This is a genomic window from Arthrobacter ramosus (assembly GCF_039535095.1).
Taxonomy (GTDB): domain Bacteria; phylum Actinomycetota; class Actinomycetes; order Actinomycetales; family Micrococcaceae; genus Arthrobacter; species Arthrobacter ramosus.
The window spans coordinates 1,545,607-1,601,369 of sequence record NZ_BAAAWN010000001.1 but is presented as its reverse complement, the minus strand read 5'-3'; the positions used below and the strand labels follow the sequence as shown (position 1 = coordinate 1,601,369).

Annotated in this window: 56 protein-coding genes, 3 pseudogenes and 1 riboswitch (2 of these 60 only partly in view); of the genes and pseudogenes, 23 read left to right on the top strand and 36 right to left on the bottom strand. The window is 63.3% G+C overall.

The genetic code is table 11. The features are described 5' to 3' along the window. The 7 genes from ABD742_RS07535 to ABD742_RS07505 all read left to right on the top strand — a co-directional run. Positions 1–602, top strand: the end of a protein-coding gene (locus ABD742_RS07535) for an MFS transporter (RefSeq protein ID WP_234752157.1). Its footprint begins 850 nt before the window's first position; 602 of the gene's 1,452 nt are visible here — the last part of the coding sequence; the start codon falls outside the window, past its left edge; its stop codon occupies positions 600–602. A gap of 140 nt (positions 603–742) precedes the next feature. Further along, entirely contained in the window at positions 743–970 is a 228-nt protein-coding gene (locus tag ABD742_RS07530; RefSeq protein WP_234752156.1) for a hypothetical protein, read from the top strand. Positions 971–1,334: 364 nt separating this feature from the next. Next, positions 1,335–2,372 carry a sugar ABC transporter substrate-binding protein gene (locus ABD742_RS07525; protein WP_234752154.1) on the top strand — a complete coding sequence of 346 codons (1,038 nt, stop codon included), beginning with the start codon at positions 1,335–1,337 and terminating at the stop codon, positions 2,370–2,372. A 175-nt stretch (positions 2,373–2,547) separates the two neighbouring features. Continuing rightward, on the top strand, positions 2,548–3,645 hold the full coding sequence (locus ABD742_RS07520) for a sugar ABC transporter substrate-binding protein (protein WP_234752152.1): 1,098 nt from the start codon (positions 2,548–2,550) through the stop codon (positions 3,643–3,645). An 80-nt stretch (positions 3,646–3,725) separates the two neighbouring features. Continuing rightward, positions 3,726–5,294, top strand: a complete 1,569-nt coding sequence (locus ABD742_RS07515; protein WP_234752151.1) for a sugar ABC transporter ATP-binding protein — start codon at positions 3,726–3,728, stop codon at positions 5,292–5,294. After that, complete coding sequence (locus ABD742_RS07510; RefSeq protein ID WP_234752149.1) at positions 5,291–6,307, top strand: ABC transporter permease; 1,017 nt, start codon at positions 5,291–5,293, stop codon at positions 6,305–6,307. The genes ABD742_RS07515 and ABD742_RS07510 overlap by 4 nt, the downstream gene beginning before the upstream one ends. A gap of 56 nt (positions 6,308–6,363) precedes the next feature. After that, positions 6,364–7,128, top strand: a complete 765-nt coding sequence (locus ABD742_RS07505) for an SDR family NAD(P)-dependent oxidoreductase (RefSeq protein WP_234752147.1) — start codon at positions 6,364–6,366, stop codon at positions 7,126–7,128. Between the two features lie 243 nt (positions 7,129–7,371). Here the strand turns inward: ABD742_RS07505 and ABD742_RS07500 are convergent, their stop codons facing one another. The 5 genes and pseudogenes from ABD742_RS07500 to ABD742_RS07485 form a co-directional block, all read right to left on the bottom strand. Next, a complete protein-coding gene (locus ABD742_RS07500; RefSeq protein WP_234752146.1) occupies positions 7,372–7,665 on the bottom strand; it encodes a Dabb family protein in 294 nt (97 codons plus the stop codon). Positions 7,666–7,765: 100 nt separating this feature from the next. Continuing rightward, complete coding sequence (locus ABD742_RS07495; protein ID WP_234752144.1) at positions 7,766–9,088, bottom strand: NtaA/DmoA family FMN-dependent monooxygenase; 1,323 nt, start codon at positions 9,086–9,088, stop codon at positions 7,766–7,768. A 415-nt stretch (positions 9,089–9,503) separates the two neighbouring features. Continuing rightward, complete coding sequence (locus ABD742_RS07490) at positions 9,504–9,749, bottom strand: hypothetical protein (protein ID WP_234752133.1); 246 nt, start codon at positions 9,747–9,749, stop codon at positions 9,504–9,506. A gap of 110 nt (positions 9,750–9,859) precedes the next feature. After that, positions 9,860–9,991 (bottom strand): annotated as a pseudogene (locus ABD742_RS24310) (hypothetical protein); the annotation flags it as partial. A gap of 153 nt (positions 9,992–10,144) precedes the next feature. Beyond that, positions 10,145–10,879 (bottom strand): NADPH-dependent F420 reductase, encoded by a 735-nt coding sequence (locus ABD742_RS07485; RefSeq protein WP_234752131.1) that lies wholly within the window; start codon positions 10,877–10,879, stop codon positions 10,145–10,147. 125 nt (positions 10,880–11,004) lie between these two features. Here ABD742_RS07485 and ABD742_RS07480 point away from each other — a divergent pair, with 125 nt between their 5' ends. Beyond that, positions 11,005–11,391, top strand: coding sequence for an ArsR/SmtB family transcription factor (locus ABD742_RS07480; protein ID WP_234752125.1), 387 nt, complete (start codon positions 11,005–11,007; stop codon positions 11,389–11,391). 757 nt (positions 11,392–12,148) lie between these two features. Here the strand turns inward: ABD742_RS07480 and ABD742_RS07475 are convergent. After that, positions 12,149–12,748, bottom strand: a complete 600-nt coding sequence (locus ABD742_RS07475; protein ID WP_234752123.1) for a TetR/AcrR family transcriptional regulator — start codon at positions 12,746–12,748, stop codon at positions 12,149–12,151. Between the two features lie 126 nt (positions 12,749–12,874). Between ABD742_RS07475 and ABD742_RS07470 the strand changes: the two genes are divergently transcribed. Beyond that, positions 12,875–13,609, top strand: a complete 735-nt coding sequence (locus ABD742_RS07470; RefSeq protein WP_234752120.1) for an SDR family NAD(P)-dependent oxidoreductase — start codon at positions 12,875–12,877, stop codon at positions 13,607–13,609. 109 nt (positions 13,610–13,718) lie between these two features. After that, entirely contained in the window at positions 13,719–14,342 is a 624-nt protein-coding gene (locus ABD742_RS07465) for an NADPH-dependent F420 reductase (protein ID WP_234752118.1), read from the top strand. Here ABD742_RS07465 and ABD742_RS24305 read toward each other — a convergent pair. Further along, positions 14,332–14,530: pseudogene (locus ABD742_RS24305) on the bottom strand (hypothetical protein); the annotation flags it as partial. The gene ABD742_RS07465 and the pseudogene ABD742_RS24305 sit on opposite strands and share 11 nt — an antisense overlap. Before the next feature lie 129 nt (positions 14,531–14,659). Between ABD742_RS24305 and ABD742_RS07460 the strand changes: the two are divergent. Next, positions 14,660–14,824 carry a hypothetical protein gene (locus ABD742_RS07460; RefSeq protein ID WP_344787568.1) on the top strand — a complete coding sequence of 55 codons (165 nt, stop codon included), beginning with the start codon at positions 14,660–14,662 and terminating at the stop codon, positions 14,822–14,824. A 4-nt stretch (positions 14,825–14,828) separates the two neighbouring features. Here the strand turns inward: ABD742_RS07460 and ABD742_RS07455 are convergent, their stop codons facing one another. After that, on the bottom strand, positions 14,829–15,080 hold the full coding sequence (locus tag ABD742_RS07455) for a helix-turn-helix domain-containing protein (protein ID WP_234752110.1): 252 nt from the start codon (positions 15,078–15,080) through the stop codon (positions 14,829–14,831). A 238-nt stretch (positions 15,081–15,318) separates the two neighbouring features. On the opposite strand from ABD742_RS07455, the gene ABD742_RS07450 reads away from it, so the two are divergent. After that, a complete protein-coding gene (locus tag ABD742_RS07450; RefSeq protein WP_234752109.1) occupies positions 15,319–15,975 on the top strand; it encodes a helicase associated domain-containing protein in 657 nt (218 codons plus the stop codon). Positions 15,976–16,102: 127 nt separating this feature from the next. On the opposite strand, the gene ABD742_RS07445 is transcribed toward ABD742_RS07450, so the two are convergent. Next, positions 16,103–16,534 (bottom strand): acyl-CoA thioesterase, encoded by a 432-nt coding sequence (locus ABD742_RS07445; protein WP_192477112.1) that lies wholly within the window; start codon positions 16,532–16,534, stop codon positions 16,103–16,105. 91 nt (positions 16,535–16,625) lie between these two features. After that, a complete protein-coding gene (locus ABD742_RS07440; RefSeq protein WP_234752107.1) occupies positions 16,626–17,546 on the bottom strand; it encodes a LysR substrate-binding domain-containing protein in 921 nt (306 codons plus the stop codon). Between the two features lie 106 nt (positions 17,547–17,652). On the opposite strand from ABD742_RS07440, the gene ABD742_RS07435 reads away from it, so the two are divergent. The 5 genes from ABD742_RS07435 to ABD742_RS07415 all read left to right on the top strand — a co-directional run bounded on the left by ABD742_RS07435 (position 17,653) and on the right by ABD742_RS07415 (position 23,147). Beyond that, on the top strand, positions 17,653–18,897 hold the full coding sequence (locus tag ABD742_RS07435) for a CaiB/BaiF CoA transferase family protein (protein WP_234752104.1): 1,245 nt from the start codon (positions 17,653–17,655) through the stop codon (positions 18,895–18,897). A gap of 66 nt (positions 18,898–18,963) precedes the next feature. Continuing rightward, positions 18,964–20,169: an acyl-CoA dehydrogenase family protein gene (locus ABD742_RS07430; RefSeq protein WP_192477108.1), complete on the top strand. Its 1,206-nt coding sequence runs from the start codon at positions 18,964–18,966 to the stop codon at positions 20,167–20,169. A gap of 66 nt (positions 20,170–20,235) precedes the next feature. Further along, positions 20,236–21,459: a thiolase family protein gene (locus tag ABD742_RS07425; RefSeq protein ID WP_234752094.1), complete on the top strand. Its 1,224-nt coding sequence runs from the start codon at positions 20,236–20,238 to the stop codon at positions 21,457–21,459. Then, on the top strand, positions 21,459–22,265 hold the full coding sequence (locus tag ABD742_RS07420; RefSeq protein WP_234752092.1) for an enoyl-CoA hydratase/isomerase family protein: 807 nt from the start codon (positions 21,459–21,461) through the stop codon (positions 22,263–22,265). Before ABD742_RS07425 ends, ABD742_RS07420 begins: the two co-directional genes overlap by 1 nt. Next, a complete protein-coding gene (locus ABD742_RS07415; RefSeq protein WP_234752090.1) occupies positions 22,266–23,147 on the top strand; it encodes a 3-hydroxyacyl-CoA dehydrogenase family protein in 882 nt (293 codons plus the stop codon). Between the two features lie 22 nt (positions 23,148–23,169). On the opposite strand, the gene ABD742_RS07410 is transcribed toward ABD742_RS07415, so the two are convergent. From ABD742_RS07410 to ABD742_RS07400, 3 genes are all read right to left on the bottom strand, one after another. Next, the gene (locus tag ABD742_RS07410) at positions 23,170–24,768 is read right to left on the bottom strand and encodes an FUSC family protein (protein ID WP_234752088.1); all 1,599 of its coding nucleotides are present in this window, start codon (positions 24,766–24,768) and stop codon (positions 23,170–23,172) included. A gap of 90 nt (positions 24,769–24,858) precedes the next feature. Then, positions 24,859–25,692, bottom strand: a complete 834-nt coding sequence (locus ABD742_RS07405; protein WP_234752086.1) for an NAD(P)-dependent oxidoreductase — start codon at positions 25,690–25,692, stop codon at positions 24,859–24,861. 61 nt (positions 25,693–25,753) lie between these two features. Beyond that, positions 25,754–26,167 (bottom strand): carboxymuconolactone decarboxylase family protein, encoded by a 414-nt coding sequence (locus tag ABD742_RS07400; RefSeq protein WP_234752084.1) that lies wholly within the window; start codon positions 26,165–26,167, stop codon positions 25,754–25,756. A gap of 158 nt (positions 26,168–26,325) precedes the next feature. Here ABD742_RS07400 and ABD742_RS07395 point away from each other — a divergent pair, with 158 nt between their 5' ends. Next, on the top strand, positions 26,326–26,913 hold the full coding sequence (locus tag ABD742_RS07395) for a TetR/AcrR family transcriptional regulator (protein WP_234752082.1): 588 nt from the start codon (positions 26,326–26,328) through the stop codon (positions 26,911–26,913). 53 nt (positions 26,914–26,966) lie between these two features. Here the strand turns inward: ABD742_RS07395 and ABD742_RS07390 are convergent, their stop codons facing one another. The 3 genes from ABD742_RS07390 to ABD742_RS07380 all read right to left on the bottom strand — a co-directional run bounded on the left by ABD742_RS07390 (position 26,967) and on the right by ABD742_RS07380 (position 31,076). Then, positions 26,967–28,346, bottom strand: coding sequence for an NAD-dependent succinate-semialdehyde dehydrogenase (locus ABD742_RS07390; RefSeq protein WP_234752080.1), 1,380 nt, complete (start codon positions 28,344–28,346; stop codon positions 26,967–26,969). 99 nt (positions 28,347–28,445) lie between these two features. Next, positions 28,446–30,071, bottom strand: a complete 1,626-nt coding sequence (locus ABD742_RS07385; protein ID WP_234752078.1) for a flavin-containing monooxygenase — start codon at positions 30,069–30,071, stop codon at positions 28,446–28,448. 69 nt (positions 30,072–30,140) lie between these two features. Then, on the bottom strand, positions 30,141–31,076 hold the full coding sequence (locus tag ABD742_RS07380) for an alpha/beta hydrolase (RefSeq protein ID WP_234752076.1): 936 nt from the start codon (positions 31,074–31,076) through the stop codon (positions 30,141–30,143). Positions 31,077–31,320: 244 nt separating this feature from the next. Here ABD742_RS07380 and ABD742_RS07375 point away from each other — a divergent pair, with 244 nt between their 5' ends. Together ABD742_RS07375 and ABD742_RS07370 are read left to right on the top strand one after the other, a co-directional pair. Then, positions 31,321–32,379 carry an alcohol dehydrogenase gene (locus ABD742_RS07375; protein ID WP_234752074.1) on the top strand — a complete coding sequence of 353 codons (1,059 nt, stop codon included), beginning with the start codon at positions 31,321–31,323 and terminating at the stop codon, positions 32,377–32,379. Positions 32,380–32,392: 13 nt separating this feature from the next. Next, the gene (locus ABD742_RS07370; RefSeq protein ID WP_268819315.1) at positions 32,393–34,225 is read left to right on the top strand and encodes a sigma-54-dependent Fis family transcriptional regulator; all 1,833 of its coding nucleotides are present in this window, start codon (positions 32,393–32,395) and stop codon (positions 34,223–34,225) included. 83 nt (positions 34,226–34,308) lie between these two features. Here the strand turns inward: ABD742_RS07370 and ABD742_RS07365 are convergent, their stop codons facing one another. The 15 genes and pseudogenes from ABD742_RS07365 to ABD742_RS07295 all read right to left on the bottom strand — a co-directional run bounded on the left by ABD742_RS07365 (position 34,309) and on the right by ABD742_RS07295 (position 46,112). Further along, a complete protein-coding gene (locus ABD742_RS07365; protein ID WP_234752069.1) occupies positions 34,309–35,679 on the bottom strand; it encodes an MFS transporter in 1,371 nt (456 codons plus the stop codon). A 733-nt stretch (positions 35,680–36,412) separates the two neighbouring features. After that, positions 36,413–37,096, bottom strand: a pseudogene (locus tag ABD742_RS07360) (magnesium chelatase domain-containing protein); the annotation flags it as partial. After that, entirely contained in the window at positions 37,097–37,453 is a 357-nt protein-coding gene (locus ABD742_RS07355; protein WP_234752067.1) for a YraN family protein, read from the bottom strand. 113 nt (positions 37,454–37,566) lie between these two features. Further along, complete coding sequence (locus ABD742_RS07350) at positions 37,567–37,911, bottom strand: DUF2469 domain-containing protein (RefSeq protein ID WP_059387678.1); 345 nt, start codon at positions 37,909–37,911, stop codon at positions 37,567–37,569. 78 nt (positions 37,912–37,989) lie between these two features. Then, positions 37,990–38,724, bottom strand: coding sequence for a ribonuclease HII (locus ABD742_RS07345; protein ID WP_372460946.1), 735 nt, complete (start codon positions 38,722–38,724; stop codon positions 37,990–37,992). Further along, entirely contained in the window at positions 38,721–39,668 is a 948-nt protein-coding gene (gene lepB, locus ABD742_RS07340) for a signal peptidase I (protein WP_234752065.1), read from the bottom strand. Before lepB (ABD742_RS07340) ends, ABD742_RS07345 begins: the two co-directional genes overlap by 4 nt. Next, positions 39,669–40,346 (bottom strand): signal peptidase I, encoded by a 678-nt coding sequence (gene lepB / locus ABD742_RS07335; protein ID WP_234752063.1) that lies wholly within the window; start codon positions 40,344–40,346, stop codon positions 39,669–39,671. A gap of 78 nt (positions 40,347–40,424) precedes the next feature. Further along, positions 40,425–40,784, bottom strand: a complete 360-nt coding sequence (gene rplS / locus ABD742_RS07330) for a 50S ribosomal protein L19 (RefSeq protein WP_234752061.1) — start codon at positions 40,782–40,784, stop codon at positions 40,425–40,427. 288 nt (positions 40,785–41,072) lie between these two features. Then, the gene (trmD, locus tag ABD742_RS07325; RefSeq protein WP_234752059.1) at positions 41,073–41,918 is read right to left on the bottom strand and encodes a tRNA (guanosine(37)-N1)-methyltransferase TrmD; all 846 of its coding nucleotides are present in this window, start codon (positions 41,916–41,918) and stop codon (positions 41,073–41,075) included. Continuing rightward, positions 41,919–42,482, bottom strand: a complete 564-nt coding sequence (gene rimM, locus ABD742_RS07320) for a ribosome maturation factor RimM (RefSeq protein ID WP_234752057.1) — start codon at positions 42,480–42,482, stop codon at positions 41,919–41,921. It abuts the gene before it with no gap. A 129-nt stretch (positions 42,483–42,611) separates the two neighbouring features. Continuing rightward, entirely contained in the window at positions 42,612–42,854 is a 243-nt protein-coding gene (locus tag ABD742_RS07315; RefSeq protein WP_028267532.1) for an RNA-binding protein, read from the bottom strand. Between the two features lies 1 nt (position 42,855). Then, positions 42,856–43,278 (bottom strand): 30S ribosomal protein S16, encoded by a 423-nt coding sequence (gene rpsP / locus ABD742_RS07310; protein WP_234752296.1) that lies wholly within the window; start codon positions 43,276–43,278, stop codon positions 42,856–42,858. Between the two features lie 195 nt (positions 43,279–43,473). Next, positions 43,474–43,917, bottom strand: a complete 444-nt coding sequence (locus ABD742_RS07305) for a hypothetical protein (protein ID WP_234752054.1) — start codon at positions 43,915–43,917, stop codon at positions 43,474–43,476. A gap of 149 nt (positions 43,918–44,066) precedes the next feature. Then, positions 44,067–44,939: a VOC family protein gene (locus ABD742_RS07300; RefSeq protein ID WP_234752052.1), complete on the bottom strand. Its 873-nt coding sequence runs from the start codon at positions 44,937–44,939 to the stop codon at positions 44,067–44,069. A 78-nt stretch (positions 44,940–45,017) separates the two neighbouring features. Next, the gene (locus ABD742_RS07295; RefSeq protein ID WP_234752050.1) at positions 45,018–46,112 is read right to left on the bottom strand and encodes an amidohydrolase family protein; all 1,095 of its coding nucleotides are present in this window, start codon (positions 46,110–46,112) and stop codon (positions 45,018–45,020) included. 93 nt (positions 46,113–46,205) lie between these two features. Next, positions 46,206–46,313: riboswitch (TPP riboswitch) on the top strand. Here ABD742_RS07295 and thiC point away from each other — a divergent pair. Further along, complete coding sequence (thiC, locus tag ABD742_RS07290; RefSeq protein ID WP_268819293.1) at positions 46,309–48,114, top strand: phosphomethylpyrimidine synthase ThiC; 1,806 nt, start codon at positions 46,309–46,311, stop codon at positions 48,112–48,114. It overlaps the preceding riboswitch by 5 nt. Before the next feature lie 24 nt (positions 48,115–48,138). Here the strand turns inward: thiC and ABD742_RS07285 are convergent, their stop codons facing one another. Both ABD742_RS07285 and ffh read right to left on the bottom strand, forming a co-directional pair. Continuing rightward, a complete protein-coding gene (locus tag ABD742_RS07285) occupies positions 48,139–48,888 on the bottom strand; it encodes an alpha/beta fold hydrolase (RefSeq protein ID WP_234752044.1) in 750 nt (249 codons plus the stop codon). Between the two features lie 160 nt (positions 48,889–49,048). Continuing rightward, positions 49,049–50,617, bottom strand: a complete 1,569-nt coding sequence (gene ffh / locus ABD742_RS07280) for a signal recognition particle protein (RefSeq protein WP_234752037.1) — start codon at positions 50,615–50,617, stop codon at positions 49,049–49,051. 151 nt (positions 50,618–50,768) lie between these two features. On the opposite strand from ffh, the gene ABD742_RS07275 reads away from it, so the two are divergent. Next, on the top strand, positions 50,769–52,169 hold the full coding sequence (locus tag ABD742_RS07275; protein WP_234752035.1) for a glucose-6-phosphate dehydrogenase: 1,401 nt from the start codon (positions 50,769–50,771) through the stop codon (positions 52,167–52,169). An 85-nt stretch (positions 52,170–52,254) separates the two neighbouring features. On the opposite strand, the gene ABD742_RS07270 is transcribed toward ABD742_RS07275, so the two are convergent. After that, positions 52,255–52,593 (bottom strand): P-II family nitrogen regulator, encoded by a 339-nt coding sequence (locus ABD742_RS07270; RefSeq protein WP_234752030.1) that lies wholly within the window; start codon positions 52,591–52,593, stop codon positions 52,255–52,257. Further along, positions 52,590–53,924 carry an ammonium transporter gene (locus tag ABD742_RS07265; protein ID WP_234752028.1) on the bottom strand — a complete coding sequence of 445 codons (1,335 nt, stop codon included), beginning with the start codon at positions 53,922–53,924 and terminating at the stop codon, positions 52,590–52,592. The genes ABD742_RS07270 and ABD742_RS07265 overlap by 4 nt, the downstream gene beginning before the upstream one ends. A 225-nt stretch (positions 53,925–54,149) precedes the next feature. Between ABD742_RS07265 and ABD742_RS07260 the strand changes: the two genes are divergently transcribed. After that, positions 54,150–55,394 carry an MFS transporter gene (locus ABD742_RS07260; protein WP_234752026.1) on the top strand — a complete coding sequence of 415 codons (1,245 nt, stop codon included), beginning with the start codon at positions 54,150–54,152 and terminating at the stop codon, positions 55,392–55,394. 67 nt (positions 55,395–55,461) lie between these two features. Here the strand turns inward: ABD742_RS07260 and ftsY are convergent, their stop codons facing one another. Next, positions 55,462–55,763 carry the end of a signal recognition particle-docking protein FtsY gene (gene ftsY, locus ABD742_RS07255; RefSeq protein ID WP_234752024.1) on the bottom strand. Its footprint extends 922 nt past the window's final position, so 302 of the gene's 1,224 nt are visible here — the last part of the coding sequence; its start codon lies off the right edge, out of view; it ends in the stop codon at positions 55,462–55,464.

Here is a 55,763-nt window from a genome sequence, read left to right as displayed (position 1 = left end):
GCCAAGGCATCTTTATCGTACTGCCGGCATGGCTGCAGACCCCGGCTTCTTCCGGCTACGGCCACGGCCTTTCCGCCCTGGACTCCTCGCTCGTACTGCTCGCTATGATTCCCGGGGCGGCACTGGGGTACCTCTGGACCCGGTGGGGCCTTCGGCACCTGGGACCAAAGACCGTCCTGGTCATTTCCGGATCCGCTGCCGTCCTCGTCTTCCTCGGACTCGCCCTGGCCCAGGGCCAGGTGTGGCTGTCCTGGCTGTGGGTGTTCCTGTACGCACTCACAATCCTCAGCTGCCTGACCACCGGATACACCCTCGTTGCAGCCGCAGGCCGCCAGGACAACATGGCCGTGACCGTGGGCATGCAAAACATCATCCAGTTCGTTGGAGCGATGATAGCAGTCGCAATCATCCTGAACGCGCTGGTCCCCGGTGCCGACGGATTCATTCCGCAGACAACCTTTGCCGGTATCTACATCGCATCCGCCGTAATTATCGCGGTCTTCGTGATCGTCTGGGCGGTGCTGGCACCCAAGCGCATCACTGATCTGCATGCAGTCGACACAGAGACCGATCCCACGAAGGTTCATGTTGCCAGCCACTAGAAGGACCTAAAGCTGATCCTGGCGGCGTGCCGCCAGGAGGTGAGCCCCGTCGTCGGGGCCGGTGAGTAATTCGCCCACTAAACCGCGGGTTGCTCACCGGCCTCACAGGCCCAAAAAACTACTACACAACGGACACCAGAATGATGTACCACAAGCAGGATGAGTGGCTTCCCCTTGTTGGGGAAACCGTACAAATAAGACAGTATGGCCGGTTTGTCCGGACAGGGACGGTCGACGCCGTCACGGCCGACGACAGGATCCTTTGGCTAGGGGCGGACGGTGTGAACCAGCGTCAATTGATCAGCAAAGCCGAAGGATTCGAGGTCTGGATGACCTACAAATGGGAGACCGCCAACGCCGGAAGGTGACTTTCCACCGTTAGCCCGCCTCAAGCACCAGCAAGCAGTAAAACCTTGAGCAAGCATGACTGGCTATTGATAATGCATTTTTTAGGTGAATCGTTTCAATAGTTCGTATCACGAGAGTCATTTACAAATAGTGTGAGTTTTATCTTGACGGGTGATCTATGACACAAGTACCGTCGGCATAGCACCCACCAGATCGCTAAGCAAAGAAGCTGGCGGAAAGCCATCCTGTATCCCGGTCCTCAACGACGCCGACCGAATCCATGGGAGGCCCGGGGACGCACGCTTCTGAACGTGCGAAAGAACCGCAAGGAGAAAAATGCGAACAACGAAGTCGCGAATCATGTGGACTGCAGGATCGACCGCGGTGCTGCTGGCCCTGGCTGGTTGCGCTGAAAGCGCCAGCAGCCAGAGCCCCAGCGACACTGTCGCGATCGACGTCGGCAAAAACATGAAGGTCAACCTGAAGACCAGCCCCAACCTCAAGGTCGCCGTTTTTATCCCCGGTGTCGCCAACGCTTACGGGCAGGCGCAGGAGCTGGCCGCGAAGGAGACCGCCAAGCAGCTGGGCATGGATATGACCTTGTTCGACGGCGGCTACAACCCCAGCCAACAACTCAACCAGATGCAGACGGCGCTGGCCTCAGGCCACTACGACGCCGCCGTGGTGCAGGCGCTCGACGGCACGGTGGTATGCAAGACCATCACCGAGGATTACCCCAGGGCAAACATCCTTGTGGTGGACAATGTCACGCCGTTGTGCGAGTACGGCACCAATCAGACCGGCAAATCGGTTGACGAGGTCTGGGCGCCGGGCACTATGAACTTCGTCGGCAGCAATAATACCCGCGCCTACATCGACGGCTGGTTCGCTGCTGCGGCGAAGGCGAACCCCGGCAAGCAGAAGGTGGTTGCTGTTCTTGGTCCCGCAGTCGCCGCGCAAACTCGCGTCATCGAAGTTGCCTTAGCGAAATTCTCGTCGGACAACCCGGACTACACGGTCGACAAGATCTACACCGACTACACGACGACCGGGGCGTTTAACGAGACCCAGACGTACCTCCAGGGCCACGCGGACACTACCCTCATTTTGTCCATGTACACGCCGGACATCTCTCAGGGCATCGTCAAAGCTGCAGAAGGCGCCGGCCTTCTCGGCAAAATCCACATCGTGGATCAGGGTTTCGGCGAGTTTTCGCTCCAACAGATAGCGTCAGGAAATATCCAGTTCTCTACGCTGTTTTTCCCTTACAACGGGATAAAGGTATCGCTTGAGGCCATTGCCTCGGCTCAACGCGGGAATGCAGGCCCCCGTTTTGTCGATGACTCGGTCATCGGCACTGCGAAGAGTCCTTTCACTGTCACGAAGGACACCATCACCGAGCTTCCCGCCGAACTGCGGTAGTCCCGGAATGCAAGGAGGCGGGCGCGCCCTCTCACGGCACGTTGCCCCCGTCGGCGCGCCGTCACTCCCCAGTAGCGTCGGCACACCACAAGACATCACGATCGCGAAGCAAGAAGCCCGCGACACATCACATCCCGGCTGCCTAAGGCGCCGGAACGAGGTAATCAGGAGAATTATGCGTACAACGAAGTCGCGGGCCATGCTGGCTGCGGGATCCACGGCAGTGCTGCTCGCCCTGGCGGGTTGCGCTGGAAACACCGGCGCTAACCCAGGCAATCAGGGCCCAGCCGGCACGGTCGCAATCGATGTCGGCAACGACATGAAGGTCAACCTCAAGACCGGCCCGGGCCTTAAGGTCGCAGTTTTCATCCCCGGTGTGGCCAATGAGTTTGGCCTGGAGCAGGAGCGGGCGGCAAAGGAAACTGCCCAAGAACTCGGTATGGACATGACCTTGTTTGATGCAGGCTATGACCCGAACAAGCAGCTCAACCAAATGCAGACAGCGATGACATCCGGTAAGTTCGACGCTGCGGTGGTAATGGCCCTCGACGGCGTGATGTCCTGCAAACTCCTCACCCATGACTTCGCCAAGGCCAATATCCTTACGTCGATTTCAGGCTCGCCCCTCTGCGACGACGGCACAAATAAGGCCGGCAAGTCAGTTGACGACGTCTGGGCCCCCGGCACGTTGAACTTCGTGGGCAGCAACACCACCCGCAATTACGTCGACGGCTGGTTGGCGGCCGCAGAAAAGGCCAACCCGGGTAAGCAGAAAGTGCTTGCTGTTCTTGGCCCGGCGGTCAACACCCAGACGCGTGTCACAGAAGCCGCAATGGCAAAGCTAACGGCGGACAACACCGACTATTCGGTTGACACGATCTACACCGACTGGACGACGACTGACGCCTACAACAAGACCCAGACCTTCCTGCAGGGCCATCCGGACACCACCCTCATCCTGTCTGCGTCCTCGCCCGACCTCACCCAAGGGGTCATCCAGGCTGGAAAAGACGCCGGTCTTTCGAAAAAGATCCACATTGCGGACGTCGGTTTCGGCAAATTCCAGATCCAACAATTGCAAGCCGGCAACGTCCAGCTCTCCACTATGCTCTTCCCTTACAACCAAATGAAGGCAAACCTCAGCTCCATCGCTGCCGCCCAACGAGGGGACGCAGGCGCCCGCTTTGTGGATGACTCGGTCATTGGCACCGCAAAGAATCCCTTTGTGGTCACAAAGGAAACGATCTCCGACCTGCCCGCCGAGCTACGCTAGCGCCGCAGTTCGCCCAACCTAGGGCTGGGGCGGCGTTCGCTCAACGCCGCCCCAGCCCAATAGAGAAAGTAGAACTGGCAATGGAGCCTTCGCAATCGGACCAGGTTATCGCCGTCGCGCTTAAAGCGGTGTCGAAGACCTATGGTGCCACCCGGGCATTGATTGATGTGGACGTCGAGATCCAGGAAGGAACGGTACATGCACTGATCGGCGAAAACGGAGCGGGCAAGTCCACTGCGTTGGGCGCGATCGCCGGCCGCGTCGACTTTGATGGAGGTGTCGTCGAAGTCTTCGGTGAACCGCTTGAAGCGGGAAATCTTCGCGCTGCGCGCCGGAACGGCGTCTCGGCCATCTATCAGGAACTTACGATCGTCCCGCATCTGGATGCAGCGGCCAATGTATTCCTAGGGTCCGTTCTGTCGCGGTTCGGAGTTCTCTCCAGCCGCGAAATGCGTCGCCGTTACGTCCAACTGTGTGCCGAGCTGGACGTCCGGGTCATACCTGCCGGCGTTCCTGTTGGCTCCCTCTCGGTGGCAGAGCAGCAGTTGCTCGAGATCATGCGGTCCCTCGTGGTCGAGCCTCGCGTCATCCTCTTCGATGAGCCCAGCGCTTCGCTTGCCGTCGAGGAACGCGAGGCGCTCTATAAAGCGATCGAAGGGTTACGCAAACGCGGCGTCACCATCGTGATCGTGAGCCACAACTTCGACGAAATCGAACGGCTGGCGGACTGGATAACGGTTTTCCGCAATGGCCGGGCCATCACCACGAGCAGGCGCGGGGAGAAATCCCGGGCCGAACTCGTGCGCGCGATGCTCGGTGAGCAGCGGGGTGACCAGACGCTTGGCCGGGTACTCATGGACAAACCGGTGGAAATACACTCAAGGCCGGTCGAGACGGGTGTGGCCCCGATTCTTGAAGTGGTTGGGCTCACCGTCCCGGGAGCCCTCGAAAATATCGACCTGGAAGTGAAGCCCGGGGAAATACTTGGCATCGCAGGTCTGGTGGGTTCGGGCCGCTCGACATTGCTGCGGGCAATCGCTGGCGCCGAACCCACCGCACGGGGAACCATCCGTCTGGCGGGCGCGGAGTCACCCTGGCCGCGGACCGTGCGCTCCGCGCGCAAACTTGGAATCGGCTTGATCCCCGAAGATCGCAAGGGAGAGGGGCTCGTTTTGCTCCGCAGCGCCGCGGACAACATCGCACTCGCAAATCTTGGCGCGGCCTCATCCGGCGGCGTGATCGGGCGGCGGAAACTCCGTGCGATGGTCGCCGAGGCAGCCTCACGGCTGAACTTCCCCGTAGCCCGACTCGGTGAACGCAGCGACAGGTTCTCGGGCGGCAATCAGCAGAAGTTGCTGATGGCACGGTGGCTTTACGACCGACCCCGAGTCCTCCTCGCCGACGAGCCCACACGCGGCATCGACGTCGGCGCCAAGGGCGAGCTCCTGGAGACTTTACGCGTGATGGCGGCGGATGGCATTGCCGTGATCATGGTTTCGTCCGAGCTTGAGGAAGTGTTGGCGGTGTCCGATCGGGTGCTCGTTGTCGCCAAGGGCCGCAGCATGGGGCTCATTGAGCCAAACGGTGATCAGCAGATCGCCATGGAAGACGTACTACAAGCAGCATTTGGAATGAAGGAGCACGCATGAGCGCCACCATCGACCGGGACACCACCCCGGATAGCACCGTTACTCCCAATGTGACGGCAAACAGGAGGCTCAACCTGCGGGAGCGAGCAGCAAGCCTCGGGATGGTCTGGGTGCTCATCATCCTCGTCATCACGGCGACCATCCTCAATCCCCGCTTCCTCAACATGGGAAACCTGGTCAACATCCTGACCCAGAACGCCCCCGTCGGCATCATTGCCGTAGGCATGACATTCATTATCATCGCAGGAGGTTTCGACCTTTCGGTGGCCGCAGTGCTCGCTATCGGCGGAGTGTCCTACGCAACCCTGTCCCACATGATGCCCGCGGGGCCAGCCATACTCATCACGCTGGTGATCGGATTCCTCCTCGGCCTGATCAACGCCCTTCTCATCACAAAAGCCAAAGTAAATGCGTTCATCGCTACTCTCGCAACGGCCTCATTATTCAGCGGCCTCACCTTGCTGTACACGAACTCCAAACCTGTTTCCATGGCAACGGGCGGCTACGATTTCCTGTCTGCTGAGGACTTCCTCGGAGCTCCGCTCTCCGTCTGGCTGCTTGCGGTCCTCGTAGCAGCAGGGTGGTTCGCACTTTCCAAGACCGTATACGGCAGGGGAATCTACGCCATCGGAGGCAACAACGAAGCCGCAAGGCTGGCCGGACTGCCCGTGATCTCACTTCGGGCAAGTACCTACGTGCTGACAGCTATGCTCGCCTCACTCGCGGGAATCGTTTTGGGGTCGGTCATCGGCGTCGGACAGCCGGGCGTGGCCGTTGGAGTCACACTTAACTCGATCGCGATCGTTATCATCGGCGGAACTTCATTGCTCGGCGGAGAAGGCGCCATGTGGCGGACGCTCGTCGGCATCCTGATCTTTGGAACCATCAACAACGTCTTCGACATCCTCGCATTTCCACAAGCAACACAAGAGGTCGCCCTCGGCGTGATCGTACTCGCCGCCGTATCACTGGACGCCTACACCCGGTCACGTAAACGCTCAGGAGAAGCCTGACCTGTCAGGACAACGGCAGCTGCGAAAGAATCCAATATCAGAGAAGGAACATGAATATGTCACGTTTGACCGGAAAGGTCGCCATCATCACCGGCGCAGCCAGCGGAATGGGGCTCTCCGCCCTCCAGCTCTTCGTGGCCGAGGGGGCGCGGGTAGTGGCCACGGACATCTCCGCGGAGGCACTGCGACAGGCGGTCGATGAAGTTACGGCTAACGGTGGCGAGGCAATCGCCCGCACTCACGACGTCTCTTCCATTGAGGACTGGAATCGTGTGGTAGATGACGTCCTGGCGGAGTGGGGCACGATCGACATCCTGATCAACAATGCCGGCATTGCCCTGCCAAAGGGTATTCTCGACGCCGAGCTGGAGGACTGGAACAAGGTCATGGCCATCAACGCCACCGGACCCTGGCTCGGGATGAAGAGTGTAATCCCCACTATGCAGGCCGCCGGCCACGGTTCCATCGTGAACGTCTCGTCGATCGCCGGGATTATCGGTGGTGGCGCCGGGGACGGCGGCGGCGCGGCATATTCCGCCTCGAAGGGTGCGGTCCGGTCCTTGACAAAGCACGCTGCCCAGTGGTTTGCAAAGGACAGCATCCGGGTCAACTCGGTGCATCCCGGTCCGATCGACACCGGCTTGACTCGTGGCTACGGATTCACCAAGGAATCGCTGGCCAACCCTGGAACCGTTCCTTTGCCGCCCCACGCCGGGGAGGCCTCCGACGTCGCGTACGGCTTGCTCTATCTTGCCTCGGACGAGGCCAAGTTCATCACCGGAACCGAGTTAGTTATCGACGGCGGATTCATCTCCCAGTGAGAAAACCCGCTTTCCTACTGAAACCTTGGGGACGAAGACTTCCCCTCCACTGAAAGGATCACGACGACGCGCTCCCCCGATACCGAACTTGGCCTGGCTGATGACCGCGACCATGCCGCGGATGGGGCGAGTTCCCGCACGAAGTTTGGTCACAGCGCCCCTGGGATCCTAAACCCACCTCGTCCGCGAACGCGTCGAACGCGGGCTCCCGAACCGCTGGTTCGGAAGCCCGCGCAGATTACCTCAGATCTCGAGGTCAAGGATGGCGATGTCGGTATTCTTGCGGAACTCGAGGATATACATCGCCACGTCTATGTGGGTGGCATCTTTCGAGAACACCTCCAGGGCGGCGCGGTCTTCGAGTTCGGCGACGAGGCCAAAGTCGAAGTTTCCCTCGATTCCAATGTCGATACCTGCCCTCAAAGAGCGCAGGCCGGGGATCACGCCGACGAGTGCTTCCAGGCGATCCACCGCCTCCTGCACGCGCTCGAGTGGCGTTCCTTCGCTGACGCGGAATAAAACGATGTGCCGGATCATGATGTTGTCCTTTAGTTAGCGGCGTAGCCGCCTTCGATGTCCTTGCAGGTATCGGTCACGAACCGCGACTCGCAAACGGCAAGATGATGTTGGCTTGAAGTCACCGCGTGATGCGCGGATCGACTCCATATTGGGCCGGAGCGCCGAGATGATCGCGCAGGGTGGCGCCGTCATATTCCCGGTGGAAGAGCCCGCGATCCTGGAGGATAGGCACGACGCCGTCGACGAAGGCATCGACTCCGCCGTCATAGATGTCCGGGGATACCCAGAAGCCGTCGACGGCGTCGGCTTCGAACCATTCCTGCATGTGGTCAGCGGCTTCGGCGGCCGGTCCTACGATGACTGGGTGGTAGTCGATGACGCCATGCGCGAGTATGTCGCGGACGGTCCAGCCTTGACGCGCGATCTTCAGTGCGTGGACCGAGCGGGGGTCGCCCGGTGATGGTCGAGCCTCGGACAACTGCGCCGCCGAGAGCGGTTCATCGAGGCGAGCGGGATCAAGGTAAAGGCCGAGCATCCGCCCGAGATAGGCCGCGCGTTGAGGGAACGTTCGTCCGCTCAGCGTGATGCGGCGATCGAGGCCCTCCCGTTTATCGGCGGTGATCGTCGTCATCAGGCCGGCGAAGAACTTGATCTCGTCCGGGTTCCGCCCGGCGCGTTTGGCCGCTTCACGGAACGCGGCGCGCTGTGCACGCGCATCGTCGATCGTGAAGGCCGCGCCGATGACGGCGTTGGCCCAGCGTCCGGCGAACTCGTGGGCGTTCGGACTGCCTCCGGCGTGGAAGACTACGGGTTGCCCCTGTTCGGACGGAGGAATGTACAGGGGCCCGCGGGAGGCGACATATTCGCCACCAAGGCTGATCGGGGCGACCTGCTCCGGGTCGGCGAAACGGCCCGTGGCCTTGTCGTGCACCCAGGCGGTCTCGCCCCAGCTGCCCCAGAGAGCCTGCACGAGCTGGACTGTCTCGTGTGCTCTTCCGTAGCGTTCCGGGCTGGACGGAATATGTTGGCCGTAGTTGGCGGCGACGTCTTCGCCGCTGGAGGTGACGGCGTTCCATCCCGTCCGTCCGTGACTCAGGACGTCGAGTGCTTTGAACTGTCGGGCGAGGTTGAACGGTTCGTTGAAGGTAGTGGAGCCGGTGGCGACGAGGCCGATATGGCTGGTTTCGCGGGCGATCGCTGCCAAGGTGACCATGACGTCGAGATTGAAGTTGGGTGGCTCGTTTGCGATGTCGCCGACGTGGGTTGGGCCGTCGGGGAGGAACAGAAATTGGAGTTTTCCGCGCTCGGCGGCTTGGGCGTGCCGAACTTTCGCGTCGAAGCTCGTATAGCTTGTGGGGTCGACCGCTGGGGCGCGCCAGGCGCCAGGCAGGTTGCCGTACCCGTTGCCCAAGTGCATGCCGATGAGAATCTGTCTGGTCATGATGTCTTCTTTCCGTGTGTAAATCTGAGCTGTCGTCGCTTCGAGTGCGCTCTAGGTGTGGGCCGTGTAAAAGGACCCGTTGTTAGGGAGTCCGAGGTCGACGCTGCAGGCCGTACTGGCGGTCGACGCCGAGATTTTCGCGGAGTGTTTCGCCTTCGCAATCGGTGCGGAACAGGCCGCGCTGCTGCAGGACCGGAATGACTCCGTCGACGAAGGACTCCATTCCCTCGGGAATGACACCGGGGATGATCAGGTAGCCGTCCGGGCATCAGCTTCGAACCATTCCTGCCGGTGATCGGCGATCACCTCGGGGGGACCGACAGGGGCAGGGAGGTAGTCGATGACAGCGTGGTGGAGCACCTGACGCACGCTCCAGCCTTCCTTGGCGACCTCAAGCGCGCTGGGCGATCGCGGGTCACCCGGTTGGCGCGCGCGACGGCCAGCTGATCAGCGCGCAGTGGGGCGTCGAGGTCGCTTGGCCCCACCGGCAGGCCGAGGATCTGGCCGAGATGGCGCACCTGCTGCTCGATGATTCGGCGGCGTGGCGCACTGCTGAGCGCTGGTGCCGAGCCTCCTCTGTAGTGAAGACCTCGCGGATAAGGATGTCGGCGTAGCGGCCGGCGAAGGCGAGGCGGTGCAGGCTCGCGCCGGCGTGGGCCATGACCTGCTGGCCCTGCTTGGACGGCGGGATCTCAAGTGGGCCGGGGGGAGACGTAAGTTCCTCGGAGGTTCACGGGCGAGATTTTGGACAGGTCGGTGATTGTTGATCAGGGTGTCCACCTTGCCGAACGCCTCAACGGCCTTTGAAACGACGTCGACCCAGTCGCTCTCCGTGGCGATGTTGTACTTGAGCCCGATGACTGCCTCGGATCCAATCGCTTCATTGATCTCTGCGACCGTCTCCTCAGCAGCGCGTCGTTGACCTCTGTGGCGACGACCTTCGCGCCTTCATGGGGGAAGGGCTTAGCCTCTACCGTGCCTTGTCCGCTGGCCCCTGTGATGATTACTGCCTTGGTTTCTAGACGTCCCATGATGTTCGCCCTTTATTGGCAGATGCTAGTTGTGTGCTGCGCGGTTGATCGCGACAGTTTCGTCGAGCGACGGCATCTTCTCGAAAGAGCCGAAGTACTCGATGAGACGGTCACGCGTGATCGGGGCCTTGTCTTTCTCCGCCGAGGCAAGTGCCTTGCCGAGGTCCTCAAGGCCCAGCTCGGTGCAGTATGCCGGGGTGCCCGGCTGCTGGCGCCACGAATCGGCGATCACACCGGCGTCGAAGGGATCGAAACCGGTGTCGTCGACGAGCTGCATAACCGTAGCGCGAGCCTCGGCGGAGTCCGCAGCGACAGGGATAGCAATTCGGCCAGCGGATCCCGCGGGGAGCCCCTTGGTCTGCTGGGTACCGGCGAGTGCTGCATTCCACGCCTTCACAACGGGACGACCAAGCTGTTCCTGGCTCCATTCGCTTTCGACCTGTCCGTTGTCTACTGCCTCAACCGGGCCCATCATGTAGGCGTAGTAGTTCGACGTGTCGACGACGATCGTGTCCTTAGACACACCGGCCACGAGATCGGCGAGATCCGGTTGTACCGAGAACGGGATCGCGAGCACGATCACGTCGCGGTCCGTGACCGCGGCGTCCACCTCGGCGGCACGCGCGCCCGCGGCGAGGACTTCTTCAGCGACGACTTCCGGTCCGCGGGCGTCAGCGACGAGAACGTCGTGTCCTGCTTCGCTGAGACGACGTGCGAGGTTGCCGCCGATAGCTCCAGCGCCGATAACAGTGATCTTCATAGGTGTTTCCTTCGTACGTTGGTCCCACACGACAGGTGCGGATTGGATGTACACTTATTCGTGTACAAGAAGACTAACCCATGTACACGTAAATGTGTACATCTTGGTTTTGGATGGATCACCCGATGGATAGGACAACCACCATGGCCAGTCGCTTGGCGAATCCGCTTACGATCCCGGCCGAGGAGGATTTCAACTTGTTCGCCGTCATGTTCGCGCTGAGCGATCCCACCCGGCGCGCGATCGTCGAGTTCATCGCCGCGGAGCCCGGCACCGGGTGCAGCGGCTCTGACTTCGGAGTCTCGAAATCGGCCCTGACACGGCACTGGCGCGTCCTCCGCGAGGCCGGAATTATCAAACAGGAAGCACAGGGCAACCGGCACAGAAACTGGCTCCGTCGAGAAGAACTCGACCGGCGATTCCCCGGCCTGCTGGCCCTAGTCCTGGACGCGATTGCCGAGGCATCCTCCAACCCGTCGGACCCTGCGACAAATCCCGGCCAAAAGGTCTGACACTGCCAGAACCCAAAGTGCGTGGCGGCAAACGTCTCACTGCCTCTCTCGCCGACAGCCCATCGAGTGGTGCAGCGCGGCAGCTGGAGGTGACTTTTGAGCTGTCCATAACTGGCAGTGAAGACCATTTTTTGACGGGGCCATCTTTGTCCACGAGGACGCGCCTGTGCGGGTCAGCGTGGTTTTGCCGCCAGAACCAGTAGGCATCGTCGTCATTACCTTCGTGGCCCGTTCCAGTAGTTGAACGGTGCGGGGTTTCAGGCCGCTTCGAGCCCGCCAGCTTCACCGCCGCGTCCGGCCGCTGCCAGCTTTCGTGCAAACGTAGCGCCGATAGTGCCTGTCTCCATGTTGATTTCCTTCCAGATGATGTTTGATTGAAGTCACCGCGTGACACTGTAAGCGGCGACTTTAAACTGACCAGAGACGGCAAAACTGATTGACCGTTCGGCGGATTTCAGCGGTCGTTGCAACGGTTTATGAATCTGTCAGTGGTGAAGCCAGTCTGGTCAGGTGCTCGAGGGGGCTCTCTCAGCCCAGGACTTCACGTGGCCGCAGATTGAGTTGATTCGCGAGCGAGGCAAGGTGTTCGGCGTTGTGGACGCCCAGGGCTGTTCCCTTTGGAAAGTACTGCCGGAGCAGACCCTTGGGTTCTTGCGGTGGTCGCAGCACTTAGCGAGTGAAGAGTGGTGTGGCGGAGTTGTCGTCGGCGTATCGGCCTGAGTTGGCGCAGCGGTTCTAGGGCGGCGTTGCAGGCTGGTCAGTTACTAAGCGAAGCGGCGGCCGGTGCCGATGCTGCGCAGATGGCGTTTTCGACGAGGACGGCGGCGATGGCGGCGGCGGTGGCGAAGGTGTCCGTGTTGAGGACCCGGCTGCGGGCCGAGGCGCCGTCCAGGAGCAGCGCGAGTTGCTCTCCGAGCTGTTCGGGATTGGTCGCTCCGGCCTCGCGGGCGGTATCGGTGAGTCGGGCGGCAAAGTCTTTTTTGTAGTCGCTGGCGTATGCGCGTGCCGGGTGGCCGGGGTCGGGGATCTCGACGGCCGCCGCGATGAATGGGCACAGGGGCGCGTGAATCTCGAAGATGGCGAGGAGTCGTTCGCGGGGTGTGAGATCGGTGCGGTCGAAGACCTCGGGCAGGATGTCCGGATCGAATTGGCGGAGGCATTCGGCAATCACCTCGTCCTTACCGGCGAAGTGCTGGTAAAGCGTTCGCTTGGACACCTCAGCCGACGCACAGAGCTGGTCCATCCCGGTGCAGTTGATGCCCTGATCGCGGAACAGTTGTTGTGATGCGCTGAGGATGCGCTCCCGTGCACCCCTACCGCGGCGCAGGCCCCGCGGTCCCTTCTTCAACTCCGTCATACAACCAGCTTATCCCGAAAAGGGTACGGATTGGTGTACTTAACTTGCGCCTGGCACTAATGCCCCGCTACGTTAAGTACTCAGATCGGTGTACTTAGCATCGGCAGGCAATGAAATGGAGCACTCATGGGAAAGCTTGATGGCAAGGTCGCGGTGATCACCGGCGGATCCACTGGCATGGCACTGGCAGGCGCAAAACTGTTCGTCGAAGAAGGAGCGCACGTCTTCATCCAGGCCCGGCGGCAGGAAGCTCTGGATGACGCCGTCAAGCTGATCGGCCGGAATGTCACCGCCGTGCAAGGTGATGCGGCCGACCTGGACGATCTGGACCGCTTGTACGACACCGTCAAACGGGAGAAGGGCTCGATCGATGTGCTGTGGGCCAGCGCCGGGATGGGCGAACCCGCCGCCCTCGGCGAGATTACCGAAGACCAGTTCCACCGCGCCTTCTCACTCAACGCGCGCGGCACCCTGTTCACGGTCCAGAAGGCCTTGCCGCTGATCAACGACAACGGCTCGATCTTCATGACCGGGTCCAACGCCTCCCTCGGCGCGTTTCCTGGCTGGAGCCTTTACGCGGGAAGTAAAGCGGTCCAGCAGGCCTGGGCCCGCGTCTGGCTCAACGAACTGCGCGACCGCAAGATCCGGGTCAACGTCCTGACCCCCGGCCAGGTCGCCACCGCGAAACAGGCAGAACTTTTCGACGAGGCAACCAAGGCCGCATTCGAGTCCCTCATTCCCCGTGGAACGATGGGCCGCCCGGAAGAAATCGCCTCCGTCGCCCTCTTCCTCGCTTCCGAGGACTCCAGCTACGTCAACGGCCTGGAGCTGGTCGCCGATGGCGGCACCACCGCGCTCTGAACCCCACAGCAGGAATCCTTGCGGGCACGCCCGCAACCCCAGTCGCTACAACGAACTGATCTCGAACGAGACAAGGCGACCCCTCGAGAACAAGAAAAGAGCACAACTCATGAGCAGCATTACCCTCATCGGTACGGGAAACATGGCCCGTACCATCGGCACGCTCGCGGTGGCAGGCGGCAATACCGTCGAGGTCATGGGACGCGATCAGTCCAAGGCCGATGGCCTGGCCAAGGCTCTGGGCGGCGGCGCGACGACAGGCAAGTGGGGCGCCATCCCCGCCGGGGACATTGTCATCACGGCCCTGTTGTACGACGGAGTCGTTCCGGTCGTCGCCGAGTACGGAGACGCCCTCGCGGGCAAGGTCATCGTCGATATCAGCAACCCCTTCAACGCCACGTTCGACGGGCTGGCCCACAGCGAGGAGACCTCGATCGCGCAGGAAGTCGCCAAGGTGGCCCCGGCCAGCGCCAGCGTCGTGAAGGCATTCAACACCATCTTCCGTAATGTTCTGGAGAAGGGCCGGCCCGACGTCTTCATCGCGGGCGACAATGCGCAGGCCAAGGCGGACGTGGCTGCATTCATCGAGAGCCTCGGGCTGCGCCCGCTTGGCGTCGGCGGCCTGAAAATGGCGCACTGGCTGGAAGGAGTGGGTGTGGTCACGGTAGGCCTCGCCAGCAACGGGGTTGGCCACTGGGACTTCGCCCTCGGCGCCAACGAATTCACTGGCTGAGCCACGGGGGCCCCTGCGGGTCTGTCAGATTAACGGTGGGTCTGGCGTGGCTTGTGGTTAGTCGATTCTGCCCTCGAACGGACTTCCACCTCGTAGGCCATCGTGCCCAACCCTGCCCTGTGGGTAAGGGACCAGGTCACGAGGTAGAGGCATTTCAGCGCGGCGGCATCGTTCGGGAAGTAGCCACGCTGGTATGCCTTCACGCATACACGGTTAAGGACATAGACCCGGAGGTGCAGGAAAGCGTAAAGACCATGTGTGCGCGCCCTGCTAGCGCCGCAGAAGTCGCGGCGGTTGTCTCCAAGGTTGGCTTTGAGATGAAGAAGAGCCAGATCTGCCAGCGGCGGTCGAACGCCATCGGCCCCACGACTGTCTGCGACTCGGAAGGAACCGACGGCGAGTACGCCTACCTCCTGAACGTAACCAGCCCGGACCTGAACGAACCCCAGGTCGCTACCCTGATCATCAGGCCGCACCAGTAAACGGCTACTGGCTGTCCTGTTCCCCGTCGTCCGGGAGATCGCCAGCGGCAATGTGTGAGGCTGTGCGCCGGTACGCTTCGGCGATGTAGTCTTCCAGATCCTGGAGGCCGATGCGCCACAGGCCCCTCCCGCCGACCTGAATTGCGCGCAGCTCTCCACTGCTGATCAGGCCCCGGATGAGGCTCGACTTCACGTTGAGCTCTTCGGCCGCCTGCTCGACTGTCAGGAAGCGGCGCTTTGTGGGTTCGTCTGTCACCAGACCATCCTAAGTTTGGGCTGGCCCGGCTGAGTGCAGGAACAAATGGTGAAAGGGCGAAAGGAGACAGCCGGCGCGCGACGTTTCGCTAGGGTCGCGTTGCTTTCCCCTAGGCTTAGAACGGAAGTCACCTGTGCAGGCTCTCTGGCCGGGGCGACCCGTCAAATTCAACACAGGGGGAAGTCGTGAAGGGAATACTCGGGATACTTGGAACACCTAAGGGCGATTCCGGACGGCAATGATTGGCTTAAGGCGCAGCGCACCTGACCTCGAATGGGTGCAGATGTACCGGCAGGGTATCCCGACGTCCAGGATTGCCGCCTTGGCTGGCGCCGCGGAAACGACCGTTCGGTATCACCTCCAGATTGCTGCAAAGGCAGAGCCGGGCATACGGGAAGAGCACAAAGCGGCGCTGGCCCCTGCAGCTCCGAGAACATCCGAGGCGGGCCTGAGGAACTTGGCTGATGTCCTCGCCTTCCATGAGGCTCATGACCGGTTGCCGGTCAGCCACGGGAAGACCTCGCGCGAGCGGGCGCTGGCAGCATGGCTGGCAAACCGCCGCCGGCAGTCCGCCGAGAAGACCCTCTCCCCCACCTACAGGGACGCCCTGGCGGTGATCGCCGGCTGGGACAAGCCTTCAACCCGCAAGGCCGAGGATGAGGCGCGTTGGCAGCATCGGTTGGAGGAGCTCCAGAGAATCAGGGCTGCCGGCGGTGAGTGGCCGCGGCACCAGAAGACGGACGATGCCCACGAACGCACGCTGGGCGTGTGGCTGCACGGCCAGCGCATCGACTACCGCGCTGGCAGAATCGACCAGGCCAAGGCGGAGCAGCTGGACAGGCGCCTGCCAGGGTGGCGGGAAGGCAGAGGTCACCGGGGCGGCCGGCGCAGATAGCGGGAAGCAAGCAGCTCTATACCTTCAGAGCACTCGCTCCGGCCGGTGCAGGTATCTAGTGGAACAGACGTTCAGGGGGCCCAAGACCTCTGCAACGCGCACCAACCGGTCGAGACAGTTACCGTTCCTAGCCGTGTGGCGTTTCCGTAAGGTGGTGCGTGGGTATCCTGTCTCTGTCGTAGGTGATTTCTTTGTAGCCGTGCGGCTCTGGCTTACCCGCGATGTTCAGGTTCACGAACACGATCTCCTCGATGGTGAGGATGCTTCGTCGAGTGATCATGTTCCGGACTTCCGCTCGCATGGTCAGTGAGGTTCGGCCAAATTTAGTTGCTGTCAGACCCATCTCAATGAGGTCCCCTTGGACTGCGGAGCTGACGAAGTTGATTTCCGAAATGTACTTCGTCACCGCCCGGCCATTGCCCAGTTGGAGGATGGCATAGATTGCTGCTTCCTCATCAATCCATTTGAGGAGGCTTCCACCGAACAGGGTGCCGTTGGCGTTTAGGTCTTCTGGGCGCACCCATTTTCGAGTGCGGAAGGTTATATCGGAGGATTCCATGGTGTGACCTTACTTCTGCGGTGAAGATGGTTTGGTTTTATGTCTTTGAGACCCGTTCTGGCGGTCGTAGCAGCGTCCACCGATTGGTGGGCTATGACTCGACACCGGCGAGGCTGTCGGGACGACCGACCCAAACCTGTTCCGCAAGCGTGAGGACCGGTGGGAGCGCCGGGTTGTCCGAATCCCCGCGCCACGCCATCCTGAGGTAGACCGGCAGGGTCTCGTCGAGCACCCGCAAGAACCGTACATGCGGGTCGGTTACGTTTTCCGCGACGGAGGAAACCGTTAGGGAGCATCCTACTTCGGCTCCCACCAGGGCCATTGCGGTCCACGAATCGGGTGCACTTTGCACTATGTCGGGATCGAATCCGGCTCCCAGGCTCAACCGGCGCAGGCGGTCGGTCAGGACAGAACCTTCATGCGGGGGCAGTGCGACGAACGGTTCGCCAGCTAGTTCTGCGAAACGAACATCGCCTTGCGAGGCCAGGCGGTGTGATGCAGGGACGGCCATCACGAGATGTTCCTCCACGACGATGCGGGACTTGATGCCCGCGGGCACAAAGTCCCAACGGCCGAGACTGATATCAACTTCACCGCGGAGGACCCGGGCGAGGGCTGGGAGTGCGAAGTCCTGGCTGTTGAGGCGAACTTCTATGCCTGGGTGGGCCTTTCGGACTTCCCGTGCCAGTACTCCCACGAGAACATGGGTTGATGCGCCGGCGTAGGCGAGCTTGACCATTCCCGCCTCTCCACGGCCAGCGGCAAGTGCGCCGGCCCTTGCACGCTCCGCTGCAGCCAGGATCTCCCGGGCTGATGCCATCAGGGCCACTCCGGCCGCCGTTAGCTGGACGCTGCGTGTGCTCCGGATGAAGAGGTCGACCCCGAGATCCCGCTCCAGCTGCCGCACGATCCGGCTCACAGGTGGTTGAGCCATATGGAGCCGGGCTGCAGCCCGGCCGAAATGCAATTCCTCCGCCACGGCGAGGAACACCCGTATTTGTTGAATCTCCATCCCGCCATTATTGCAGAAGAATCAATAATCGGGCTCCCAATAAGTATTGGACGCGCTGTAATGCCCGGTGGGATAGTGAAAAAGAACCGCCTATGGAAGAGGACCCATGACACTGCAGAGCAACGCCGCTCCCCTGGCTCCAGGGGCTGCTGCTCACGACCGCCAGCCCGATAACGCACGCCGGGATGCCTTCGGTCGCAACGCCAGCGGTCCTTTGGCGGGAATCGTCATTGCCGACTTCAGTCGGGTCCTCGCCGGACCGTACTGCACCATGCTCCTGGCGGACATGGGTGCCACGGTCATCAAAGTGGAAAGCCCGTCCGGCGATGAAACACGGGCCTGGAAGCCCCCGGTCTTCGATGGCCAATCCACGTACTACCTCTCAATCAACAGGAACAAGAGATCCATCGCACTGGACTTCGGCGATCCGGATGACATCGACACGGCACGGAACATTGCTGCGGGCGCCGACGTCGTCATCGAGAACTTCAAACCTGGCGGGCTGGACCGTTTCGGCCTGGACTACGCGTCCATCACCGAACGCAACCCCGCTGTGGTCTACGCGTCCATCACCGGGTTCGGCTCCGCCGGCGGAGCGGCCCTGCCGGGTTACGACCTGCTCGTCCAGGCCATGTCCGGGCTCATGAGCCTCACCGGGGACCCGGAGTTCCCCGCGTACCGTTCCGGTGTTGCGGTCTTTGATGTCATCACAGGACTCCATGCCGCCATTGGCGTCCTGTCAGCGCTGCATGAAAGGAGCCAGAGCGGCCGCGGACAACGCATCGAGGTGAACCTTATGTCCTCGGCCCTGTCCGGCATGGTTAACCAGACAGGCGGATACCTGCTCAGCGGAAACGTGCCCACCCGCATGGGTAACGAGCACCCTAGCATCTACCCCTATGAACCGCTCCCCACCGCGGACGGGGAAATCGTCCTGGCCATCGGCAACGACCGGCAGTTCCGGACGCTCTGCAACGTCATTGCCGCCCCCGAGCTCGCCGACGATCCCCGGTTTTCCACTCCCCCGGACCGCAGCCTCAACCGGTCGGCGCTGCGCCCCATCCTGCAGGAACTGCTGGCCGTCAGGACCGCATCGGAGTGGTTCGACATCTTCACCGAGGCACGGCTTCCATGTGCTCCGATCAACGATGTCCGCGGTGGGATTGATTTTGCCCAGCGCCTGGGACTGGAACCGGTAGTGAACGTGGGAACCGGTGAAGAAACCATCCCCGGCGTCCGTAACCCGATCACCTTCTCAGCGACACCCGCCAGCTATGACCTGGTGCCGCCCGGCATCGACGCAGACCGGGGGGACATTCTCCAGTGGCTGCAGTCGACGCCGCAGGCTTAGCCCGCTCCCGAGCAGCCACCCCACAAGCAACCAGCACCCCGTCCGCGGAACCATAAAGGACCTCTCATGACAACCACTGCAACTGCCCGCAGCACCGTAAACTCCGACTACTTCAACCTCGACGACGAGTTGGGCCCAGAAGAGCTGGCCATCCGCGACAAAGTCCGCCAGTTCGCCGAAGAGCGGGTCCTTCCCATCATCAACGACTACTGGGAACGTGCGGAGTTCCCGGACGAACTGCTGCCCGGCCTCGCGGATCTCGGCATCATCGGGACCTACATTCAGGGATATGGATGCCCGGGGATGAGCCGCAAGGGCGCGGGAATGGTCGCGCGCGAGATGGCGCGGGCTGACGGAAGCATCAACACGTTCCTGGGGGTCCACTCCAATCTCTGCATGGGCGCCCTGTACATGCTGGGCAACGAGGAGCAGCGGCAGCGCTGGCTGCCTGCCATGGCCCGGCTGGAGAAAACGGGTGCCTTCGCCCTCACCGAGCCGAACCATGGGTCCGACACGGTGGCGTTGGAAACGAGCGCCCGCCGCGAGGGAGGCACCTGGATCATCGACGGCCACAAACGCTGGATCGGCAACGGCCACGCGGCCGACGTCGTGGTCCTGTTCGCCCGCAACACCGAAGACGGCAAGGTCAACGCCTTCGTCGTCGAAAAGGACGCTGACGGCAACCACCCGGCCGGTTACAACCCCACCGTCATCACCGGCAAGATCGGCAAACGCGCCATCCTGCAGGCCGACATCGTCATCGAGGGCATGCGGATCCCTGAGACCAACCGGCTGGAGAACTGCAGGTCCTTCGCCGATGTCTCCCGCGTCCTGCAGGCAACCCGCGGCGGCGCTGCATGGGAGGCCGTCGGCCACGCAATGGCGTGCTTCGAGATCGCGGCCGACTATGCCGCCAAGCGGGTACAGTTCGGCAACCCGATCGCCAGCTACCAGCTGGTCCAGCACCGGCTCGCCAACATGCTCAGCGAGCTGACCGCGATGCAACTGATGGTCAACCGCATGGCTGAACTGGCCGAGAAGGGCACCCTGACCAACGCCATGGCGTCCATGGTCAAAATGGCCACCGCGCAAAAAGGCAAGTGGATCTGCAACGAGGCACGGGAATTGCTCGCCGGCAACGGCCTCCTGCTCGAAAACCATGTCGCCCGCCACCTGACCGACATGGAGGTCGTGTCCACCTACGAGGGCACGGACTCCATCCAGGCACTGCTGGTAGGCCGCGACATCACGGGAATCTCAGCCTTCCGCTGACCCGAGGACATGGCCCTGCCTTGACTCATCTTCACCCTTACCAAGATTCACTGAAGGAGCTTTTCCATGACTGAAGCATTCCTCATCGGCGGGGCACGCACCCCTGTCGGTCGTTACGGCGGCGCCCTGAGCTCCGTCCGCCCGGACGATCTGGCTGCCATCGCTGTTCGGGCGGCCGTCGAACGCGCAGGCCTTGACCCGGCCGTCGTCGACGAGGTGATCCTCGGCAACGCCAACGGCGCCGGCGAGGAAAACCGGAACGTTGCCCGCATGGCCTGGCTGCTCGCCGGCTTCCCCGACACGGTCCCCGGTGTTACCGTCAACCGGCTCTGCGCCTCCGGGCTGAGCGCCATCATCATGGCCTCCCACATGGTCAAAGCCGGTGCCGCGGACATCGTGGTTGCCGGTGGTGTCGAATCCATGTCCCGCGCCCCGTGGGTCATGGAAAAGCCCGACAAACCCTTCGCCAAACCCGGCACCGTCGTTGACACCTCCATCGGCTGGCGCTTCCCCAACCCTGCCTTCCTGTCCGGTGAACTCTCACGTGATGGCAAGGCCACCTACTCCATGCCCGAAACAGCCGAGGAAGTGGCCCGGGTCTACAACATCTCCCGTGCTGACTGCGATGAGTTCGCCGTCCGCTCCCACGAGCGCGCCCTCGCAGCCATCGAATCCGGGCGCTTCGCCGACGAGATTGTCCCCGTCACAGTCAAAGGCCGCAAAGGCGCCGAAACCATCGTGGACACCGATGAAGGTCCGCGCCCCGGAACCTCACTGGACGTCCTCGCCGGCCTGCGCCCGGTGGTCAAGGGCGGCAGCGTCGTCACCGCCGGCAACGCATCGACGCTCAACGACGGCGGCTCGGCGATCATCGTCGCGTCCGAGGCAGCCGTGCAAAAGTATGGCCTCACCCCGCGGGCACGCATCCTCGATGGCGCGTCAGCCGGTGTCGCCCAGGAAATCATGGGCATCGGCCCGGTCCCGGCCACCCGCAAAGTCCTGGACCGGACGGGTGTCGCGGTGGCCGACCTGGCTGCCGTGGAACTCAACGAGGCCTTCGCCTCCCAGGCCCTAGCATGCATGCGCGAACTAAAGCTCGAACCCGACACGGTCAACAACGACGGCGGCGCCATCGCACTTGGCCACCCTCTCGGTTCCTCCGGTTCCCGCCTGGTCATCACCCTGCTCGGGCGCCTCGAGCGGGAAGCCGCGCAAGGCCGCAAACTTGGTCTCGCGACCATGTGCGTCGGCGTCGGACAAGGCACAGCGCTACTGCTGGAAGGCATCTGATGACACAGGTAATACCCGATGCCGGCACACGCCTTGATACCTCGGGTTTCGTCACGCTGCTGGTCGAAGAGCGCGGGGACCGTTTGGCGGTCCGGCTGCACCGCCCCGAGGTCAGGAACGCCATCGACCAGACAATGGTGGACGAGTTGCACGCGGTGTGCGCGCACCTGGAACGCACACCGAAAATCCTGATCCTCTCGGGCACCCCCGGCAACCCGGAAACCGGGACCAAAGCCGTCTTCGCCTCCGGGGCGGACATCGCACAACTGCGTGAGCGGCGCCGTGATGACGCCCTGGCGGGAATCAATTCCGCCATCTTCGACCGGATCGCCAAGCTGCCCATGCCGGCCATTGCCGCACTGGACGGATACGCGCTCGGCGGCGGCGCCGAACTGGCGTACGCAGCCGACTTCCGCATCGGCACTCCAGCCCTCCGGATGGGCAACCCCGAGACAAACCTGGGCATCCTGGCCGCGGCCGGTGCCACCTGGCGGTTGAAAGAGCTCGTCGGAGAGCCGATTGCCAAACAAATACTTCTCGCCGGCAAAGTCCTCACAGGCGAGGACTGCCTCGCCGTCGGACTGATCACCGAACTCGTAGAGCCGGACATGTTGATGGACTCAGTGCACGCCCTGGCCGATGCCATTGCAGCGCAGGATCCCCTGGCAGTACGCCTCACCAAAGCCGTATTCCACACCCCACGGGAAGTCCATCCCGTCATCGACACCCTGGCCCAGGGCATGCTCTTCGAGTCCCAGGCAAAGTTCGACCGCATGCAGGCGTTCCTCGACAGGAAGAAGAAGTAAATGAATAATCCATCAGCGCCATCCAGTCGCACCGGCGGGCTCCCAGCCCGCGTTGGCGTCCTTGGCGGCGGGCGCATGGGAGCGGGCATCGCACACGCCTTCCTGGTCAAGGGGGCAGACGTGGTGGTTATCGAACGTGATGAAGCCTCCGCGCAGGCAGGCCGTGAGCGAGTCGCATCCTCAGCGGCGAAATCCATCGAGCGCGACCCCCACAGTGGCAACCTCGATGAGATGGTCTCCCGCCTGAAGACTTCTGTGGACTACGCGGACTTCGGTGACCGCGAGCTGGTCGTGGAAGCCGTACCCGAGGACTGGGCTCTGAAGGTGGCAGCGCTCCGCAAGGTCGAGGAACAACTCGTCCCTGGCGCGGTGCTGGCCTCGAACACATCCTCGCTGTCGGTGTCCGGCCTGGCGGAGGAGCTGGAACGGCCGCAGGACTTCCTGGGGCTGCACTTCTTCAACCCCGTCCCGGCTTCCACCCTCATTGAGGTGGTCATTGGCAAGCAGACCCGGCCCGATCTCGTCGAGCAGACACGGAGCTGGGTCCAGGGGCTGGGCAAGACCGCCGTCGTGGTCAATGACGCCCCGGGCTTTGCGTCATCCCGGCTGGGTGTAGCGATTGCTCTGGAAGCGATGCGCATGGTCGAGGAAGGCGTTGCCTCAGCTAAGGACATCGATAACGCCATGGTCCTCGGCTACAAACACCCCACGGGGCCGCTGCGCACCACGGACATTGTTGGTCTGGACGTGCGCCTTGGCATCGCCGAATACCTCCATGAAACCCTCGGTGAACGGTTCGCTCCCCCGCCGATCCTGCGCGACAAGGTGGCCCGCGGCGAACTCGGCCGGAAAACCGGCAAGGGCTTCTTCGACTGGAGCTGAACTGGCCGCCCGTCGCCTGCCCTCAAAGCCAGGTTTTCGCCAGCGCCGCGTAGCCTTTGTCGATGATCCTGTCGTCCTTTTCCTTCAGGGATGCCAGGCGCGGTTCCTCGGCGGAGGCCCGGGCGGCGACGCTGTAGTGGTGGGTGAGTTCGTAGCTGAGCTCGACCCGTGCGTTGCGTCCGGCCGCGGTGTTTGCCGCGCCATTGGCAATAGAGCGTTCGACGGCGGCGATGGCGGCTTCCACGCGGGTGTACTGGGCGCGTAGGAGTCGGGCGGGGAACCGGGTGCTCGTGGCCCACGTGATGACCAGGGCAATAAACCCTCCAATCAGTGTGCCCAGCAGCCGGTCGACGAGGAGGTCCGAGGGGGAACCGCCCTGGCCGGTGGCTTCGATGGCGAGCAACGTCATGGGGGTCACGAGGATCAGCGCGAGGAAGTAGTTGAACGGGACGAGGACGTCCTGTCCGATCATGCAGCCGATGATGATGCCCACGACCCACCAGGGGCCGGGGTCCAGGACGATGACGAGCGCGACCGCGAAAAGTCCGACGAAGGTGCCGAGGGCCCGGTGGACCGCCCGCCGGGTGGTGGCAATGCGGCCGGTCCATTGATGCAGCACCAGAGCGGCCGTCAGGATTGCCCAGTAGGAGTGCCCGATGCCCGCCAGCTCGCTGGCGAGGCCGGCGAGACCGGCGGCCAGTGCGATTCGCCACGCCGTGAACCAGGCGACCGAGTCCCGGCGAAGGGCATGGGCGAGCAAAAAGCGAAAGCCGGGTCGTCCGAGTAGCAGCGGGGTGTCCGGGGTTAGCTGCCGGATCCGGCCGGGAATGCCTGAGTGTTCCAGGACCCTGGCGGCCAGATCCCGATTGATGGCGAGGAGCTCGTTCTCACGGTTGCGGTGGCCCGGGCCCTTAGTGGCCGGATGGGCGGAGTTCAAGGTCAGCCACGCACGGTTGACGGCGGCGTAGGCGCTGGCCAAAATCCTGCGGGACCGGTCGGCACCGGAGGATGTGTCGGCTCCCGATGCGCCCGCTCCGGCGGCGCGGTAATTTTCAACGCCCCCCCGGGCGTCGGCAACGGCGCGCTGCTCCGGGCGGTGCGGGTCGGCAACAAGGACGAGCAGCGTCAAGCCGCAGGTGAACAGCGCTGCAAAGGCGGTGATCCCCACAATCTTCCAACCAAGGCCTGGGTCCGCGCCGAAGTAGGTGCCGAGCACGGCGCCGTAGAACAGGAGCAGGGGGCCGGGACCGCGGGTCAGCAGGAAGCCGTAGTAGGCCACGGCGGCGGCAAGGATCAGTACGACGATCACCGGAATCGCAGCCCACCGGTACGGGGCGACGAGGACGCCGAGGGCCATCGAGAGGCTCATGGTCGCGGCGATCAGCAGCCCGTTGCGGACCCGGGCCCACAGCGGACGCTTGGATTCCCACAGCGCGAGCATCGAGCCGAGCAGGGAGATGGCGCCGAGTTCCGGCCCGAAGAGGAGGCAGGAGACCACCACGGTTACGGATGAAATGATGCCCGCCTGCAAGGACGGAGCGATGGTTGCCCGCGCGTCCCGCAGGGCGAATAGATCGCCGAACCAGGGGCGGAGGCGGTGAAGGCTTGTGCGGAGGGGCACAGGGAGGGGAATCCTTTCGAGGCGGGACGGACATGACGGGATGCTCCGAAGGCCCGAATGGTCTCGCGGCGTCGCTGCAGGCCCAGTCGTTTACTTGGCTTGCGGTTTCTTTCCCATGGAGTTGAAGAGCTGGGTGGAGGACAGGGCATTGAAGGGCATGGCGATGTTGTGCTCGAGGCCCTTGAGGTGCGCGGCTTTCAGGTCCTTGAGCAGCACTGCCAGGGCCGTGTCAGCGGTCCACTCGGAAACGGAGTCCCAGTTCCTGGCAACCCAGCTGTCGCCAGTGCTGACCTTGAACAGGTTGAGCAGTTCGGCTTCGGGCAGGTTGTACTGCGCGCCGAACTTGAGCCCTTCGGCGACGGCGTTCATGTTGATGCCGAGGACGAGGTTGTTGACCAGCTTCGCGGCCTGGCTGTTGCCGGGCTGGTTGCCGTAGTAGAAGACGTTGGATCCGACGGCGTCGAAGTACGGCCGGGCGGCGGTAACGACGTCCTCCGCACCCGAAGTCATGATGGACAGGGTGCCGGCCTGGGCGCCGGTGGCACCGCCGCTGACGGCGGCGGCGATGAGCTTCACTCCGGCGCGCTCTTCGACCTGCCCGCCCAGTTCGTTCATCGTGTCGGGGTCCAGGGTGCTCATGACGATGATCGTCAGGTCTTTGGGGTCGGCGGACAGGAGCCCGTCTTCGCCCAGGATGACGTCGACGTTCTGCGCGTAGTCACGGACCATGGACACGACCGCGTCATCCGCCTGTTCGGCGACGTCCTTCAGGGTTTCGGCCATGGTGATTCCCGCCGCAACGGCCTTCTGGCGGGATCCCTCGAAGGCGTCGTACCCGATCACCTCGAAGCCGGCCCTGTTCAGGTTGACTGCCATGGGAAGTCCCATAGTTCCGAGTCCTACGAAACCGATTTTCTTGCTCATGATGTGATCTTTTCGTCGTAGTGGTGGGGCGTCGGGGCGAAGGAGAGCCGGAGGTCAGGCCTCAGTCGGTACCGGCTTCGGGGGCCATGCCGCGTTCTGCCATTACCTCTTTGACGAGGGTCAGGCCATTGAGGACGCGGGGGAATCCGATGTAGGGGATGCACTGGATCAGGGCACCGACGATCTTCTCCTTCGTCAGGCCCACGTTGAAGCCAACGTTGATGTGAAGTTTCAGCTGGACCTCCGTGCCGAGTGCGGCCAGCGTGGAAATGGTCACCATGGTCTGTTCCTGCTGGGTCAGGCTGTCGCGGGAGTAGATGTCCCCGAAGGCGAAGGAAACAATGTAGTCCGCCAGTTCCGCGTCCAGAGCCTGATAGGACTCCACCAGCTTGGCGTGGTCGAACGTGTTGGAGTGTTCCGTGGAGACGAGTTCCATCATGCGGTCAAGCCCGCGCTGGTATCGATCTGTGGCCATGATGCTGCCCTTCTAGGCTGGTCTGGGGGTGGTAGTCTTGAAACAGAACAAAACGCTACGTTGCGTAGTAATATTAGCACTTGATGGCGGGGCGACGGAAGGGCGGTATCCAGATGGATTCTTCAAGCGGTGGCCAGGGGGCATCAGGTGGGGGGCTGGTGTCGGGGCATCAGAAGCGGCGCGCCAGGACGGAGCGAGCGGTCCTGGTCGCTGCCCGGGAGTTATTGGCGGAGTCCGGCTTCGGCAGGCTGACCATTGAAGGAGTGGCTGAACGGTCGGGGGTCGCGAAGACCACCATCTACCGCCGGTACCGGTCACGGAATGATTTGGCCCTCGGCGTCCTGCTGGACATGGTGGGCGATGTCAGCACCCAGCCGTATGCTCTGGACACGCTGACTGAACTGACGCGGCTGGTCGACCGAACCGTGGACCTCATGTCCAACACGCTCCTGGGGCGGATCATGCAGGGCCTGGTCTCAGAAGTTGCCGCCGACGCAGAGCTCGCCCGAACCTACCGGGAAAGGGTTGTGAGCCAACGCGTGGAGGAGGTCACTGCACTCGTCGAACGCGGCGTTGCCAGAGGAGAGCTGCGGGACGGACTGGACCCCGAGCTGGTCACCGACCTCTTGCTCGGCCCGATCTACTACCGATTGTTCCTCAGCGGCTCTCCCCTGGATGAAGAGTTTGGCAGACGACTTGTCGCTGCGCTCTTCCCCGCATTTGCGAAGGAACCTCACCCTGCTTAAACGGGTGCGTCATGCTGCAGGCAGATAGGCCCGCAGCATGACGCATCCAGCACTCAGCGAACTCCCGGGTTCCGGACCAGCTTCTTGTTGGCGAATTCGTTGAAGCCGTAACGGGACAGTTCCCGCCCGAAGCCCGAGCCCTTGACGCCGCCGAACGGCAGGTCGGGCGAGCTCTTGCTGGTGCTGTTGATCCACACCATGCCGACCTCAAGCTCCTCGGCCAGCCGGTCCGCGTTCTTGGCATTGGACGTAAACACGCTGGAGGACAGGCCGAACGGTGAGTTGTTGGCCAAATCAATCGCTTCCTGGAGGGAGCCGACGCGGTAGACGACGGCTACGGGGCCGAACAGTTCCTCGGTGAAGGCGCGCATTTGGGGTGTGACGCCTGCCAGGACTGTGGCCGGGTAATAGGCGCCCGGACCGTCGGGGCGTTCGCCACCGAGCAGGAGTTCCGCGCCCTGGGAGACTGCATCCTGGACAAGCTCGTCCAGTTCCTCGACTCCCGCGGACGAGGCCAGCGGTCCGAGCTTGGTCCCGGAGTCAGTGGGATCCCCGGACTGCCAGGAGGCCATCGCGTCGAGGAACTTTTGAAGGAACTCCTCGTACACCCCGTCTGCGACGATGAACCGCTTCGACGCCGTGCAGGCCTGACCGCCGTTGGAGAGCCGGCCGATAACGGCGGCGGCCGCTGCGGCGTCGATGTCGGCATCATCGAGGACGATGAACGGGTCTGATCCGCCCAGTTCCAGGACGCACTTTTTCAGATTCCGGCCTGCGACCTCGCCGACGGCGGCTCCGGCCTTTTCGGACCCGGTGAGCGACACTCCCTGCACGCGCCGGTCAGCGACGGCGGCTGCGACCTGCGCCGAAGAGATGAACGCGTTGGCGTATACACCGACCGGCAGTCCGGCCTCACTGAGCACTCTTTCGATGGCAAGGGCGGACTGGGGGCAGTTGCGGGCGTGCTTGAGGATGATGGTGTTGCCCAAAGCGATGTTCGGGGCGGCGAAGCGTGCCACCTGGTAGTAAGGGTAGTTCCATGGCATGACCCCGACGAGTGGTCCTATCGGTTCGCTGCGGACAACGGCCGTGCCGGAGCCCTTGAACGTGAGGGATTCATCCGCCAGGTACTCCTCCAGGTTGTCGGCGTAGTGCTGGTAGATCGACGCGACCAGTTCGACCTCTCCCCTGGCCTGCGCAATCGGTTTGCCCATCTCCAAGGTGAGGAGCTTGGCGAGTTCTTCGGCCTGCTCGCGGTGAATTTCGGCGGTGCGGGCCAGGACAGCACGGCGCTGCTCTAACGGCGTGGTGCGCCAGGAACGGTAGGCCGACGCGCTGTTTGTGATGAGAGTGTCCAGCTCGGCGTCGGAGATCTCCGGGTATTGTGCGGTTGCGTCCCCGGTGGCCGGGTCGATCGTGGTGTACACACCCATGAGTGGGTTCTCCTCTGTGGTTAAAGAGTATGGAATCAAGGCCGGCGGCCGGCACCATCAGTTCGATGGCACCGGCCGGCAGCGGTGTGCGGTGCCGTGTCAGGCAGCGACGGCGGCTTCGGACGTCAGCTCAAAGCCGCTGTATCCGTTGGCAGCGACGTCGTCCAGGACGCCGCGGTAGTTGCCCAGGCCGCCCAGGTAGAACAGCACACTGGGCTTCTTGCCCGGGACGTTTGCGCCGAAGATCCATGAATCGACCTTCGTGAATACCGTCATGTTCGCAATCGTGGTGCACGTCTCGGTCCACTCGGCTTCGGCCTCCGGGGTCGGTTCGATCGCCCGGATTCCGTTTTCCTCCGCGTAGGCCACCGTGTCGCTGATCCATTCAACCTGCGTCTCGATGCTCGGCGGCAGGTTCGTGAACGGGCCGTTGGGTCCCAGCACCATGAACCAGTTGGGGAACTTCGCTGTCGAGACGCCCAGGTAGCTGGTGGGCTGCCCGTCCCAGTGGTCGTTGATGTTCACGCCGTCGCGCCCGGTGATCTCCATGCGGCGGTAATTGCCGTCCACGGCGTCGAAACCGGTCGCAAAGACGATGACGTCCAGCTCGTGCAGCACGCCGTCCTCAGTCACCACGCCCTTGGCGGTGACTTCCCGAATGGGGTTCTCCTTGATGGCCACTGCCTCGACGTTCGGCCGGTTGAACACTTGGAAGTAGCCGTCGTCGCAGAGCGGGCGACGGGCGAAAAGGCCGGTGGGCGTCAGTTTCCGTGCCGTCTCCGGATCCTTGATGGTCTCGACGATCTTGTTCCGGATGAAGGATGCTGCAGTCTCGTTGGCCTCCTCGTCGGTGGCGATGTCGCTGAAGGTTTCGAACATGAAGCGGAAGCCGCCCCCGTATTCCCAGGCCTTCTCGTAGACCTGGCGGCGTTCTTCTTCGGTGACGCTCATGGCCGGCACGGTGCTTTCCTCGAAGCCGAAGGCCACGCCGGAACGCTTGACCTGTGCCCAGATGTTGTCGTAGTCGGCCTTGATCTCGGCGATCTGCTGGGTGGTCACGGGGCGCTTGCCCACCGGGACGGAGTACTGCGGGGTGCGGACGAAGACGGTCAGGTGTTCGACTTCCGGGGCCAGGGCTGTGATGACCTGCTGGCCGGTGGAACCGGTGCCGATCACGCCGACGCGGCGCCCGGCGAGGGACTTGCCCTGGGGCCAGGCGGCGGTGTGGATGGTCTCGCCCTCAAAGGTGTCGATCCCGGGCAGGTTCGGGAAGTTGATGGCCGACAGCAGCCCCACGGCGTTGATGACGTACTTGGCGCGGTAAACCGCGCCGCCGCCGGTGGTCACCTCCCACAGGCACTCGTCTTCGAGATAGGTGGCGGACTTGACCTCGGTGCCAAAGCGGAAGTGGCGGCGCAGGTCAAAGCGGTCAACGACGTCCTCGAGGTACTCGAGGATTTCCGGCTGGGTGATGTAGGTGTGCTTCCAAGTGCCGTCCTGCAGGAGGTCCTTATCGAAGGAGAAGCGGTAGACGTGGCTCTCCGTGTCCGAGAGTGCCCCCGGGTAGCGGTTCCAGTACCAGGTGCCGCCGGGACCGTCGGCCTTGTCGAAGCCGACAACGGTCAGGCCCTGCTCGTTGTGAAGCTTGTGGACGGCGTAGATACCGCCGAAGCCGGCGCCGATGACGACGGCGTCAACGGTCTGGAAAGTGTTCTGTGCAGTCATGGCGAACTCCTTTGTCGTTCTGATGCAGGGGACGAAATAGTGGATGGTGTGGGGTGCGGCGTGGCCGGGTTATTTCCGGTACCAGGCGGCGAGCTTGTCGAACTCCTGGGCCACGAGGGCTGAGCGCCCGGCCAGGAACGGGTAGACATGCTGCTGGCCCTCGCCGATGGACAAGGTGACGTCCACGCCGGCGGCTTTGGCGCGTTCCTCCAGACGCGTGGCGTTGTCCAGGAGCGACTCGACGCTGCCGGCGGTGATGTACAGGCGCGGGAAGTCGTTGAAGTCGGCGTGCAGCGGGTTGGCCAGGGGTGTCCTGGGATCGATGGTGCCGCCGAGGACGCCGGCGATCATGCCTTCGAGCAGCTCGGGGGTGATCAGGGCGTCCGTGTCGTTGTTGGTGACGAGGGTTTCGCCCTTGTTTTCCATGTCCAGCCACGGCGAGAAGGCGATGACTCGGCCGGGGGTGCGCTTGCCCTGTTCCTTGAGGGCGAGGGCAATGGCGATGGCGAGGTTGCCGCCGGCGGAATCACCGATGGTGGTGATGTCCTCAGGGGCGATGCCGGAGGCGACGAGGGCATCGAAGGCGGCCACGCCGTCTTCGATCTGTGCCGGGTGCTGGAATTCGGGGGCGCGCCGGTAATCCAGCACGAAGCTGACGGATCCAAGTGCTTTGGCGACGTGGGCTGCCAGTTTGCGGTGGCTGGAGGCCGAACCTACGGCGAATCCACCGCCATGGGTGTACAGGAGCACCTTGCTCTGGTCCGCCCCCTCGGGCAGGCACCAGATGCCCGGAACCCCGCCAACGGTGTCCTCACGGTACATGACGCCCTCGGGCTCGACGGTCGGCTGGTGCCACTCGTCAAAAATGGAACGGAACAGGCGCATGGTCAGGTCCGGCGTGGTCGCCATGATCTCTGCCCAATCAGCGTAGAGGTTCCGCAGTACGTCCTGGCTCCCGGCTTCGACGGAAGCGGTGCCGGACTGTTCAACAAGGTTGGTGGTCATGGTAGGTCTCCTTTGACGTGGTTTGTGGGTGCCTGCGGCCCTCCTTTGTTGCGGGGGTGCCGCGGCCTCTGAATCAAAGGTAGGTCTGTGTCCCATGCCACACGTGTTCCAATGTGAAACACTCGAGCGGATGCATTGATACCGGATCGCCCACTAAAGGGCTCCCGGATTGGTATTGGAAGCTGCAGCAATAGTTGGTCATGATGGATGGATACCGATTGCCACAATGAAGAGGTGTTCCGCAATGCATGCATTCGCCGTCCTCCCGGACGATGCCACCATCCATGACCTGGAGTTGTCGACGCCACGCCCAGAGGGGCGGCAGGTACTTCTGAAGGTCATGCGGGCTGGCGTCTGCCACACCGACACCCACCTCCGCGAAGGCGGCTACGACCTGGGCAGCCGCGGACACATGAGCATGAAAGACCGCGGCATCCAGTACCCGATGGTCCTGGGCCACGAAGTAGTCGGCGTTGTCGAACAGGTAGGTGCTGACGTTGCATCCGTCAGCGCCGGAGACGTGCGACTGATCTACCCGTGGATCGGCTGCGGCACATGCCGCCAATGCCGGGAAGGCCACGATAACCGCTGCGCCGCCGGACAGAACCTTGGGGTCGCACGCCACGGCGGCTACGCCGAGTACATCATCGTGCCCGACGAGAAGTACCTCGTGGACATTGAGGGCCTTGACCCGAGTTGGGCAGCGACCTTGGCGTGTTCCGGCCTCACCGCCCACAGTGCCGTCGACAAGGTTCTTCCGCTTGAGCCGGACGAGCCTGTGGTCATCTTCGGAGCAGGAGGGCTGGGCCTGACCGCCATAGCGATCCTCCGTGCCCGGGGCCACCGGAACATCTGCGCGGTCGATGTCGCGGAACGGAACCTGGCCCTGGCCCGGGACATGGGCGCCACCAGCACAGTCCTTTCCGGAGCCGGCAGCGGGGCAGCCGACATTCAACGCGCGGCAGGCGGGCCGGCCAGCGCCGTCGTGGACTTCGTCAACAACGGTGCGACCGCTACGGCCGCGTTCGATGCCGTCGCCAAAGCGGGGACAATGGTCCAGGTAGGACTATTCGGCGGTGAAGTCACCCTTCCCACTGCCATGCTGGCGCTACGCATGATCCGCATCGAAGGCAGCTTTGTCGGGACACTTTCACAACTGCAGGATCTGGTCCGGATTGCCAAAGCAGGGGAACTTCCCACCATCCCGGTGTCCGAAAGGACCCTGTCCGCGGCCGAAGTGTCCCGGGCCCTGGACGACCTGACCGCCGGCGGGATTGCTGGACGCATCGTATTGACTGCTTGAGAATGAGTAAGTGATGGACAAATCACGCCGCGAAGACGCGCTCCGGAGCGCCCGCGAGCGGCTGATCACGGAAGGCCTCGTCAGGGCTTCCATCCCCGCGTCGCTGGTAGCCGAAGAAATCGAACAAAGCTGGCGGCGCTCGGTCTCGAACCACGTCAACCCTGCAACCGGCCCCCACATCCTTGGCGAGGTCGATCCGGACAGTGCAATCCTGCGCGCTGCCGGAAGAATTTTGGACCAGTGGCAAAACAATCTCACCGACACCCGGATGGCCCTTTTCCTCGCCGATGAGGAGGGCCGGATCGTCTCCCGGCGCATTGTCGATGCCCAGGACACGCGGACACTGGACAACGCCAACGCCGCGGAGGGGTTCGTCTTTTCCGAACAGGCTCTGGGCACCAACGGGCTCGGCACCCCCATTGAGGGGCGCGGAGTGGTTTTCGTCCGCGGCCACGAACACTTTAACGATGCCCTGGCCCGACTGGCCTGCGCGGGAGCGCCCATCAAGCACCCCATCACGGGCCGGATCGTAGGATCGCTGTCCATCGCCTCCCATGTCGACGCCTCAAGCCCCTTGATGGTTTCCATGGCCCGGCAGGCCGGTCATCAGATCGCTGAGGCGCTCGAGCTGATGGCCGATTCCCGGAACCTCGAGTTGGCCCGAACGTACCGCCAGTTCCGGTCCTCCAAGCATCCGGTCCTGGTCATGAACTCCGAAACGGTGATGACCGACCTGCCCGCACTCGCCCATTTTGACGCCGAGTCCCACGCCTACCTGTGGGAGATGCTGCGCATGCACCATTGGGACCAGGACAAGCTGCAAATCGAACTTCCGGTGCTCGGAACCGAAGCCATGGTGCGCCGTCTCGGCCGGGCGGGCCAGGACGCGATCTTCGCGCTGGAATTTACGGAGCCAGCCAGTGCGCCAGCCGAGGGCAGGGTTTCCGTCGGCAAACACCCAGAGCAAAGGTCTGCGCCCGCGCTCCGCGAAGTGCTGGACGGCCTATCCTCCCGCCAAGCCCGGACGACGACTTCTTACAGCGTGCTCCAACGCGAACTCACCGCTGCCGCCACGGCCGATGGCCTGATCCGCGTCACCGGAGGTCCTGGTACCGGGAAGCATCACCAGTCCTCAAAATGGCTGCGCCAGCACACCGGGCGGGAGCCCAAGACATTCACCGCAGAAATGCTCACCGAGGACCCAACGGCCTGGGCTGTCATGGAAGCGGCATTAGCCGAGGGCTGCGGAATCCTCGTTACCGCCGGACCAGGCATCGGCCACGATCTCGTGGACCGACTCACCGAATTTGCGTCGGCCCACCGCCCCGGCGTCCACCCCGGGGCACGTGTCATCCTTACCGAACGGACCAGCGGCCCATTCAACCCCAATCACGAAGCCGAGGACCTTCAAGGGCCGGTACGCCTGCCTTCCCTTGTGGAACTGCGCGGTGAGTTGCTGGACATCGTGCGTGAGGTTTCGGCTGAACTCTTTCCCGGGGCACCGGCGCCACGGTTCTCCCCAGCAGCCCTCCAATGCCTGCTGGCCTGGCGCTGGCCGGGTAACGTTGCCGAGCTGGCACGGCTCCTTGCCCACTTGCGACGTTCGGCCGGCACCGGCCTGATCCAAACCAAGGACCTGCCAGCCCCCATGCGGCAGACAACCCTCTCCTCGCTCAGCCGCTACGAGCAATCTGAGCGCGATACCATCGTCGCCGCCCTGGCGGAAGCCAACGGCAACAAGTCCCGCGCCGCGGAAATTCTGGGTATCGGGCGCACCACCATGTACCGGAAAATGCGCGCCCTGAAAATTGACGACGACGAACGAATGATCCTTCCGGGACCCTAGCCCGGGAACCGAGCAACACAGGCCAAAATAATGGGCCCCCGACGAAAACGTCGGGGGCCCGATCCTTTTAGGGTCTACTGGGTCTAGTCCGTGACCGCCTCAACGGTCCTCTTGGTCCCGGCAGGGGAAGGCTTGGGATTTGTGGGTTGAGCCCGCGGCCCACCCAGCATCTCTGTGGGGGTCTTGGAAGTCTCGCGCATTCCGAGGACTGCGACGGCCGCGATGCCGGCGGCTACCGCACCAAAGATTGCTACCGGCAGCCAGCCGGACGGGCCCGGCACGAGAAGCATCGCCGCGACCATCGGCGCGAAGCCGGCCAGGAGATTGCCCAGCTGATTGCTGACAGCCATGCCCGTGAAGCGCACAGGTGCCGGGAACTGCTCGGCGAAGAACGACGTCCACACCCCGTTGTAGCAGCTGAAGAACAACGTCATGTTGATGAACGCGGAGACCCCGATCAGCAGGACGTCCGTCGTCGATATCGCCCAAAGGTAACCGAAGATCGTGACCGCACACCCTACAGAGGAAATCAGCATCGTTCGCTTCCTGCCGATGACATCAGAGAGGTAGCCCGCTGCCGGAAGAGTGAAGACGGACAGCGCTATGGCGCCGGAGATGACCGCGAGCATCGCACTCCGGTGCACCCCGACCGAGGTTCCGTAGGACAAGCTGAAAACAGCGAACAAAGTCTGCATCGCTGCCATCAGCGATGCCCCGGCAACACAAATCACACTGCGCCAGTGGTACTTGAAAACATCGCTCAGCGGCAGCTTCCGGACTGCGCGTTCTTCCTTGGCTTCAGCGAACACGGGCGTTTCGTCCAAATGGCTCCGCACATAGTAGGTAATCACGACGACGACGGCACTGAGCCAGAAGGGAACCCGCCAGCCCCAACCGTAAAGGTGTTCGGCGGGCAGGAGCGCCACCGGAAGGAAAACGATAGTCGCCAACGAGCAGCCGACGGCGTAACCAACCATAACGAAGCTGGTAAAGAAGCCCCGGCGTCCAACGGGGGAATGCTCAACCGTCAACGTCGAGGCACCTGCGGATTCGGCACCGGCCGAGAAACCCTGGACCACTCGCAAGACAACCAGAAGGGCCGGCGCCAACAGCCCCACCTGGTCAAATGTCGGAAGACAACCGATGGAGAACGAGGCGGCACCCATCATGACCACAGTGGCAAGCATGACCTTCTTGCGGCCAAGACGATCGCCGAAGTGCCCCATCACCATTGCGCCGACGGGCCGTGCCACATAGCCCACCGCAAAAGTCGCGAACGATCCGATCAAAGCAACAGCGGGATCCCCGGACGGAAAGAACAGCACATTGAAAACGAGGGCCGCTGCCGCGCCGTAAACAAAAAAGTCGTAGTACTCCAGTGCACTGCCGAGGAGCGCGGCTGTCGCAGCACGGCGGGGCGTCATCGCCGGCGGCGACGTTGTAGTGCTTGTCATGTGTTTCTCCCTTGAAACAGGCTCATTGGCCAGCGGAACAGATAGGTGGGAATGTCCTTGCACCCGCTCTAAGAAGCGCGGGTGGTCATGCCGCGGCGCCCCCAAATGTGACAGCCGCCACGGCATCTGTATCCACGGTAAAGAGTGTGTCGCAGCCCACAGTGTTCCAATGTGAAACAGCCTCCGCCGCTATCAACCGGGCCCCAGTCGTGAAGTGACGCATGAATCCCAGCTACTGTTCAGAGATGCCGGCAGGGACGCCCTTCCCGTCTAACATCACGGCGACGCAGGCGCTAGGCGAGTCCGGCTAGGGCACACAGCACAACCTGACGTTAACGCCCACCCGGGTCCTGTCCCAATAGAACTCCATTTCCTGACAAGATCACGAGTGGGTCCTAACTCAACCTGACACGGGGGGCGAAGACCTTCTCCCCTTGGAGGCCCGGTCGTCCTAGAGGCATCCGGGGTCGATGCAGGCGTGCGGAAGAACGGGCCGAGGCCCAGGGCTGATGGACTTCAGGATCATCTAAAGACCGGAGACCGCCGGTGAGATGGCCTAGCCCGCTGGCTTTCATCGCCTCGGCGAGATCCCGTGCTCGGTGCTCGCACGTCGCATACGGCGAGCCCGGGCAGCAGCTCGGCCGGACCGGGCAGGCGCTGCTTCCGCGCGCATGTTTGGCGGTAAGCCGGCCACCGCTCGAATGCCTTCACGCATACATGGTTAAGGACATAGACCCGGCGGACCGCAAAGCAGTACGTGATGTGCCCCGGCCGCCGCAACCTCCAAGGCGCGGCGGGCATCGCCCTGCCCCGAGACATCGCAAAGATCCGGAACAACCGCGGCACCGACGTCCTGATCTCCAGCAACGTCCCCGCCGGCCGGGTCATAATCCAGGGCCAGGTCCTGCGGATCGGCCCCGAAATCAAACGCAAGACGAGCCAGGGTCTTGTAGCCACGAACCACCGCCCCGGGAACCAACTCTGCCTCGGCGACGTTTGCCTGGGCCACCACAATCTCGGGGTGGCCGGCCTGAACCGCCGCCATGACCGCCGGCAAGATGCCGCGAACCGGCCTCAACCTGCCATCCAGCCCCAACTCGGAGATGAAGACCGTGTCTTCGGTAGAACGGATATCACCAGCAGCGCGCAATACTGCCATGGTGATCGCGAGGTCGAACCCCGAGCCGCGCTTCGGCAGTGAGGCCGGAATCAGGTTTGCGGTGATCTTTCGGCGACTCAGCGGGATGCCGGAATTCTGCGCCGCGGAACGAATGCGCTCCTTGGCTTCGTTCAGGGAGGCATCCGGCAACCCCAGGATCACGAAGTTGGGGAGGGTTTGGCCGATATCTGCTTCGACCTCCACGATGTAGCCGTTCAGGCCGAGCAAAGCCACAGAGTAGCTTCGACCGACGCCCATCTAGCCCACGCCCCTGAGGTGTTCGAGCCTTGGCTCGACTACGCCGTCGTCGATGATTCCCACGACATCCACCCGCCGGCGCGGGGCCCGCAGTTCGTGATCACGGCACCACGAAAGGGCCAAGCGATGGAGCCGGGCGAGTTTGGCGGCGTCAACCGCTTCGAAAGGATGCCCATAGGCCAGGTTCTTCCGGGTCTTGACCTCGGCAATCACCAAGGTGTCGCCGTCGAGCGCCACGATGTCGATCTCGCCCTCGGAGCATCTCCAATTGCGGTCCACAATGCGCATTCCCTGGGTTTCAAGGAAAGCTACGGCCAGCGTTTCACCGTGCCGGCCCAACCAGTCTTTGGCTCTCATGACCACCTCCGCTTCCAGCCTGGAGGCGCGGACAATCCAAAGACAGGGGCCAGTTTGGCTATGTGGGAAACTCCGTCAGTAAGACGGTGTGGAGGAGAAGTAGGCGGGCTTCCCTAGTTGCCCAGGTTGCCGAGATCGCCTAGATCGCCGTCCTTTGGCAGGGAGAGTTCCTCGCTGCGCGGCAGTTCTTCGACATTGACGTCCTTGAACGTAATGACCCTGACATTCTTCACGAAACGGGCCGAACGGTAGACGTCCCAAACCCAGGCATCCTGGAGCGTCAGGTCGAAATAGACCTCGCCATCGGCACTCCGGGCCTGCAGGTCAACATGGTTTGCCAGATAGAACCGGCGTTCGGTCTCGACAACGTAGCTGAACAAACCAACGACGTCGCGGTATTCGCGGTAGAGCTGCAGCTCCATGTCGGTTTCGTAGTTCTCAAGATCCTCGGCACTCATAGATCCATCTTGCACCATAGAGGGCGCGCACGCCGCCACGGTCGGGCGGGCGGCATCCAGGACAAGGAAAAGCGGAGGCTATAGCAGGTTCCAGCTGGTCCGGTGGTACGGCGTGGGACCCAACGAACGGATGGCATCGCGGTGGAAGGACGTGGCGTAACCCTTGTTCTCGTTCCATCCGAAAGCTGGATATTCCTCGTGCAGCTCAATCATGATGCGGTCCCTGGCCACCTTGGCCAGCACGCTGGCGGCCGCCACGCTGAGGCAGCTCATGTCCGCCTTCACCCGGGTGTGCACCGGCGCCTCGCAGGCAGGCCCGGACGGCTCGGTGTCGAACAAGGAACCCTGTGTCTGGGGTGAGAGCCAGTTGTGGCTCCCATCCAGGAGGACGAGGTCCGGATGCACGCCCGAGGCGAGAATCTCGAACCAGGCGCGTGTTCCTGCAAGGCGCAGGGCTCCCACTATTCCGAACGCATCAATCTCCGCCGAACTTGCGTGGCCCACTGCGGAGGCAACCGCCCATTCTCGCACCAGCGGTTCCAACCGCTCGCGGTCCTCGGGTTTGAGAAGCTTGCTGTCGCGGACATCGGCGAGCAAGCCGTGGTCCCTGAGGTCGACGACGGCGATCCCCACCGACACCGGTCCGGCGAGGGATCCGCGGCCTACTTCATCGACACCGGCCAGAAGCTTGACTCCAGGAGACAAGAAACCCCGTTCGACGTCCAGGGTCGGAAAATCAGGAGCGTGCTTGGTCCGCGCGGCGGGTTTCCGCTGCGTCCGAACCGGAGCTCCTGTCCCCGCCGGAACCATCATTTGCCCGCTGGAGCCGTTGGTGAAGCCGTGTTCTGGGGCGACGGCGCGGGAACGTTGCGGAAGACCTCGGTGTGGTTGTCAAGGATTTGCCAACGGTTGATGGGCCAGGCGATAACCGTGGCTTTGCCCTCGACGTCGGAGATGTCGATGAAACCACCATTGACTGATTGGTGTTCGCGGGAGTCGGCCGAGTTGTTGCGGTTGTCGCCCATAACCCAAATTTTGCCCGCCGGGACCACTACATCGAAAGACTTGGCCATAGGAACCTGGGCAGGATTGATGTAGCTCTCGTTGAGGACAGTGCCGTTGACGCTGACCCGCGCGGAACTGTCGCAGCACGAGACCCGGTCCCCCGGGAGGCCGATCACGCGCTTGACGAGGTGCTGATTGGTCTCGTCCGGGAGCAGCCCGACGAAGACAAGACCGTCCTGGAACCATTTGAAGGGCCCGGGCGTCGTCTTCTGCGTAGGCGGAAGCCATCCTTGTGCGTCCTTGAAGACGACGATGTCGCCGCGCTCCAGTGCGAACGGTTGCGGGACCAGCAGATTAACGAAAATCCGGTCGTCAACGTCAAGGGTGTTGACCATGGATTCCGAGGGAATGAAGAAAGCACGGAACAGGAAGGTCTTGATCAGGAAGGACAAGACGATCGCGATGACCACCACGGTGCCGATTTCCCTGAGCCAGCCGAGGAACGGACTGCCTTGGGTTTTGCCGGCAGTCTCGGAGCGATCGCTTTCGCCCGATTCCAGCCGCGAATCCCGCCGTGCGGCGCGGCGCGGAGACTCCTGCTCCTCAGGCTGGGGCGTCGTCGAGCCAGTCGCGCTCCCCGGGGCCGGATCGGCATCGTCCGCTGCAAGATCCATGGCGGGAGCGGACGGTCCGTCCAGGAGCCGGGCGTCGTCGTCGTGCCGTTCCGGCTTCCCGGGAGTTGTCTCGGGCATCTATTGTCCGTTCTTCGAGGTTGTACCGGCCTGCGCAGGGCGAGGTAGTTCTGCAAATCTATCAAGCGGCCAGATAATCCGGACCGGACGCCCGATGACACGCTCCAGCGGCACCATCCCTCCGCCGGGCGCGCCCAGAAGGCTGCGCGAATCGGCCGATCGTGAACGGTGGTCACCCATGAGCCACAATCGGTCATTGGGAACGATGACGTCGAACCTCTGTTCGCTCGGCGTGTCGCCGGGATACAGATAGGGTTCCTCAAGCGGCTGACCGTTGACTGTGAGTTTGCCATCGGTGCCACAACAAGCGACGTGGTCTCCGGGAAGCCCGATGACACGCTTGACGTATGTGGTGTCGCTTCCCGTCAGGCCCAGCCAGTGGCCGGTGGCGGCCACGGCGTCGGCCAATGGTCCTTTGCCGCTGTTCAGCGGAGCGAAGGTTCCCCTGCCGTCGAAGACCACAATGTCTCCACGGCGAATAGGGTCTGCGGCGAAATCGGTCCGGGACACAAGGATGCGGTCTCCGGTGCCCAGGATCGGCTCCATGGACTCGGAGGGGATGAAGTAGACATCGATCCACAAGGACCGAACGAGCCCGCTGATAGCCACGGCCAGGACAAGTGCGAGCAAAACAAAACGCCAGCCCTGTTTCCGGGGCTGGCGTTTTGCGTGGTCCATGATTCGTTTCCTGTTGCGTTGCGGATTTCTCCGGCGCAGGCCGGACACGAATCCAGGACCCGCTGTTGGTCGAAAGACCTACTTGCCGGTGGCGAAGTCGCGCTTTTCCTTGATCTTCGCAGCCTTGCCGCGCAGTGCGCGCATGTAGTAGAGCTTGGCGCGGCGGACGTCACCCTTGGTGACGACCTCGATCTTGTCGATGATCGGGGAGTGCACCGGGAAGGTACGCTCTACGCCGACACCGAACGAGACCTTGCGGACCGTGAAGGTTTCGCGAACGCCGTCACCCTGGCGGCCCAGGACGAAGCCCTGGAAGACCTGGACACGGGAGTTCTTGCCTTCGATGATGTTCACGTGAACCTTGATGGTGTCACCCGCGCGGAACTCGGGAACATCGTTACGCAGCGAAGCTGCATCTACGTTATCGAGGATATGCATTAATCCACTCCTGGTGAACGCCACAGGTCATCCACTTTGGGTCACGGCCGGCAAGCCCGGGGCGCAAGGCCGTCCGGGAATTACCGCCGAAGATTTTCAAGTCCGGTACCACCACTGATTGGCGGTTCCGGGTTGTCAGGCTGTTGGTGACGCTCCCCCTGTGGCAGGCGCGAACCCAGTAGACACAAGGGTTAATTCTGCCACACCCCGGGAGTTCCGGCCAATCCCGCGAATGCGGCCCGGTTGTTGTGGTCGAGCGGTGGATAAAACTGCCCGACGGCGGCGGGCTCAGGCCGGGAGGTCGCTGTCCGGGCGGCGCCGCAACCGGCCGTCGACGACGTCGTACCCGAGTTCGCCGAAAGCCGTGCGGTCCGCACGTGTCAGGCGGCCGGCGTCGAACCCTGCGAGAAGGTCCGGGCGGCGCTCCGCCGTGCGGCGGAACTGTTCGTGGCGGCGCCACTGGGCGATCTTGCCGTGGTTGCCGCTCAAAAGGACGGCGGGTACGTCACGATCACGCCATGCCGAGGGTTTCGTGTAGACCGGGTACTCCAGCAAGCCGTCCGAATGGGATTCCTCCACCAACGATTCGGGATTGCCGACGACGCCCGGAAGCAATCGTCCGATGGCCTCGACCATGGCCAGGACTGCGACTTCGCCGCCGTTGAGGACGTAGTCGCCCAAACTGACCGGGCGGACCGTGAAGTGTCCTGCCGCCCATTCCATGACGCGCTCGTCGATGCCTTCATAGCGGCCGCAGGCGAAAACGAGCCGATCTTCCTCGGCGAGCTCATAGGCAAGGGCCTGGGTGAAGCGCTCCCCCGCGGGCGACGGGACGATCAGGACCGGCTTCGTCGTCGGACCGGCCGATGAGCCCTCAGCTTCGGGACTTCCGGCTTCGGCACACGCTCCAGAGGCAATGGATTCCAGGGCCTGGGCCCAGGGCTCGGGCTTCATGACCATGCCCGCACCGCCGCCATACGGAGTGTCGTCCACCGTGCGGTGCTTGTCCGTGGTGAAGGTCCTCAAGTCATGGACATTCAGCTCCAAAAGCCCATCCTGACGGGCCTTGCCTATGAGGGAAAGCCCGAGTGGCGCCAGGTACTCGGGAAAGATACTGACGACGTCGATGCGCATTTAGGCGTCATCCTTGGTTTCAGCGTCGTCCTCTTCCGTGTCGGAGCCGGAAGCGTCGGTGTTCAGTTCGAAGAGGCCCGGCGGAGGCGTGAGCAGCACGTAGCCGTCCTCGACGTTGACCTCGGGCACGATCTCTTCGACGAAAGGCACCAGGATTTCCTTGCCGTCGGCGTCTTCAATGACCAGCAGGTCCTGGACGGGCATGGTGTTGAGTGCGGTCACCTTGCCTACGACCTGCGAGCCGACACGGACCACAAGGCCGACGAGCTCATGCTCGTACCAGCCTTCGTCGTCGTCCTCCTCCAGCTCTTCCGTCTCGATGAACAGCTTCGCGCCGCGGATTTCCTCCGCCTGGTTGCGCGTGGAGATCTCTTCGAAACCGAGCAGCAGGATGTCCTTGTTCCACCGGGCGCTGGTGATGGTCAAGGGACCGGCCTTTGCGGGCTCCACCACAAATTCGGTGCCCGGGACAAAACGATCGCCAGGGGCGTCAGTGAGCACCTGGACAGTGACTTCGCCGCGGATTCCGTGGGGCTTGCCGATTCGGGCAACCTGGAGCTGCATGGGGTTCCTCTGATTTCTTCGCTGGACCGGCTTAGGGACCAAGGCTGGGGGTTTGCTCGTAAAACAATCCGGCCCCTCCACCATAATCTGGTGAAGGGGCCGGATTTAAGACAAGTATTGCTGAGCGCGTTACCGGCGACGGTCGGTGTCGACGACGTCGACCCTGACCTGCTCGCCGCCCGCCAATGCCGCAATCACAGTGCGCAAAGCGCGTGCGGTGCGACCCTGGCGACCGATCACCCGTCCGAGGTCGTCCTGGTGAACACGCACCTCGAGGGATTCCCCGCGGCGGTTGTTCTTGGCACTGACCTTGACGTCCTCAGGGCTGTCAACGATCCCACGGACCAAGTGCTCGAGCGCTTCTGCCAGCAACTTACTCAGCCTCGGTGGTCTCTGCTTCAGCGTCAGCGGGAGCTTCAGTTGCTTCCGACTGCTTGGCCTTCTTGGTGATGGCTTCCGGGATGATGACGGAACCCTTCTCCGGTGCAACGAAAGCAGGCTTGGCGACCTTGGTCTTCAGCGTGCCTTCCTGGCCCGGGAGACCCTTGAACTTCTGCCAGTCACCGGTGATCTTGAGGATCGCGGCAACCTGCTCGGTCGGCTGGGCGCCGACGGACAGCCAGTACTGTGCACGCTCGGAGGCGACCTCGATGTACGAGGGCTCTTCGGTGGGGTGGTACTTGCCGATTTCTTCAATCGCACGGCCATCGCGCTTGGCGCGGGAGTCCATGACGACGATGCGGTAGTACGGTGCGCGCATCTTACCGAAGCGCTTAAGGCGAATCTTTACGGCCACTTTTGTGGTCACTCCTGTTTCTGAAACGGGGTTGAGCCCGTCGTTCTGCACCCGTGGGGCGGGCCATACTTGAGGGTTCCAAGGACAAGATGCACACACGGAGAGAGGGGCCGCGCGGATCGAGTACCTGTCCATTGTGCCAGATGGCGGGCAGTATTTCGAACGCGCGGCCCGTGCGGCGGGATTACTGCAGGGTTACTGCTCTGCGGACCAGACGTAGAGACCGGCCCGTTCGGCCTTTTCGACGTCGCTCGCGAGCGCCGCCAACTGTTGGACGTACTGGCGGGACTGTTGGGCATCAAAGGGCATGTCCTCTTGGGACGCCCAGCGTTCGGCGACATCGTCGAGGATGCTTCCCTCCCCCTCGGTCTCGTAGCTGAGAAGCTCGGACAGGGCACGCACCATGGCTTCGGGGACGCCCAGCAAGGCGTCGCTGGTGACGTCCACCAATGCGAGCTCATAGTCGGCCCCGGCTGCGTGCACGGCCGTGCCCGCCAGGTCGCCAAGTTGTTCTACTTCGAAATCGCTGATTCCCGGGATCCGTACAGCGGCGCCGGACACGTCACTGCCCTTCTCCAGGGCAGCGGCCCTCTTGAGTGCTTCATCGTGGGTGGCAACAAAGATTTCAGCAAAGCCCATGGAAAGTACTCTCATTCATTCGTGCCAACGGAGCTGCGGCGCGGCGGCCGAAATGCGCCACGCCGTGTGGTCCCAAGTCTAACTTGCGAGGGGTCCCCGGCCGAGCGGAGCGAGGTTGGGGAGCAAGTTGGACGCTAACTGGCGAAGGGTTAGCGGACGGCGACCCGCAGGCGGTTGCGCCACGGGTCCTCGAAGCGCAACTCCTGGCCGGTGTGGTGGGAGGCAATGCCGGCAACCTTGAGGCGGTCGTCGAGCGCGCCGACGTCGTCTCCTGACGGCACCTCGATGACAACCTCGCCGAGACCGAGCGTGTCCTTGCGTGGACCTGCGCCGCGACTGTTCCAGACATTCATGGCCATGTGGTGGTGGTAGCCGCCCGCGGAGACGAACAGGGCCTGCCCGTGCCACCCGGCGGTCTGCTCGAAGCCCAAGGTGTCGACGTAGAAATCATGGGCGGTCTGCACATCGCCCACCTGGAGGTGGACATGCCCGACGCCGGCGCCCGCCTCATGCTGGCCTGTCACCGCCGCTTCGTTCAGGTATTGCTGGAGGTAGCGCTGCGGCGGGAGCGGCAGGCTGTCCATGACGACCGAACTGCCATTCCACTCCCAGCCTTCGCGGGGCTTGTCGTAGTAGAGCTCAATGCCGTTGCCCTCAGGGTCGGTGAAGTAGAAGGCCTCGCTGACCAGGTGGTCCGCGCTGCCGACGAAGGCGTGGGGTTCGTACTGCGCGGCCGAGGCAACAGTCGCGGCGAGCGAGGATTGGTCTTCGAAGAGCAAGGCCGTGTGGAAGAGTCCAGCCTCTCCGCGACCCGGGATCTGGAGCCCGGAGGCCGGCGCGAGGTGCACCAACGGCTTGCCGAGCCTGCCGAAGTAGAGTCCGCCATCCTGTTCGGCCACGACCTCCAGCCCCAGCGCCCGCTGGTAGTAGTCGACCATGAGCTTCATGTCCCCCACTTTGAGCATGACCGTACCCATGGTGAGTTCGGCAGGAAGGAGATCCTGGCTGGATGTGATGGTCATGTGAAACTCCCGGCTTTTTGTGGCGCCGCCCTTCGGCAACCTCTATCTATCTAAATTACTTGAAGCTTCAATTTATTCCTAATGCCCGGCGCTTCCTGAAATATGTCCCCTCAGCACGGTGCATTGCGGATTCAGCACCACCTCAAGTGACGCACGGGGATCGTTTGCGTAGAGCACGACGTCGGCACTGGCACCTTCGCTGATGCCGTCGGCACCCAGCCACTCGCGTGCGGACCAGCAGGCGGCATCGAGGGCGGCGGCCGCCGGAAGGCCCGCGCGGTGCAGTTCCAGGATTTCCTCGCCGATCCGGCCGTGCTTGATGACGCTGCCGGCGTCGGTCCCGGCGTACACCCGCACTCCGGCGTCGAATGCCTCGGCGACGCGTTCATGCCTGCGCTCCCACAGCCTGGTCATGTGCGCGGCGTAACGCGGGAACTTCGCTTCCGCCTGCTTCGCGATGTCCGGAAAAGTCGCAATGTTGATGAGCGTGGGGACGATCGGCACACCCTGGTCCAGCAGCCGGGGAATATGGTGCGGCAACAGACCGGTGGCGTGCTCGATGCAGTCGATGCCGGCGTCGAGCATGTCGTCGATAGTCCCTTCGGCGAAGCAATGGGCAGTCACCCGGGCTCCCTCGTCGTGTGCCGCGGTGACCGCGTCCTTGACGATGGCGGCCGGAAAGGACGGGCCAAGATCCCCTGCCGAGCGGTCGATCCAGTCCCCTACGATCTTGACCCAGCCGTCTCCGGACCGTGCCTGCTTGCGCACGGCCTCCACGAGATCCTCGGGCTCGACTTCTTCGGCCAGTCCGGGGATGTACCGGCGTTGCCTGGCGATGTGCCTGCCCGCGCGGATGATCCTCGGCATGTCCGTCCGGCGCTGCAGCCAGCGCGTGTCGCTTGCGGATCCTGCGTCGCGGATCAAGAGCGTCCCGGCGTTCCGGTCCGCCGTTGCCTGCAGTCGGGCAGTCTCGTCGTCCACCGCTCCGCCCCTCCCCAAACCAACATGACAGTGCGCGTCGACAAGGCCGGGCAGCACCCATCCGTCCAGGACGACGTCCGGCGCGGCAGGAGGCCGCAGAAAGGTCAGCCGTCCGTCGACCGACCAGAGGCCGCGCCGTTCCTTTTCCGGCCCGGTGAGGACGGCGCCGCTGAACTCGGTGATTTCCGCCATGATTCCACCCTAGTTCCCGGGGCCGTTGCCGGCCCGGTCACATCTGTCCTCGGTCACATCTCTCCCAAGCACCCACAGCTGTGGTAACTTCGTCTACGACCACACGGGGGCCCTTGCAAGGGCTGAGATCGGGCTGACGCAGCCTGCGACCGTTGAACCTGTCCGGGTAATGCCGGCGAAGGAAGTGAGTAATCCTTTGAGCACCAAAGAAACACAGCTGAGCCCTACCCAAAACGGATCGGCGCAAGAGGTGACACAATCCCTCAAGTCCCATTCCCTCGCGTTCCTGGAAGATGCAGAGTCGGGAATCCGGGTTCCAGTGACTGAAATCGCCTTGGAACCGTCCCCCAACGGCGAGGCCAACGCGCCTTTCCAGGTGTACCGCACCGCGGGGCCCGGCAGTGACCCTGTGATTGGCCTGGAGCCGTTCCGGAGCGAGTGGATCGAAGCCCGCGGCGATACCGAGGCATACAGCGGCCGCGAACGGAACCTGCTCGACGACGGCAAGTCGGCCGTGCGCCGCGGCGCCGCCTCCGCAGAGTGGAAGGGCGCACAGCCGGTGCCCCGCCGCGCCGTCGAAGGCAAGAACGTGACACAGATGCACTATGCCAAGCAGGGCATCGTGACGCCCGAAATGCAGTTCGTGGCACTTCGCGAGAACTGCGATGTCGAACTTGTCCGCAGCGAAGTCGCCGCCGGCCGTGCCATCATTCCCAACAACATCAACCACCCCGAATCCGAACCGATGATCATCGGCAAGGCCTTCCTCGTGAAGATCAACGCCAACATCGGCAACTCGGCCGTCACCAGTTCCATCTCCGAAGAAGTGGACAAGCTGCAGTGGGCCACGCAATGGGGCGCCGACACGGTCATGGACCTGTCCACGGGCGACGACATCCACACCACCCGCGAATGGATCATCCGCAACTCGCCCGTCCCGATCGGCACCGTGCCCATCTACCAGGCCCTCGAGAAGGTCAACGGCGAAGCCAACAAGCTCACTTGGGAAATCTTCCGCGACACCGTCATTGAACAGTGCGAGCAGGGCGTGGACTACATGACCATCCACGCCGGCGTGTTGCTGCGGTACGTGCCACTCACCGCGAACCGCGTGACGGGCATCGTTTCCCGTGGCGGCTCCATCATGGCCGGCTGGTGCCTGGCGCACCATGAGGAAAACTTCCTTTACACCCACTTCGACGAACTCTGCGAAATCTTCGCCAAGTACGACGTCGCGTTCTCGCTCGGCGACGGCTTGCGCCCGGGAGCGACGGCGGACGCCAACGACGCCGCACAGTTCGCCGAGCTCGACACGCTCGCGGAGCTCACGAAGCGGGCGTGGAAGTACGACGTGCAGGTCATGGTGGAGGGCCCCGGGCACATCCCGTTCCACCTCGTCCGGGAGAACGTCGAGCGGCAGCAGGAACTGTGCGACGGCGCACCGTTCTACACCTTGGGCCCGCTTGTGACCGACGTTGCTCCGGGCTACGACCACATCACCTCGGCCATCGGCGCCACGGAGATTGCGCGCTACGGAACCGCGATGCTCTGCTACGTCACCCCGAAGGAACACCTGGGCCTGCCAAACAAGGACGACGTCAAGACAGGCGTGATCACCTACAAAATCGCCGCCCACGCCGCGGACCTTGCGAAGGGACACCCCGGCGCCCACGAACGCGACGATGCCCTGTCCAAGGCCCGCTTCGAGTTCCGCTGGCGTGACCAGTTTGCGCTGTCATTGGATCCGGTCACGGCCGAAGCGTTCCACGACGAGACTCTCCCGGCGGAACCGGCCAAGACGGCGCATTTCTGCTCCATGTGCGGACCGAAATTCTGCTCCATGCGCATCAGCCAGGACATCCGCGACGAATACGGCTCCGCGGATTCCCAGGCAGCCATCGCGGAAATGTACAGCGGGATGCGCGAAAAGAGCGAGGAATTCCTGGCATCCGGCGGCAAGGTCTACTTGCCCGAGCTCGAGATTCCCGCAGGAAAACGTTGAGTGACGTCAGGAAGCCTGAACTGATCAGGAAGCTTGCACTGATCCGGCGCGGCTGACATCCGCGATGAAGGACCGGATCATCCGGTCTCCTTCAACTGAGTCATGAGGCCGGTGTCCTCCAGCCGCAACGCGGTGGAGGGCACCGGTTTCCTGCAAATAGCCCGCGATTTCTTCGTACAGGGGTTCCCAACCACCGGTCAGGACAAGCGTGGGGACTCCCGGCACAATATGCAGGGGTGCTTCCCATGGCGGAGCCTGGAGCCGCAGGCGTCGAGCGGTGCGCCTGGCCTCCGGGGTACTGAGGACGGCCGCCTCGGAAGAAAACGCCCTGCGGACGAATTCGCGTTGGTAATCGTCATCGCTGAGTTCGTGGCGGATCCGGAACAACGGCTCCATGAGTGCCCGGTAAGCCGCGGTGGCGGGCAACTCGGCCGTCAATGAAAGACAAGCCGGTTCCACCAACACGAGGGACCGGACCAGGTCCGGCCGCTCCACCGCGGCCAACATCGCGGAAATCGCGCCCTGGGAGTGGGCTACGACATGGCCTCCCCGCGCGGGGCCGGAAGCTGACGCGGCCTCCCGTCCCCCGAGGCACTCCAGGATAATGTCCACATCGGCCGCAACATCGGATTCCAAAGGCTCGGCCTGCGCATCAAAGCCGTGGCGTTTCAGGAACAGTGCATCGTACGCCAGCGCCATGCCGTGCTGTTTCGGCCAAGCGGCAGCGCCGAATGTGCCTGCTCCGTGGACAAACACAACGCGCTGCTTTTGCATTCCCCCAGCCTATGGCACGGGGCTGACAACCCAACTAATCCCCACCGCCACCCTCGCCTCGCACGCTCGGCCAGGGAACCCCGGCGGCGTGGGCCCCGGCAGTTAATGCCGTTCTGAGCCATCAAAACGACATCTACTGCTTGCCAGTTGGGTGGGACGGCTACTTGCCGCCGAGGAACTTGTCGAAACCCTTGGGCAGGTTCAGCTGCGAGGGATCGAAGTCGCCGCCGGCCTGGCCGAATGCCGCGCCGGTGGGAACGGCTTTCGCCCGCTTGTTCTCGGCGTCGCGCAGTTCCTGGGCCGCCTTGGCGGGGTTTCCGGAACGGGGCTTCTTCTTGGGCGCGTTTTTGCTCGCCTTGCGGGAACCGCCACCGAGGCCGGGCATGCCAGGCATCCCGGGCATGCCGCCGCCCTGGGCCAGCTTCTTCATCATCTTCTGGGCTTGCGCGAAACGCTCCAGGAGGCCGTTGACCTCGGAGACGTGGACACCGGAACCACGGGCGATGCGGGCGCGACGGGAACCGTTGATGATCTTCGGAGCCAAACGCTCGTGCGGAGTCATGGAGCGGACAATCGCCTCCACGCGATCGATTTCGCGCTCGTCGAACTGCTCCAGCTGCTGGCGGATGTTCTGCGCACCCGGCATCATCATGAGCATCTTCTTCATGGAACCCATGTTGCGGATCTGCTGCATCTGGGCGAGGAAGTCGTCCAGGGTGAAGTCTTCCTGGTCGGCGAACTTCTTCGCCATCCGGGCCGCTTCATCCTTGTCCCAGTTCTTCTCGGCCTGCTCGATCAGGGTGAGAACGTCACCCATATCGAGGATGCGGGAAGCCATGCGGTCCGGGTGGAACAGTTCGAAGTCGTCGAGGCCTTCGCCGGTGGACGCGAACATGACCGGTTTTCCAGTGACAGACGCTACCGAGAGGGCGGCACCACCGCGGGCGTCGCCGTCGAGCTTTGACAGCACGACACCCGTGAAGTTGACGCCTTCATCGAAGGCAACCGCCGTGTTGACGGCGTCCTGGCCGATCATGGAGTCGATCACGAACAGCACTTCGTTCGGGATGATCGCCTGGCGGATGCGTCGCGCCTGGTCCATCATTTCGGCGTCGACGCCGAGGCGGCCCGCGGTGTCCACGATCACGACGTCGTGCAGCTTCTGGCGGGCTTCGTCGACGCCGGAGCGTGCGACGGCGACGGGGTCGCCGGTGGGAACATCCAGATCCGAGGTGGTGCCCGGGTGCGGCGCGAACACGGGAACACCGGCGCGTTCGCCGACAATCTGGAGCTGCGTCACCGCGTTGGGACGCTGGAGGTCGGCGGCGACCAGCACGGGGCTGTGGCCTTGGGCCTTGAGCCATTTGGCAAGCTTGCCCGCAAGGGTGGTCTTACCCGCACCCTGCAAGCCGGCGAGCATGATGATGGTGGGGCCGGTCTTCGCCAAGCGGATACGACGGGTCTCGCCGCCGAGGATCTCCTGGAGCTCCTCGTTGACGATCTTCACGATCTGCTGGCTCGGGTTCAGGGCTGCGGAAACCTCGGCGCCCAGGGCACGTTCGCGGACGCGGCCGGTGAACTCGCGGACCACGGGAACGGCAACGTCGGCGTCCAAAAGGGCGCGCCGGATCTCCCGGACGGTGGCATCGACGTCGGCCTCGGTGAGGCGGCCCTTGCCACGGAGATTCTTGAAGGTTGCTGTCAACCGGTCAGAGAGTGAATTGAACACGCGCCGTGCACTTCTTTCAATGGTCTACGAATGGCGGCCGTTCCGACGCACCAATATCTTGACGATTCCTGCCCCAAACAAATCTGACTCAACTGAGGGACTCGACTATCTAGGGTACCAAGACGCGCCTGCAAGATGGCATGCTGGCACAGTGACCAGCAAAACAAGAGTAAATACGTTGCTCATCCTAGGCGCCTCCGGAGATCTGACGGGCCGATTGCTGTTGCCGGGCCTTGCCAGGCTCGTGGCGAATGGCCTCGCAGACGGCCTGAAGCTTGTCGGAGCCGGCTCCGACCCGTGGACGCCGCAGCAGTGGACCAAACGTGTGGGTGGTGCCTTCGAGGATGCCGCCAACGGTGCAGGTGCCGCGGGCAGGAAAGCAATCGCGGCCCTGGAGAAAAGTACCGAATACCATCAATTGGACGTCACGGCGGATGGCCAGCTCGCGACGCTCCTGGCCGGGCTCGAAGCACCAATCGCCGTCTATTTCGCTTTGCCCCCGCACATCAGCCAGAAGGCCTGCGAGGTCCTCACCGCCCAACAGCTTCCCCCCGGAACAAGCCTGGTGATGGAGAAACCCTTCGGATCCGGTTCCGAATCCGCCCGGGAACTCAACAAGACCCTCGCCGCTTTGGTCCCGGAAGACCACATCCACCGCGTGGACCACTTCCTTGGCAAGGCCACCGTGTTCAACATCCTGGGCCTGCGCTTCGCCAACAGCTTCCTGGAGCCGGTGTGGAACCGGGATCACATCGAGAAGGTGGAGATCATCTTCGACGAAGACCTCGCACTCGAGGGGCGTGCGCGCTACTACGACGGAGCCGGCGCCCTCAAGGACATGATCCAGAGCCATTTGCTCCACATCATGGCGCTGCTGGCCATCGATGCCCCCTCCAGCATCGGCGAGCGCGATCTCCGCGACGCGATTTCCACGGTGCTGCGTGCGAGCAGCATCACCGCACCCTACAAGAAGTCCACCCGACGTGCGCGGTACACGGCCGGCCGGATCGGCGACCGGGACGTGCCGGACTATGTCGCGGAAGCGGGCGTGGACCCGGCCCGGGAAACGGAGACACTCGCAGAAGTCGAAGTGGGAATCGACACGTGGCGCTGGAAAGGCGTCCCCTTCATCCTGCGCTCGGGAAAGGCGCTCGGTGCCGCGCGGAAAGAGGCCATCGTCACCTTCCGGCCCGTCCCACACCTGCCGTCCGGATTCGAGGGCGTGGACTCCCCCAACCAGCTGCGCATCGGGTTCGGTCCTGACACTCTGCAGCTCGACGTCGACGTCAACGGTCCCGGAAACATCTTCACGCTCAATCGCGTGACGCTGAACGCGGAATTGAATGCTTCCGATCTGCTGCCTTACGGAGAAGTATTGGAGGGCATCATTACCGGCGATCCCCTGCTCTCAGTCCGCGGCGACACCGCAGTCGACTGCTGGCGGATCATCGAGCCCGTGATCAAGGCCTGGGCCAAGGATTCCGTGCCGCTCGAAAAGTACGACGCCGGCGGCCCCGGTCCCGCGGACTGGCCCACCGCCGTCGGGGGCTAGCCAGCCGGCCGCACTCCTTCGGAAGCTCACACGCAAGAGGGGCCGGGTACCTTCCAGGTCCCGGCCCCTCCTTTGCGTTGGTGCCTTAGATGGCTGCTGCGCCTCGCTCGCCCGTGCGCACACGAACGGCTTCGTAGACCTCTACGGTCCAGACTTTGCCGTCACCGGCACGGCCGGTGTTGGAGGAAGCAATCAGGACATCGAGGATGTCGTCTGCCTGCTCATCCGTGGCCAGGACCTCAACGCGGATCTTGGGAAGCAGATCCACGTTGTACTCGGCCCCGCGGTACACCTCGGTGTAACCGCGCTGCCGGCCGTAGCCGCTGGCCGCGCTGACCGTCAGTCCCTGTACCCCGTATGCTTCGAGCCCCTCGCGGATGGCGTCGAGCTTCTCCGGGCGGACGATCGCCGTGATGAGTTTCATGCCTGGACACTCTCCTTGCCTGATACGGATGCTTCTTCAGCTACTTCGGACGATACCTTGCCGGTGATGAGGTCGTGAAGGGGCTGGAAGCTTCCGCCGTGGCCGCCGACGCCGAACTCGTATGCCGTTTCGGCGTGCAGGCTGAGGTCTGCACCGGCGATCTCCTGGCGTTCGGAGATGCGGAAGCCCATGAGCTTGTGGATCGGGTAGGCGATGATGAATGTCATGACGCCGGTGAAGACGATCGAGCAGAGCGCCGCCAGGGACTGTGCGACCAGCTGGGTCGTACCGCCGCCGTAGAACAGGCCTGCGGGACCCTGGGTCGGAGTGGCGAGGAAGCCGATGGCCACGGTGCCGATGATGCCGGACACGAGGTGGACGCCGACGACATCGAGCGAATCGTCGTAGCCAAGCTTGAACTTGAGGCCAACCGCGAGGGCCGAGGCAACGCCGGCAGCAACACCGAGGGCGATGGCGCCGAGCGGGGAAACGTTCGCACAAGCCGGCGTGATGGCAACCAGGCCGGCGACGACGCCCGATGCCGCACCAAGCGAGGTGGGGTGGCCGTCGCGGATGCGCTCAACGATAAGCCAGCCGAGCATGGCGGCTGCCGGCGCGACGAGAGTGTTGATCCAGATCAGGCCAGCCTGCTGCACGTTGGCCGCAGCACCCGCGTTGAAGCCGAACCAGCCGAACCAGAGGATGGCTGCGCCGAGCATGACCAGGGGCACGTTGTGCGGGCGGTGGTTCGGGTCCTTGCCGAAGCCTTTGCGGTTGCCGATGATCAGGACGAGAATGAGGCCGGCTACACCGGCGTTGATGTGCACCACGGTGCCACCGGCGAAGTCGATGACGGGAGCGAAGGTTTGGCCGAACCAGCCGGTTGCCGAGAAGAGGCCCCCACCCCAGACCATGTAGGCCAAGGGCGCGTAGACGAGGGTGGCCCAGATCGGGGTGAACAACGTCCACGCCGAGAACTTGGCGCGGTCCGCGATGGCACCGGAGATGAGCGCGACAGTGATGATCGCGAAGGTTGCGGCGTATCCGACGTGGAGGAGGTCTGCCGGATCCGTGAAGTTGTGCAAGCCGAAGTGGCTGAACGGGTTCGCGAAGAGCTCGAAGAAGTTGTCCGTGTTGCTCGTGGACATCGATGCGCCCCACAAGACCCAGACGATGGTCACTGTGCCGATGGCGATGAAGCTCATCATCATCATGTTCAAGGCGGCCTTGGCACGGGTCATGCCGCCATAGAAGAATGCCAGGCCCGGGGTCATGAACAGCACGAATGCTGATGCGACCAGGAGCCAAACGAGACCGGCGGTGAAGTCCATGTCTACGTCCTCTCTGCTTTTAGATGCGGGCTGAGCCGCCTGTCCCAACGCATTTGCGTTCTATGTAAGAGTTTTGCGGGGCAGTGTTTCACCTGCGAAGGTTTTAGATTGCGGGGCTGTTACAAGAACTTCTCGAACGTAAATGGTGCATATCGCCCTTGTTACGGATATGTTTCGTCAGTTCCACTTTCCCCGCGTTCCCACTACCCAGAGGACCCCGACACCATGACTGCAAGCCCCGAATCCCCCGCCAATCAAGGGGCGAGGGCCGCGAAGGCCGCAATGCCGCGGGACATCAAGGTGATGTTGGCGGCGGCGTTCCTGATTGCACTGGGTTTTGGCCTCGTGGCGCCCGTGCTCCCGCAGTTCGCCACGACTTTCGACGTCGGAGCAACGGCAGCCGCGGTGATCGTGAGTATTTTCGCCTTCATGCGCCTGGTATTCGCTCCGGCCGGGGGTGCCCTGATGGGCCGCTTCGGCGAGCGTCGCGTGTACATCGCAGGGTTGCTGATTGTGGCGGCGTCGACGGCGGCCTGCGCGTTCGCCCAGAACTATTGGCAGCTGCTGGTCTTCCGGGGCCTTGGCGGAGCCGGTTCCGTGATGTTCACCGTGGCAGCGATGGGCCTGTTAATCAGGCTCGCCCCTCCGGAAAGCCGTGGACGGGTGTCCGGCGCGTACGCCTCCGCCTTCCTGATCGGCAGCGTCCTGGGGCCCGTGGTTGGCGGGCTGCTGGCCGGGTTTGGCCTGCGCGTCCCGTTCCTCGCGTACGCGGCAGCCCTGGTCCTGGCGGCCTTGGTTGTACGCACGCAGCTCACGGAAAGTTCAAAGGCAGCGAAGCAAGGTGGCGCGGCGGGCCCGGCAATGCGCATGAAGGAGGCCCTGGGCGATTCTGCCTACCGGGCCGCCCTGTTCTCCAGTTTCAGCAACGGCTGGGCGACCTTCGGCGTGCGCATGGCCACAGTGCCATTGTTCGCGGTGGTTGTCCTGGCCGGAGGACCGGCCTCGGCGGGTTGGGCGCTGGCCGTGTTTGCAGGGGGAAACGCGCTGGCGCTGACCTTCTCCGGCCGCATGGCTGACAGTTTCGGCCGCAAGCCCATGATGCTGCTGGGCTTGGTCGTCACCGGCCTGGCCACCGCCACCATCGGCTTGACCGGCAATCTCCCCGCGTTTTTCGCGGCGTCTGCCGCGGCCGGCTTCGGCTCCGGCTTGCTGAACCCGGCCCAGCAGGCCGCCGTCGGGGACATCATCGGTCGTGGCCGCTCCGGCGGCAAGGTGCTGGCGGTTTTCCAGATGGCCTCCGACGCCGGAGCCATCGTGGGCCCCGTCCTGGTCGGCCTCCTGGCCGATGGACTTGGCTACGGCTGGGCATTCGGCGCAACCGGCGGCATCCTCGTGCTCGCCGCCCTCGGCTGGTCCGCGGCACGCGAGCCGATGCAGCGCGGCGCGGAAAGCGTCGACTCCCCCAACTGAGTCGCAGTTAATGTCGCTTTCAGGGCTGAAAACGACATTAACTGCGAGTCAGTTGGGCAAGATGCGGCTAGTTCAGCAGGGCGTCGACGAACGCTTCGGCCTCGAACGGCGCGAGGTCGTCCGGGCCTTCGCCGAGGCCAACGAGCTTGACCGGCACGCCGAGGGCCTTTTGGATCGCGACGACGATCCCGCCCTTCGCGGTGCCGTCGAGCTTAGTGAGCACGATTCCCGTGATGTTGACTACTTCGGAGAAGACCTTGGCCTGGTTCAGGCCGTTCTGGCCGGTGGTCGCGTCCAGTACCAGCAGGACTTCGTCCACTTCGGCCAGTTTCTCGATGACGCGCTTGACCTTGCTGAGCTCGTCCATGA

Bases quoted from the DNA above. Each gene is read 5' to 3' on its own strand.
- rimM (WP_234752057.1), bottom strand. From the start codon at position 42,482: ATGCAGCTCCAGGTTGCCCGAATCGGCAAGCCCCACGGAATCCGCGGC.
- ABD742_RS07510 (WP_234752149.1), top strand. From the start codon at position 5,291: ATGAGCGCCACCATCGACCGGGACACCACCCCGGATAGCACCGTTACT.
- ABD742_RS07375 (WP_234752074.1), top strand. From the start codon at position 31,321: ATGCATGCATTCGCCGTCCTCCCGGACGATGCCACCATCCATGACCTG.
- ABD742_RS07270 (WP_234752030.1), bottom strand. From the start codon at position 52,593: ATGAAACTCATCACGGCGATCGTCCGCCCGGAGAAGCTCGACGCCATC.
- ABD742_RS07420 (WP_234752092.1), top strand. From the start codon at position 21,459: ATGACACAGGTAATACCCGATGCCGGCACACGCCTTGATACCTCGGGT.
- ABD742_RS07365 (WP_234752069.1), bottom strand. From the start codon at position 35,679: ATGACAAGCACTACAACGTCGCCGCCGGCGATGACGCCCCGCCGTGCT.
- ABD742_RS07425 (WP_234752094.1), top strand. From the start codon at position 20,236: ATGACTGAAGCATTCCTCATCGGCGGGGCACGCACCCCTGTCGGTCGT.
- ABD742_RS07485 (WP_234752131.1), bottom strand. From the start codon at position 10,879: ATGAAGATCACTGTTATCGGCGCTGGAGCTATCGGCGGCAACCTCGCA.
- ABD742_RS07515 (WP_234752151.1), top strand. From the start codon at position 3,726: ATGGAGCCTTCGCAATCGGACCAGGTTATCGCCGTCGCGCTTAAAGCG.
- ABD742_RS07305 (WP_234752054.1), bottom strand. From the start codon at position 43,917: ATGGGCTTTGCTGAAATCTTTGTTGCCACCCACGATGAAGCACTCAAG.
- ABD742_RS07475 (WP_234752123.1), bottom strand. From the start codon at position 12,748: ATGACGGAGTTGAAGAAGGGACCGCGGGGCCTGCGCCGCGGTAGGGGT.
- ABD742_RS07390 (WP_234752080.1), bottom strand. From the start codon at position 28,346: ATGGGTGTGTACACCACGATCGACCCGGCCACCGGGGACGCAACCGCA.
- ABD742_RS07460 (WP_344787568.1), top strand. From the start codon at position 14,660: ATGAAGAAGAGCCAGATCTGCCAGCGGCGGTCGAACGCCATCGGCCCC.
- ABD742_RS07300 (WP_234752052.1), bottom strand. From the start codon at position 44,939: ATGACCATCACATCCAGCCAGGATCTCCTTCCTGCCGAACTCACCATG.
- ABD742_RS07260 (WP_234752026.1), top strand. From the start codon at position 54,150: ATGACTGCAAGCCCCGAATCCCCCGCCAATCAAGGGGCGAGGGCCGCG.
- ABD742_RS07465 (WP_234752118.1), top strand. From the start codon at position 13,719: ATGAGCAGCATTACCCTCATCGGTACGGGAAACATGGCCCGTACCATC.
- ABD742_RS07445 (WP_192477112.1), bottom strand. From the start codon at position 16,534: ATGGAATCCTCCGATATAACCTTCCGCACTCGAAAATGGGTGCGCCCA.
- lepB (WP_234752065.1), bottom strand. From the start codon at position 39,668: ATGCCCGAGACAACTCCCGGGAAGCCGGAACGGCACGACGACGACGCC.
- ABD742_RS07285 (WP_234752044.1), bottom strand. From the start codon at position 48,888: ATGCAAAAGCAGCGCGTTGTGTTTGTCCACGGAGCAGGCACATTCGGC.
- ABD742_RS07430 (WP_192477108.1), top strand. From the start codon at position 18,964: ATGACAACCACTGCAACTGCCCGCAGCACCGTAAACTCCGACTACTTC.
- ABD742_RS07295 (WP_234752050.1), bottom strand. From the start codon at position 46,112: ATGGCGGAAATCACCGAGTTCAGCGGCGCCGTCCTCACCGGGCCGGAA.
- ABD742_RS07480 (WP_234752125.1), top strand. From the start codon at position 11,005: ATGGATAGGACAACCACCATGGCCAGTCGCTTGGCGAATCCGCTTACG.
- ABD742_RS07435 (WP_234752104.1), top strand. From the start codon at position 17,653: ATGACACTGCAGAGCAACGCCGCTCCCCTGGCTCCAGGGGCTGCTGCT.
- ABD742_RS07470 (WP_234752120.1), top strand. From the start codon at position 12,875: ATGGGAAAGCTTGATGGCAAGGTCGCGGTGATCACCGGCGGATCCACT.
- rplS (WP_234752061.1), bottom strand. From the start codon at position 40,784: ATGCATATCCTCGATAACGTAGATGCAGCTTCGCTGCGTAACGATGTT.
- ABD742_RS07500 (WP_234752146.1), bottom strand. From the start codon at position 7,665: ATGATCCGGCACATCGTTTTATTCCGCGTCAGCGAAGGAACGCCACTC.
- ABD742_RS07490 (WP_234752133.1), bottom strand. From the start codon at position 9,749: ATGGCCCACGCCGGCGCGAGCCTGCACCGCCTCGCCTTCGCCGGCCGC.
- ABD742_RS07345 (WP_372460946.1), bottom strand. From the start codon at position 38,724: ATGATGGTTCCGGCGGGGACAGGAGCTCCGGTTCGGACGCAGCGGAAA.
- ABD742_RS07440 (WP_234752107.1), bottom strand. From the start codon at position 17,546: ATGGAGATTCAACAAATACGGGTGTTCCTCGCCGTGGCGGAGGAATTG.
- ABD742_RS07370 (WP_268819315.1), top strand. From the start codon at position 32,393: ATGGACAAATCACGCCGCGAAGACGCGCTCCGGAGCGCCCGCGAGCGG.
- ABD742_RS07495 (WP_234752144.1), bottom strand. From the start codon at position 9,088: ATGACCAGACAGATTCTCATCGGCATGCACTTGGGCAACGGGTACGGC.
- ABD742_RS07380 (WP_234752076.1), bottom strand. From the start codon at position 31,076: ATGACCACCAACCTTGTTGAACAGTCCGGCACCGCTTCCGTCGAAGCC.
- ABD742_RS07415 (WP_234752090.1), top strand. From the start codon at position 22,266: ATGAATAATCCATCAGCGCCATCCAGTCGCACCGGCGGGCTCCCAGCC.
- lepB (WP_234752063.1), bottom strand. From the start codon at position 40,346: ATGGACCACGCAAAACGCCAGCCCCGGAAACAGGGCTGGCGTTTTGTT.
- ABD742_RS07530 (WP_234752156.1), top strand. From the start codon at position 743: ATGATGTACCACAAGCAGGATGAGTGGCTTCCCCTTGTTGGGGAAACC.
- ABD742_RS07350 (WP_059387678.1), bottom strand. From the start codon at position 37,911: ATGAGTGCCGAGGATCTTGAGAACTACGAAACCGACATGGAGCTGCAG.
- ABD742_RS07520 (WP_234752152.1), top strand. From the start codon at position 2,548: ATGCGTACAACGAAGTCGCGGGCCATGCTGGCTGCGGGATCCACGGCA.
- ABD742_RS07265 (WP_234752028.1), bottom strand. From the start codon at position 53,924: ATGGACTTCACCGCCGGTCTCGTTTGGCTCCTGGTCGCATCAGCATTC.
- trmD (WP_234752059.1), bottom strand. From the start codon at position 41,918: ATGCGCATCGACGTCGTCAGTATCTTTCCCGAGTACCTGGCGCCACTC.
- ABD742_RS07405 (WP_234752086.1), bottom strand. From the start codon at position 25,692: ATGAGCAAGAAAATCGGTTTCGTAGGACTCGGAACTATGGGACTTCCC.
- ABD742_RS07355 (WP_234752067.1), bottom strand. From the start codon at position 37,453: ATGAGAGCCAAAGACTGGTTGGGCCGGCACGGTGAAACGCTGGCCGTA.
- ABD742_RS07385 (WP_234752078.1), bottom strand. From the start codon at position 30,071: ATGACTGCACAGAACACTTTCCAGACCGTTGACGCCGTCGTCATCGGC.
- ABD742_RS07505 (WP_234752147.1), top strand. From the start codon at position 6,364: ATGTCACGTTTGACCGGAAAGGTCGCCATCATCACCGGCGCAGCCAGC.
- ABD742_RS07450 (WP_234752109.1), top strand. From the start codon at position 15,319: ATGATTGGCTTAAGGCGCAGCGCACCTGACCTCGAATGGGTGCAGATG.
- ABD742_RS07400 (WP_234752084.1), bottom strand. From the start codon at position 26,167: ATGGCCACAGATCGATACCAGCGCGGGCTTGACCGCATGATGGAACTC.